Annotated in this window: 46 protein-coding genes and 2 pseudogenes (2 of these 48 running past the window's edge); 21 read left to right on the forward strand and 27 right to left on the reverse strand. The window is 66.2% G+C overall.

Annotated elements, in window-relative coordinates:
• The 4 genes from FHY19_RS02095 to FHY19_RS02110 all read right to left on the reverse strand — a co-directional run.
• Positions 1–319: the 5' portion of a sensor domain-containing diguanylate cyclase gene (locus FHY19_RS02095; RefSeq protein ID WP_259161141.1), read on the reverse strand. The gene continues 752 nt to the left of window position 1, outside the view; 319 of the gene's 1,071 nt are visible here — the first part of the coding sequence; it begins with the start codon at positions 317–319; its stop codon lies off the left edge, out of view.
• Between the two features lie 115 nt (positions 320–434).
• Positions 435–1,157, reverse strand: coding sequence for a pseudouridine synthase (locus tag FHY19_RS02100; RefSeq protein WP_259151406.1), 723 nt, complete (start codon positions 1,155–1,157; stop codon positions 435–437).
• A gap of 79 nt (positions 1,158–1,236) precedes the next feature.
• Positions 1,237–3,642, reverse strand: coding sequence for an EAL domain-containing protein (locus FHY19_RS02105; protein WP_259161142.1), 2,406 nt, complete (start codon positions 3,640–3,642; stop codon positions 1,237–1,239).
• Between the two features lie 260 nt (positions 3,643–3,902).
• Entirely contained in the window at positions 3,903–5,834 is a 1,932-nt protein-coding gene (locus FHY19_RS02110) for a DEAD/DEAH box helicase (protein WP_259151411.1), read from the reverse strand.
• Between the two features lie 172 nt (positions 5,835–6,006).
• Here FHY19_RS02110 and FHY19_RS02115 point away from each other — a divergent pair, with 172 nt between their 5' ends.
• The 4 genes and pseudogenes from FHY19_RS02115 (at position 6,007) to FHY19_RS02130 (ending at position 7,886) form a co-directional block, all read left to right on the forward strand.
• The gene (locus FHY19_RS02115; RefSeq protein ID WP_259161143.1) at positions 6,007–6,507 is read left to right on the forward strand and encodes a sigma-70 family RNA polymerase sigma factor; all 501 of its coding nucleotides are present in this window, start codon (positions 6,007–6,009) and stop codon (positions 6,505–6,507) included.
• 23 nt (positions 6,508–6,530) lie between these two features.
• Positions 6,531–7,178, forward strand: a complete 648-nt coding sequence (locus FHY19_RS02120) for a hypothetical protein (RefSeq protein WP_259161144.1) — start codon at positions 6,531–6,533, stop codon at positions 7,176–7,178.
• Between the two features lie 149 nt (positions 7,179–7,327).
• Complete coding sequence (locus tag FHY19_RS02125; RefSeq protein WP_259151416.1) at positions 7,328–7,570, forward strand: RNA-binding S4 domain-containing protein; 243 nt, start codon at positions 7,328–7,330, stop codon at positions 7,568–7,570.
• A pseudogene (locus FHY19_RS02130) lies at positions 7,567–7,886 on the forward strand (hypothetical protein). Before FHY19_RS02125 ends, FHY19_RS02130 begins: the two are co-directional and overlap by 4 nt.
• Before the next feature lie 207 nt (positions 7,887–8,093).
• On the opposite strand, the gene FHY19_RS02135 reads toward FHY19_RS02130, so the two are convergent.
• The 4 genes from FHY19_RS02135 to FHY19_RS02150 all read right to left on the reverse strand — a co-directional run bounded on the left by FHY19_RS02135 (position 8,094) and on the right by FHY19_RS02150 (position 10,850).
• Entirely contained in the window at positions 8,094–8,495 is a 402-nt protein-coding gene (locus FHY19_RS02135) for an MAPEG family protein (RefSeq protein WP_259161145.1), read from the reverse strand.
• Positions 8,496–8,520: 25 nt separating this feature from the next.
• Complete coding sequence (locus tag FHY19_RS02140) at positions 8,521–9,060, reverse strand: DUF4019 domain-containing protein (protein WP_259161148.1); 540 nt, start codon at positions 9,058–9,060, stop codon at positions 8,521–8,523.
• A 267-nt stretch (positions 9,061–9,327) separates the two neighbouring features.
• Positions 9,328–9,582 (reverse strand): hypothetical protein, encoded by a 255-nt coding sequence (locus tag FHY19_RS02145; RefSeq protein WP_259151420.1) that lies wholly within the window; start codon positions 9,580–9,582, stop codon positions 9,328–9,330.
• A 77-nt stretch (positions 9,583–9,659) separates the two neighbouring features.
• The gene (locus FHY19_RS02150) at positions 9,660–10,850 is read right to left on the reverse strand and encodes a hypothetical protein (protein ID WP_259161150.1); all 1,191 of its coding nucleotides are present in this window, start codon (positions 10,848–10,850) and stop codon (positions 9,660–9,662) included.
• Between the two features lie 145 nt (positions 10,851–10,995).
• On the opposite strand from FHY19_RS02150, the gene FHY19_RS02155 reads away from it, so the two are divergent.
• The 4 genes from FHY19_RS02155 to FHY19_RS02170 are packed head-to-tail and all read left to right on the forward strand — an operon-like array spanning position 10,996 to position 15,719.
• Complete coding sequence (locus FHY19_RS02155; protein ID WP_259161152.1) at positions 10,996–12,459, forward strand: DNA-3-methyladenine glycosylase 2; 1,464 nt, start codon at positions 10,996–10,998, stop codon at positions 12,457–12,459.
• Positions 12,456–13,001, forward strand: a complete 546-nt coding sequence (locus FHY19_RS02160) for a methylated-DNA--[protein]-cysteine S-methyltransferase (RefSeq protein ID WP_259161154.1) — start codon at positions 12,456–12,458, stop codon at positions 12,999–13,001. The genes FHY19_RS02155 and FHY19_RS02160 overlap by 4 nt, the downstream gene beginning before the upstream one ends.
• Positions 13,002–13,037: 36 nt before the next feature.
• Positions 13,038–14,342 carry an ectonucleotide pyrophosphatase/phosphodiesterase gene (locus FHY19_RS02165; protein WP_259161156.1) on the forward strand — a complete coding sequence of 435 codons (1,305 nt, stop codon included), beginning with the start codon at positions 13,038–13,040 and terminating at the stop codon, positions 14,340–14,342.
• A gap of 45 nt (positions 14,343–14,387) precedes the next feature.
• A complete protein-coding gene (locus FHY19_RS02170) occupies positions 14,388–15,719 on the forward strand; it encodes a chloride channel protein (RefSeq protein ID WP_259151436.1) in 1,332 nt (443 codons plus the stop codon).
• A gap of 264 nt (positions 15,720–15,983) precedes the next feature.
• Here the strand turns inward: FHY19_RS02170 and FHY19_RS02175 are convergent, their stop codons facing one another.
• Together FHY19_RS02175 and FHY19_RS02180 are read right to left on the reverse strand one after the other, a co-directional pair.
• The gene (locus FHY19_RS02175) at positions 15,984–16,166 is read right to left on the reverse strand and encodes a 30S ribosomal protein THX (protein WP_003487537.1); all 183 of its coding nucleotides are present in this window, start codon (positions 16,164–16,166) and stop codon (positions 15,984–15,986) included.
• Between the two features lie 283 nt (positions 16,167–16,449).
• The gene (locus FHY19_RS02180; protein ID WP_046964950.1) at positions 16,450–16,866 is read right to left on the reverse strand and encodes a MerC domain-containing protein; all 417 of its coding nucleotides are present in this window, start codon (positions 16,864–16,866) and stop codon (positions 16,450–16,452) included.
• Positions 16,867–17,023: 157 nt separating this feature from the next.
• Between FHY19_RS02180 and FHY19_RS02185 the strand changes: the two genes are divergently transcribed.
• From FHY19_RS02185 to FHY19_RS02220, 8 genes and pseudogenes are all read left to right on the forward strand, one after another.
• Positions 17,024–19,090, forward strand: coding sequence for a TonB-dependent receptor (locus tag FHY19_RS02185; RefSeq protein WP_259161157.1), 2,067 nt, complete (start codon positions 17,024–17,026; stop codon positions 19,088–19,090).
• 435 nt (positions 19,091–19,525) lie between these two features.
• Positions 19,526–19,948, forward strand: coding sequence for a MarR family winged helix-turn-helix transcriptional regulator (locus FHY19_RS02190; protein WP_259151503.1), 423 nt, complete (start codon positions 19,526–19,528; stop codon positions 19,946–19,948).
• On the forward strand, positions 19,945–21,174 hold the full coding sequence (locus tag FHY19_RS02195; RefSeq protein ID WP_259161158.1) for an MFS transporter: 1,230 nt from the start codon (positions 19,945–19,947) through the stop codon (positions 21,172–21,174). Before FHY19_RS02190 ends, FHY19_RS02195 begins: the two co-directional genes overlap by 4 nt.
• Positions 21,175–21,609: 435 nt before the next feature.
• Positions 21,610–23,988, forward strand: coding sequence for a TonB-dependent receptor (locus tag FHY19_RS02200; protein WP_259161159.1), 2,379 nt, complete (start codon positions 21,610–21,612; stop codon positions 23,986–23,988).
• Positions 23,989–24,906: 918 nt separating this feature from the next.
• Positions 24,907–26,652: a S8 family serine peptidase gene (locus FHY19_RS02205; RefSeq protein WP_259163859.1), complete on the forward strand. Its 1,746-nt coding sequence runs from the start codon at positions 24,907–24,909 to the stop codon at positions 26,650–26,652.
• A gap of 1 nt (position 26,653) precedes the next feature.
• Positions 26,654–27,265: a hypothetical protein gene (locus FHY19_RS02210; RefSeq protein WP_259161160.1), complete on the forward strand. Its 612-nt coding sequence runs from the start codon at positions 26,654–26,656 to the stop codon at positions 27,263–27,265.
• A gap of 233 nt (positions 27,266–27,498) precedes the next feature.
• Positions 27,499–29,196 (forward strand): annotated as a pseudogene (locus FHY19_RS02215) (S8 family serine peptidase); the annotation flags it as partial.
• Position 29,197: 1 nt separating this feature from the next.
• On the forward strand, positions 29,198–29,791 hold the full coding sequence (locus FHY19_RS02220) for a hypothetical protein (protein ID WP_259161161.1): 594 nt from the start codon (positions 29,198–29,200) through the stop codon (positions 29,789–29,791).
• A 69-nt stretch (positions 29,792–29,860) separates the two neighbouring features.
• Here the strand turns inward: FHY19_RS02220 and FHY19_RS02225 are convergent, their stop codons facing one another.
• The gene (locus FHY19_RS02225; protein WP_259161162.1) at positions 29,861–30,892 is read right to left on the reverse strand and encodes an aldo/keto reductase; all 1,032 of its coding nucleotides are present in this window, start codon (positions 30,890–30,892) and stop codon (positions 29,861–29,863) included.
• A 148-nt stretch (positions 30,893–31,040) separates the two neighbouring features.
• The gene (locus FHY19_RS02230; protein WP_259161163.1) at positions 31,041–32,246 is read right to left on the reverse strand and encodes an MFS transporter; all 1,206 of its coding nucleotides are present in this window, start codon (positions 32,244–32,246) and stop codon (positions 31,041–31,043) included.
• Positions 32,247–32,345: 99 nt separating this feature from the next.
• On the opposite strand from FHY19_RS02230, the gene FHY19_RS02235 reads away from it, so the two are divergent.
• Entirely contained in the window at positions 32,346–33,266 is a 921-nt protein-coding gene (locus FHY19_RS02235; RefSeq protein ID WP_259161164.1) for a LysR family transcriptional regulator, read from the forward strand.
• Positions 33,267–33,396: 130 nt separating this feature from the next.
• Here FHY19_RS02235 and FHY19_RS02240 read toward each other — a convergent pair whose 3' ends face one another.
• The gene (locus FHY19_RS02240) at positions 33,397–33,600 is read right to left on the reverse strand and encodes a hypothetical protein (protein ID WP_259161168.1); all 204 of its coding nucleotides are present in this window, start codon (positions 33,598–33,600) and stop codon (positions 33,397–33,399) included.
• A 210-nt stretch (positions 33,601–33,810) separates the two neighbouring features.
• Between FHY19_RS02240 and FHY19_RS02245 the strand changes: the two genes are divergently transcribed.
• On the forward strand, positions 33,811–34,722 hold the full coding sequence (locus FHY19_RS02245) for an AraC family transcriptional regulator (protein ID WP_259151522.1): 912 nt from the start codon (positions 33,811–33,813) through the stop codon (positions 34,720–34,722).
• A 135-nt stretch (positions 34,723–34,857) separates the two neighbouring features.
• Here the strand turns inward: FHY19_RS02245 and FHY19_RS02250 are convergent, their stop codons facing one another.
• Positions 34,858–35,346 (reverse strand): cupin domain-containing protein, encoded by a 489-nt coding sequence (locus FHY19_RS02250; RefSeq protein ID WP_259161170.1) that lies wholly within the window; start codon positions 35,344–35,346, stop codon positions 34,858–34,860.
• Positions 35,347–35,681: 335 nt separating this feature from the next.
• Here FHY19_RS02250 and FHY19_RS02255 point away from each other — a divergent pair, with 335 nt between their 5' ends.
• Positions 35,682–36,581: a LysR family transcriptional regulator gene (locus FHY19_RS02255; protein WP_259163862.1), complete on the forward strand. Its 900-nt coding sequence runs from the start codon at positions 35,682–35,684 to the stop codon at positions 36,579–36,581.
• 1,127 nt (positions 36,582–37,708) lie between these two features.
• Here FHY19_RS02255 and FHY19_RS02260 read toward each other — a convergent pair.
• The 5 genes from FHY19_RS02260 to FHY19_RS02280 all read right to left on the reverse strand — a co-directional run bounded on the left by FHY19_RS02260 (position 37,709) and on the right by FHY19_RS02280 (position 45,486).
• A complete protein-coding gene (locus FHY19_RS02260; protein WP_259161172.1) occupies positions 37,709–38,692 on the reverse strand; it encodes an aldo/keto reductase in 984 nt (327 codons plus the stop codon).
• A gap of 239 nt (positions 38,693–38,931) precedes the next feature.
• Positions 38,932–39,618 carry a TetR/AcrR family transcriptional regulator gene (locus FHY19_RS02265; RefSeq protein ID WP_259161174.1) on the reverse strand — a complete coding sequence of 229 codons (687 nt, stop codon included), beginning with the start codon at positions 39,616–39,618 and terminating at the stop codon, positions 38,932–38,934.
• Positions 39,611–41,098 carry an AdeC/AdeK/OprM family multidrug efflux complex outer membrane factor gene (gene adeC, locus FHY19_RS02270; protein WP_259161176.1) on the reverse strand — a complete coding sequence of 496 codons (1,488 nt, stop codon included), beginning with the start codon at positions 41,096–41,098 and terminating at the stop codon, positions 39,611–39,613. The genes FHY19_RS02265 and adeC overlap by 8 nt, the downstream gene beginning before the upstream one ends.
• A 1-nt stretch (position 41,099) precedes the next feature.
• Entirely contained in the window at positions 41,100–44,246 is a 3,147-nt protein-coding gene (locus FHY19_RS02275; RefSeq protein WP_259151534.1) for an efflux RND transporter permease subunit, read from the reverse strand.
• A 16-nt stretch (positions 44,247–44,262) separates the two neighbouring features.
• Entirely contained in the window at positions 44,263–45,486 is a 1,224-nt protein-coding gene (locus tag FHY19_RS02280) for an efflux RND transporter periplasmic adaptor subunit (RefSeq protein ID WP_259161179.1), read from the reverse strand.
• Positions 45,487–45,617: 131 nt separating this feature from the next.
• On the opposite strand from FHY19_RS02280, the gene FHY19_RS02285 reads away from it, so the two are divergent.
• On the forward strand, positions 45,618–46,235 hold the full coding sequence (locus FHY19_RS02285) for a TetR/AcrR family transcriptional regulator (RefSeq protein WP_259151537.1): 618 nt from the start codon (positions 45,618–45,620) through the stop codon (positions 46,233–46,235).
• 156 nt (positions 46,236–46,391) lie between these two features.
• On the opposite strand, the gene rtcA is transcribed toward FHY19_RS02285, so the two are convergent.
• The 3 genes from rtcA to FHY19_RS02300 form a co-directional block, all read right to left on the reverse strand.
• Positions 46,392–47,411 (reverse strand): RNA 3'-terminal phosphate cyclase, encoded by a 1,020-nt coding sequence (gene rtcA / locus FHY19_RS02290; RefSeq protein ID WP_259161186.1) that lies wholly within the window; start codon positions 47,409–47,411, stop codon positions 46,392–46,394.
• 184 nt (positions 47,412–47,595) lie between these two features.
• Positions 47,596–48,816, reverse strand: a complete 1,221-nt coding sequence (locus FHY19_RS02295) for an RtcB family protein (RefSeq protein WP_259161193.1) — start codon at positions 48,814–48,816, stop codon at positions 47,596–47,598.
• An 827-nt stretch (positions 48,817–49,643) separates the two neighbouring features.
• Positions 49,644–51,194 carry a VWA domain-containing protein gene (locus FHY19_RS02300; RefSeq protein ID WP_259161199.1) on the reverse strand — a complete coding sequence of 517 codons (1,551 nt, stop codon included), beginning with the start codon at positions 51,192–51,194 and terminating at the stop codon, positions 49,644–49,646.
• A gap of 186 nt (positions 51,195–51,380) precedes the next feature.
• Here FHY19_RS02300 and rtcR point away from each other — a divergent pair, with 186 nt between their 5' ends.
• Complete coding sequence (gene rtcR / locus FHY19_RS02305) at positions 51,381–52,991, forward strand: RNA repair transcriptional activator RtcR (protein ID WP_259161204.1); 1,611 nt, start codon at positions 51,381–51,383, stop codon at positions 52,989–52,991.
• Positions 52,992–53,202: 211 nt separating this feature from the next.
• Here rtcR and FHY19_RS02310 read toward each other — a convergent pair whose 3' ends face one another.
• The 5 genes from FHY19_RS02310 to FHY19_RS02330 form a co-directional block, all read right to left on the reverse strand.
• The gene (locus FHY19_RS02310) at positions 53,203–53,721 is read right to left on the reverse strand and encodes a transcriptional repressor (protein ID WP_259151553.1); all 519 of its coding nucleotides are present in this window, start codon (positions 53,719–53,721) and stop codon (positions 53,203–53,205) included.
• 13 nt (positions 53,722–53,734) lie between these two features.
• On the reverse strand, positions 53,735–55,138 hold the full coding sequence (gene gltX / locus FHY19_RS02315) for a glutamate--tRNA ligase (protein WP_259161213.1): 1,404 nt from the start codon (positions 55,136–55,138) through the stop codon (positions 53,735–53,737).
• 244 nt (positions 55,139–55,382) lie between these two features.
• Positions 55,383–56,474 carry a DUF3616 domain-containing protein gene (locus FHY19_RS02320; RefSeq protein WP_259161215.1) on the reverse strand — a complete coding sequence of 364 codons (1,092 nt, stop codon included), beginning with the start codon at positions 56,472–56,474 and terminating at the stop codon, positions 55,383–55,385.
• Positions 56,475–56,627: 153 nt separating this feature from the next.
• Positions 56,628–57,524: a carbon-nitrogen hydrolase family protein gene (locus FHY19_RS02325; RefSeq protein WP_259161216.1), complete on the reverse strand. Its 897-nt coding sequence runs from the start codon at positions 57,522–57,524 to the stop codon at positions 56,628–56,630.
• A gap of 69 nt (positions 57,525–57,593) precedes the next feature.
• Positions 57,594–57,671, reverse strand: partial view of a GNAT family N-acetyltransferase gene (locus FHY19_RS02330; protein WP_259151559.1) — the 3' end only. The gene runs 525 nt beyond the window's last position; 78 of the gene's 603 nt are visible here — the last part of the coding sequence; the start codon falls outside the window, past its right edge — the gene reads right to left on this strand; it ends in the stop codon at positions 57,594–57,596.

A 57,671-nucleotide genomic window follows, 5' to 3' on the forward strand; every position in this document is an offset into this window, starting at 1 on the left:
CGGTGACCATCGGGTTGTCGAAAAAGCGCGGGTCCAGCAAGGTGTCTTCGACGGTCATCACCTCGTCCGGGCGCAGGATCGCATGCGCGCAGAACGAGATATCGCGTGGCGCTTCGCTACGCGGCACGCCGTGGGCCGCCTTGAACCACTGCCGCTGTTCGTCCACCAGCACCACCGCCGCCATCTGCGTCTGGCAGACGGTGGACGCCACCAGGGTCAGGTCGTCGAAGGCGCGCTCGGGTGGCGAGTCCAGCAACTCGTACTGGCGCAGGGCGATCAGCCGCTCGGCTTCGTTTCCCGGCAATTGCGGTTTGATCACGCGCTCAGCCCCCTGCTGACTCGTTAGTGGCGGCGATATGCCTAAACCCCGTGGAGCGATCCATCCGCGCGAGCACCATTGGCCGCTCGCACATCCGGCAGTTCATCCAACCGGCTTACCAATCGGTGCGCTGCGGCAACAAGCCGCGCAGTTCCGCATCGCTGAGGTTGCGCCATTGCCCCGGCTTGAGTGCGGCAAGCTTGATGTTGTCGATACGCACCCGCCGCAGCTGCGTGACCCGATAACCGAATTCGGCAGCCATCAGGCGGATCTGCCGGTTCAAGCCCTGCTCGAGCACGATGCGAAATCCGAACTTGGCGATACGCGCGGTGCGGCACGGCAAGGTGGTCTCGTTGTGGATGCGCACACCACGCGCCATGCCACGCAGGAATTCGTCGGTGACCGCCTTGTTGACCGCCACCAGATATTCTTTCTGGTGGCGATTTTCCGCGCGCAGGATCTCGTTGACGATGTTGCCGTTGCTGGTCATCAGGATCAGCCCTTCGGACTCCTTGTCCAGGCGGCCGATCGGAAAGATGCGCTGCTCGTGGCCGACGAATTCGACGATGTTGCCCTTGACCGAACTCTCGGTGGTACAGGTGATGCCCACCGGCTTGTTGAGCGCGATATAGACATGCTTGCGTCCACCGGGCTTCTTGGCCTCGCGCGCGCGCAGCGGCTGGCCATCCACCAGCACGGTGTCTTCCTCGCCCACCACCGCGCCGGTGCCGGCCACCATGCCGTTGACGGTGACGCGGCGCTCGCCGATCAGGCGGTCGGCCTCGCGACGCGAGCAGAAGCCGGTATCGGCGATATGTTTGTTGAGTCGGATTGTCATCGTTGGATTATCGGCCATTTGCAGCCTGCGACGCACACTGGCGCAGTAACGGCCCGGCGCGCAGCGCTGCCGGCGCGCCCTACCCGGTCACCGCCAGCATGGGCTGCGGCATGACCAGGTCTTCCAGCGGGCACGGGCGATGCAGGCTGAAGCCCTGCACCTGGCCCACGCCGGCGTCGCGCAGGCCGGGAATATCCGCCTCCGACTCCACCCCTTCGGCCACCACTTCGATACCCAGTGCCAAGCCAACCTGGGCGATGGAATGCACCGCAGCGCGGTCCACCGCGTCATGCGCGTAATTGCGCACGAAGCCGCAATCGATCTTCAACACATCGACGGTGAATTGCTTGAGGTAGCCGAACGAGGCCAGGCCGCTGCCGAAGTCGTCCAGCGCCACATGGCAGCCACGCGCACGCACGCTCTGCACGAAGCGCTGCGCATGTTCCAGGTCGCCGATGACGGCGGTTTCGGTGATTTCCATGCACAGCTTGGACACCAGCGTGGGATAGCGCTCGAACAGGGCGCAGACGAAATCGAGAAAATCCGGCTGCGCGATCGATTGCGCGGACAGATTGACGTGGCACAGGTCCAGGGTCGCCACATGCAGCGGGTTGTCAGCCAGCTGCGCGCACAAGGTTTCCAGCACATGGGCATCGACCATGCGCCCGAGCCCGTAGCGCTCCACCGCAGGCAGAAATTCGCCCGGGCTCAGCACCCGCCCATCGCGCGCGCGCATGCGCACCAGCACCTCGTACTGCAGACGGCCGGGGTCGCTCAGCACCTGGATCTTCTGCGCGTACAGCAGCAGCCGGTGTTCGGCGATCGCCTGCTGCACGGCGCTGATCCAGCCACCGTCATGCCGACGCCGCGCCAAGGCCAGATCGTTCTCGCCAAGACACCGGATCCGGTTGCGCCCTTCTTCCTTGGCGGCGAAACAGGCCAGGTCGGCCGCGGTCATCAATGCGTTGACGTCGTTGGCGCCCCGGCGGATTTCCACCACGCCAAAGCTGCAACTCGGCGTCAGCGGCCGACCGCCCTGATGGCTCCACGGCTGCCCCAGCACGCCATGCATGCGCTCCAGCAAGGCCTGCGCCTGCACCAGGTCGGTATTGGCCAGCAGGATCGCGAACTCGTCGCCACCCAGCCGCCCCAGCCAGTCGCCCGGACGCAACTGCATGGTGATGACGTCGGCGAAGTGGCACAGGAACTTGTCGCCGACCGCATGTCCGAAGGTGTCGTTGACCAGCTTGAAGTGATCCAGGTCGACGAAGCACAGCGCATGGCACAGCTGCGGCGATTGCGGCGGCTCGATCAGATGCAGCAGGCGGCGCTCGATCTCGCGCCGGTTGATCAAACCGGTCAAGGCGTCGTGGCGCGCATGGAAGGCGACCTCGTCGGCCAGTTCGTGCGCGTGCGAGACGTCTTCGATCACCGCCAGCACCAGCGTGGGTTCCTCCGGGCCAGGCTCCACCAGCGAGGCGCTCCAGCGGCCCCACATCACTTCGCCATCGGCGCGCAGGAAGCGCAGCTCGCCGGACTGCATCAGCCGCGGCCAGTCGATCGTGCCACGGCTGTCCAGCACGATGTCGTCCGGGTGCACCAGCTGGGCGAGCGTGGACGCCTGCAACTCTTCCGGGCGGTAGTGCAGGATATTGGCCATCGAGGCGTTGGCATCCAGCACGTGGCCGCGCAGGTCGAACTTGACCATCCCCAGCGCAGCCTGCTGAAACGCCGTGCGAAACCGGCCCTCGTGCGACAGCAGATAGTCGCGGATGCGGCGTATCGCCAGCACGCAGGTGATCAGCACCAACAACAAGGTGGCCAGGCTGCAGACCACCATCACGTCGTGCAGCAGCCGTGCGCAGCGGATCAGCTGCGCCTGGAACTGCGCTGCATCGCTGCGCATGCGGGCATCGAGCAGATGCAGTTCGTCGCGCAGGTCCTGCAGCGCGCGCGCATCCGGTCTGTTGGCGGCTTGCACGGAGGCAGCACGGTCGGCCAGTGCACTGAGCTTCAACAGATCGGCATCGGTGTGCTTCCACAGCGTGATGGCATCGCCCAGATACGGAATCATCTGGCCGTAGCGATACAGCCTGACCATTTGCGGCATGTCCTCACGGGCATTGCGACCGGCCGCAAGCCCGGCATACACCGCCGTCCAGGCAATCACCGGCTGTTCGACCGCATCGCGCGCCGCGCGATCGCCGAGCGGCACCTCCAGCGCACGGCAGGCGGCCTGCAGATCGCTCGGATCGCCGCTCACCAGGTAGCGCTCCAGCCAGTAGACCGACTCTTGCTGGGCATTGGACCAGTGGCCCTGACCGACAATCCAGGCGGTTGCTCCGGATTGGATCTCGATCGCCAGTGCAGAGAGCACGGCCATGCCGACAGCCATCGCCATCAGCAGCGCCAGAGGGAGCGTTAGCCAGCCGCGCACCATGTGCATGGTTTGGCCACTGCGTGTGCCGCGTGCTGACTGCGCCATTGCCATCCGTCCTTCACCGCCCCAGTGCGATTCAGGCGCCCAGTGGGCGCCTGAAGGCTGTAGCGGCCGCAATGGCCGAGTCTGTATGGCGGCGTCCGTTTGCCGGACGGCCGGCGGGAAACGTCAGCCTGGCTGACGATCCGCCGTCTGCGGTCCCGATCGGGACAGGCCTGGCTGCATCACTGCTATGTCCTGAAAGGAATAACAGCACGTGGATGGCTGCGCATGCGCCTGGCTGCGCAGCCGATTGTCAGCCTGGCTTACTCGCCGCGCGGCTTGGGCGGACCCTTGCGATGCGGCGCGCCGGCGCGATCCATCGGACGCCCCGGGCCGTTCGGACGCCCGGACGGCTTGCCACCGCGCGGGAAGCGCGGCTTGGACGGCGACGCCGCAGCCTCGCCTTCTTCCAGCTTGCGCATGTTGAGCTGCTGGCCGGACACCCAGACCTTCTTCAGGTGCGTCAGCAGCTCGCGCGGCATGTCGGCCGGCAGATCCAGGATCGAGTAATCGTCCTGGATGTCGATCCGGCCGATATAGCGGCTTTCCAGACCGGCTTCGTTGGCGATCGCACCGACGATGTTGGCCGGCTTCACGCCGTGGGTATGGCCCACCTCGATGCGATAGCTCTCCATGCCGAACTCCGGCTCGCCGCGCGGGGCAACCGGATCGCGACGCGGACGCTCTGCGCCGGCGCCATCACCTGCGAATGCCGGACGTTCTGCACGCGGCGGGCGTGCTGCGCGCTCGCCATCGGCACGCGGACCACGCTCGAACTTCGGCTCGAAGCGCGGACGCTCGCCACGATCGCCGCGGTCGGCACGCTCGTTGCGCTGCGGTGTGAACTCCTCACGCGCGCCACGCACCGGCGGGGTCAGCAGGAACGGCGCATCGCCCTGCAGCAACTTGGCCAGCGCGGCGGCGATCTCGATCGCCGGCACGTTGTTTTCTGCCTCGTAGCGCTGCAGCAGATCGCGGTACATCTCGATCTGGCCACCGGCCAGGGTCTCGGTGATGCGGGTCATGAAGCGCGCCACGCGGGTGTCGTTGACCGCATCCACGCTCGGCAGCTGCATTTCTTCGATCGGCTGACGGGTGGCGCGCTCGATCGAGCGCAACATGCCCTTCTCGCGCGGGGTGACGAACAGGATCGCATCGCCATTGCGACCGGCACGACCGGTACGGCCGATGCGGTGCACATAGCTTTCGGTGTCGTACGGGATGTCGTAATTCAGCACATGGCTGACGCGCTCCACGTCCAGGCCGCGCGCGGCCACGTCGGTGGCGACCAGGATGTCGAGCTTGCCGTCCTTGAGCTGGGCGATGGTCTTCTCGCGGGCGGCCTGCTGCATGTCGCCATTGATGGCCGCCGCGGCCATGCCGCGTGCCTGCAGCTTCTGCGCCAGCTCTTCGGTGGCCGCCTTGGTGCGCGCAAAGATGATCATGCCGTCGAACGGCTCGACCTCGAGAATGCGGGTCAGTGCGTCCAGCTTGTGCAGGCCGCTCACCCACCAGTAGCGCTGGCGGATATTGGCCGAGGTGGTGGTCTTGGCCGCGATGGTGACTTCGGCCGGGTCCTTCAGGTAGGTCTGCGCGATGCGGCGGATGGCCGGCGGCATGGTCGCCGAGAACAACGCCACCTGGCGCTTTTCCGGCAGTTTCTTCAGCACCGCCTCGACATCGTCGATGAAGCCCATGCGCAGCATCTCGTCGGCTTCGTCCAGCACCAGCGTCTTGAGCTGGGACAGGTCCAGGGTGCCACGATCCAGGTGATCGATCACCCGGCCCGGGGTTCCCACCACCACATGCACGCCGCGCTTGAGCGCGCTCAGCTGCTGGGCATAGGGCTGGCCGCCGTAAACGGGCAGCACGCGGAAGCCGGGAATGGCTTCGGCATATTTCTGGAACGCCTCGGCGACCTGGATGGCCAGCTCGCGGGTCGGCGCCAGCACCAGCGCCTGCGGCTTGAGCTGGTTGAGGTCGGCGTTGGACAGCACCGGCAGCGCGAACGCGGCGGTCTTGCCGGTACCGGTCTGCGCCTGGCCGAGGACGTCGCGGCCGGACAGCAGCGCGGGAATGGTGGCAGCCTGGATCGGCGACGGCGACTCGTAGCCGACAGCGGCAACGGCTTTCATCACAGCGTCCGAGAGGCCGAGGTCTGCAAACAGCAGCGGCGCGGAAGATTCTTGGGTCATGGGTAACTCCGGAGGCGCCGCACGGAGCCGGCAGGCGCAAAGCAGCATAGTGTGCGCCCTTACCCCCCTTCGTGTCGAAGGGTCGTGACGTTTTGTTCAGGTTGTGAGGATCCGCCCGCTGTGGCGAATCATCCTGGCACGCCCTTCCCGACCCTGCCTCCCCGCCATCGCCATGCCCCCGGACACAGACCAGCAAACCCGCTTCAGCGCCCTGCTTCAGCAGCACCGGGGCATCGTGCTGAAGGTGGCCGCCAGCTATTGCCGTCACCGCGACGACCGCGACGAGCTGGCACAGGAAATCGCGGCACAGCTGTGGCGCGCATTTCCCGCGTACGACCCGGCCCGGCGTTTTTCCACCTGGATGTATCGCATTGCGCTGAACGTGGCGATCAGCGATTTGCGCGGCCGTCGCCGTACGCCGGATGCACCGATCGCACTGGATGCGGTGGTGGACCAACTCGCCGACCCTGCCGCTCGCGACCCAGCCCGCGAGCAGCAGGTCGCCGCCCTATACGCCTTCATCGCACAGCTGCCCACGCTGGAGCGCGCGCTGCTGCTGCTCTATCTGGACGACCACAGCTACCGCGAGATCGCCGAGGTGCTCGGCATCAGCGAAACCAACGTCGCCACCAAACTCAGCCGCCTGAAGGCGCGCATCCGCAACGAACTGTGACCCACGACCTTACTGGAGCCGCAATGGAACTGGACGACATGAAACACGCCTGGCACACCCTGGAACACCGATTGGATCGCCAGGCCGCAGACATGCACCGACTGCTCGGCGACATTCGCAGCGACGCAGCGCATGCCAGCCTGCACCCGCTGTGGTGGCGCCAGTGGGCACAGCTTGTGTGCGCGCTGGTACTGAGCGTCGTGGTCGCGCGTCGCTGGCTGGGCGCACCCGATCAGCTCACGGCCATCGTTGGCGGCGTGCTGCTGCAGCTCTGGTGCGTGGCGCTGGCACTCTCGGCGGGGCGCCAATTGCAGTTGCTGTGGCAGCTGGATTTCAGCGGGCCGTTGGTGCAGACGCAACAAGCGCTCGCCCAGCTGCGGCGTTGGCGCACGCGCGTCGCGCCGTGGCTGGGCGTGGCGTTCTGGGTGCTCTGGGTGGCCGTCGCCGACAGCGCCTGGCGCAGCCTCACCGGCGCCTCGCTGCCGCAGGCCTGGCTGCTGCTCAACCTGTTGGTCGGCGCGATGGGCGCCCTGGGCACCTGGTACGGCTATCGGCGCTTGCAGCGCGCGCAGCACCCCTTGCTGGACCGCATCGACGATGCGCATGCCGGCCGCAGCATGACCCGCGCGCAACGACTGCTGGAGGAACTTGCGCAGTTTCGCCGCGAATAGGCGGCCGGCCTGCCGAGGCGGGCAGCGCCCGCAGCCCGGCAACGCGCTACAGCCTGGCTGCGCGCCCATGCCTGTGTTGCTGACATGCGGCTGGTGGTGCTGGCAGCGACTCCGGGCGGATAATCGATTTCTTTTTGACCGAGCGCAGCATGCAATTCCTGGAATTCGACCTGGACGGCGAGTACATCGAACTCAACCAGCTGCTCAAGCTGGCCGGCATCGCCGATAGCGGCGGACAGGGCAAGGCCATCGTCGCCAGCGGCGCGGTCAGCGTCGATGGCGTGCAGGAACTGCGCAAGACGGCGAAGATTCGTCCCGGCCAGCTCGTGCAACTGGATGACGTGGAAATTCGCGTCATGGCCATGGACCCCGACGCCGAGTCCGGCGAATGAGCGTGATCGAGATCGGCCAGCGCAATATCGCGCCGTCCTCCGAAGATCCGAAGCACGACGTCTATATCTTTTCGATCGAACCTGGCGCAGCGCGTCCGTTCTGGCTGGAGCAATCCATCCATGGCGGCCATGCCGACCGTGGCGGCTGCATCATGCTGGCGTTGCACGAGTTGGACGGCTGGCGGGCGACTGGCGCCTACATCTGACCCATGCGGGGTGCGCCTGGGCGATCCCGCTACTGGACGAGGCAATGCGCAACGGCGATGTGCAGGCGGCGATCGATGCGATCGCAGCGCGGGTGGGCGTGCCGGGCTGAGGCGGCCCCGTGCGGCGGAATGCTCGTCTTGCCCACCTGTTGCACTTTCATGCCCGCCTGCAACAATCGGATCACGATATCCGTCGATCGCATGCCGCGCACCCGCTGCCATCGATGCGCCCGGCCTGGAACCAACGCATGGCGCGGCGCTTGATCAGGATCGAGCGCGATGCACGGCACACGTGCACGCGCCCGGACCCTCATGCATTACCACCCCAGCAACGCACGCACCAGCTTGACGATGCCCCAGAACGACACCACCCAGATGGCGCTGCGAAGGTAAGGGATGCCGGCCGCGTAAGCCGGCACGTAGGCCACGCGCGCCCACAGATACAGCTGCACGCCCAGGGCGGTTTCGGCATTGGTGCGTCCGGCCACGCTCACCGCCAGCACTGCTGCGGCAAAGATCGGAAAGGTTTCCAGGTAGTTGCGAAACGCGCGATCCAGGCGTGCGGCGACGCCGGTCAGCGGCTTGGTATCGCCATCGCGCGCACTGGCATTCCACTTGGTGCCGCGCTGCGCGGTCATGCTGGCCGATGCAGCCAGCAGCTGTACCAGGCCGAGCACCATGGCCCAGCCCAGCATCTGCAGTTCGATCGTCAGTTGCACGCAATTCTCCTGGCAGGCTGCCGCATCACTTGGCTGCCGAGCGCAGGCTGTAGCCCGCAACGCGCCAGGTCTTGTCTTCATCCAGACGGAACGACACCAGCTCGCGCACCGGTTGCGGTGCGTTGGCGAACCGGGTCGGGAAGCTGACGTTGACGTACAACCCTTCGGGCACCTGCGCGCCGGGGCCGTACTTCACCCGCGTCACCGAGCCCTGGCCACGCCCGACCATCGCACCCAGACGTGCACGCTCGCCGGCGAGCTGGGCGACGAAGGCATCGCGCTTGACCGCAGTCTTGGCCACGCTGGAGGCACCGTCCCACAGCGAGGCGGCCTTGTTGGCATCGACCATCTGCGCCACGCGCAGGGCAGCCTGGGTCATCTCGACATTCTGCTTGGCGACCTGCGCCTGCTGGGCCGCGCTCAGCGCCGGTGCCGGTTGGCCTGCAGCCGGCCGCGACGCCGAGGGCGCCGGCTGGGCAGTGGCCGTGCGGGAAGGCTGCGGTTGTTGCGCGAACGCCAGCGCTGGAGCCAACACCAACGCGACAAGCAAACGGGGACGGAGCATGGGACAGCACCTTGAACGGGTTGGAAAGCGATGGACCGCACAGATTGCGGCGGGTAGCGCAGTCTATGACGGGACGTGCGCAACACAAGCGGCGCGCGATTCGGGTTGCAGCGGCTGGCTGCATGTTGGGGAAGGCAGTGTCGCGCTGGCGTGTAACCGGCTGTCAGCGCAGTGCGTGCGCATGCCCGAAGCTTGCAAAGCCAGCGGGGACCGCGCCTTCAAGCCGGTGCCCGCCGCACGCAGGCTTGCTTGGTCTGGATCGCCTAGCTAGAGCTCGCCGCCGGGAGCAGGCGGTACCGCCGCCACGCCGCGCGGGCGCCACAGCCGCCAGCTGACCCAGAACGCGCGGGCGATGGCAGCCACCAGCGCCACCAGGCTCAGCCACGTCGCCAATGTTGCCGGCCATTGCGCATGCAGGTGGGCAGCGGACAGGCGCAGCAGCTCGGCCACACCGAAGCCCACCAGCACCAGCAGTGCCGATGGCAGATACGCCAGTAACACACCCTTGGTCTTGCCTCGCATACTGCCCCCCGGCCCGGTTGTCATGGGGCGACCATAGGCAGCGCGCAGTGCGATACGCGTGAAACCTGTCGCCGCGCTCAACCCTTCGCGTGTGCAGGCGTCGACGACTCGGGCTCCGCCTCTGTCGCGTCCGGCACCGGCGCTGCATCCGGTTCTGCCGGTGGCCGCTCGTCCGCTGCGGCATCGGCCTGCGCCTGGGCCGCCGGGGTAGCCGGCAGGGCGGCGGCGTCGGTCTCGGCGAGCGGGCTCTCTTCCGGGCAGGCGGCATCCGGAAAGCCGAAACGCTGCTTCAGTGCCAGGCCACAGGCGTTGACCGCATCCAGGTCGGCGCCCTCGCCCTTGCACTTTTGATCGAACGCCACCAGAAACGCATCCTTGCGCCGCACGAACGCATCGCCGCACTTGCGCATCTGCCGGATGCGCTCCAGGTCGTCCTGTACCGCATTGGTGCCATCCAGGCCGTACTCGCGCAGCTCTTCCATCGTCAGCAGCCGCAGGCTGCGGTTGGGCACGGTCATCATCAGATCGGCCACCGCCACCGCCACGCCGTTACGCTCCAGATAATCCTTGACGTTGCCGTAGACCTCGCGCAATTCGCGATTGAGCTCCGCACGCGAGGTCGCCTTGGAGCTGATCCGCATCATCCGATGGATGCCGACCTTGCCGGCCACCAGCCGGTTGTCGCCGGCCGCCAGCACGAACACGCAGGCGCTGTGGCAGATCGAGCCCTCGCGCACCCAGATGGTCCAGTTGGATTCGCCGATGGCGTCGCCGGCGCGGATCGCCGCCTCGACCTGCCCGCCACTGGAATCCAGATCCAGGATGCGATGCGGCAGCCGCAATTGTTCGGCCACCGCCGCCAGGCGCCAAACCAGCGCGGCAAACCCGGTGTTGATCTTGCCCGCATACCGCACCCGCACCAGCCCGGTCTCGCGACACGGCGCCAGCGCCGCCTCCACGCTGGCCCGATCCAGCGCCTGCAGCAGCGTGCCGTCGCCGGCCTCCTTGCTGTAATCGGTCGCGCAACTGATCCACGCCTGGCCCGCTTCCAGCTGTGCCTGCGGCCAGCCCGCCTCGCCCGCCTGCGTGCGCGGACGGGGCGGCGGCGCTACCGGCTCGGGCGTATCCACCGACACCATGTGGTCGCCATCGCCGGCCTGCCCGGCATTAGTTTGCTGCGCCGTATCGGCGTCAGCAGAGGTCGCGCCGCGCTCGCACGCCACCAACAGGAGCACACATGCAACGGACAGGCAAAACGGCTTGAACATGGTGGGGATTCGGAGCGCGACGGATTCACCTTCAGTCTATGGCTGAATGGGCCACGGGTTTGACCCCTCCGTGAACACGCCGCCCTGCAGCAGCCCTGTCCGAAAACGGCCAGCCGCGGCGCAAGCCAGCGCTTAGACTGGCGTCATGCAACCGATGACGCCCGATCGAATTCAATGCGACCGCGCACGCCTGGCGCGCGATGCGCGCTTCGACGGGCTGTTCTTTACTGCGGTCCGCAGCACCGGCATCTATTGTCGGCCGGTGTGTCCGGCGCCACCGCCCAAGCCGGGCAACGTCAGTTACTACCCGAGCGCGGCGGCGGCCAGTGCGGCCGGTTACCGGCCGTGCCTGCGCTGTCGGCCGGAACTGTCGCCGCAGGCGCAGCAGCATCTGGGCGAAGAGAGCGTGCAGCGTGCGCTGGCGATGATTGCCGAAGGCCTGTTGCAGGAGCAGCCGGTGCAGACGCTGGCCGATGCGGTGGGCATGAGTGCGCGACAGTTGCAACGGCAGTTCGTGCAGCAGCTCGGCGCCACCCCGATCCAGGTGCATGGCACGCGCCGGCTGCTGTTGGCCAAGCAGTTGCTCACCGAAACCGCCTTGCCGGTTACCGAGGTCGCGCTCGCCGCCGGCTTCAACAGCCTGCGGCGTTTCAATGCGGCCTTTCTGCAAGGCTGCGGCATGCCGCCGTCGGCGTTGCGCAAGCAGCGCGCCGACGTTCCGGGCGGCCAACTGTGCCTGCGCCTGGGCTATCGCCCGCCGCTGGACTGGTCGGCGATGCTGGTGTTTCTGCAGCGCCGCGCGATTCCGGGGATCGAGCAGGTCGATGCCAGCGGCTACCGGCGGGTGATCGGCACGCCAGGGCACGCAAGCTTGATCGAGGTGGTCGCCGCGCCGCAGCGGCCCGAGCTGCTGCTGCGCATCGGCGCCACCGACCCGCGCCAGATTCCGCAGATCGTGCGCCGGGTGCGTCGGCTGTTCGATCTGGATGCGGACCTGCAGGCCGTGCACGCCACGCTGGCATCCGAACCGCTCCTGGCCGAGGCGATCGCGCGCCGGCCCGGCCTGCGCGTGCCGGGGGGATGGGACGGCTTTGAAGTGGCGGTGCGTGCGGTGTTGGGCCAGCAGATCAGCGTGGCCGGCGCGGCAACGCTGGCGGCGCGGTTAGTGGACCGCCACGGCGGCCATCATGCCGACATGCCGCCCGGCCTGGATCGCAGTTTTCCCACGCCCGCACAGCTGGCCGACGCGCCGCTGGAACAGCTCGGGCTGCCACGCGCACGCGCGGCCACGTTGCGCGCGCTGGCATCGGCATGCGCACAGGGCCGGCTGCATTTCGGCGCCGGCCAGCGGTTGGCGGACTTTGTCGCCACCTGCACCGCGTTGCCCGGCATCGGGCCCTGGACCGCGCACTACATCGCCATGCGCGCGCTTTCGCATCCGGATGCGTTTCCGGCCGGCGATCTGATCCTGCAGCAGGTCCTCGGCGCGCCGGAGCGTCTGAGCGAACGCGCCACCGAAGCGCGTTCGCAGGCATGGCGCCCATGGCGTGCCTATGCCGTGTTGCACCTGTGGCATCTCGCCGTCGACCGCAAGGACACCCGCCCATGAACACGCTGTACCACGACACCTTCCACTCGCCGATCGGCGCCCTCACGGTGGCCGCCGATTCCACTGCGGTGCGCCACATCCTGTTCGCACAGAACCGCTACGACGCGCCCGGACGTGCGGGTTGGGCGCATGACCCCGATGCCGCCCTGGTGCGCGCAGCGCGCGAGCAACTGCTGGATTATCTGCATGGCGGGCGACGCAGTTTCGACCTGCCGCTGGCACCGGCCGGCACGCCGTTTCAGCTGCAGGTCTGGCACACGTTGGCGCGGATTCCGTTCGGCCAGACCTGGAGTTACGCGCAGCTTGCGCAGGCGGTAGGACGCCCCGCCGCCAGCCGCGCGGTAGGCGCTGCCAATGGTCGCAATCCGTTGCCGATCGTGCTGCCCTGCCATCGCGTGATCGGCGCCAATGGCACCTTGACCGGCTTCGGCGGCGGCCTGCCGACCAAGCAGGCGTTGTTGCAGCTGGAAGGCTGGTCGCCGCGCCAGATCGCACGCGCCGACGACCTGTTCGCCGATCAACGTGCAGCGCCGCTGCGCTGACTCCGCGACGTCATCGCTGCACCGTAAACTGGCGGCATGATCGATCGACGTCTTGTGTCTGCCGCGATGGCCACCGCGCTGCTCGCGGCCTGCTCCACCCAGCCTGGCGTGCGTGAGGCCTCACCGCCGCCCAGTGCATCGTCGCCACTGTCGGCCGCCGCGACGTCCGACGACGCGCCGCATCCCTTGCTGCTGATTTCCATCGATGGCCTGCGCGCGGACATGCTTGATCGCGGCATCACGCCGACGCTGTCGCAGCTTGCACGCGATGGCGTGCGCGCGCGCTGGATGACACCCTCGTACCCGTCGCTGACCTTTCCCAATCACTACACGCTGGTCACCGGCCTGCGCCCGGATCACCACGGCATCGTGCACAACAGCATGCGCGATGCCGGGCTGGGCAATTTCTGGCTGAGCAAGCAGGACGCGGTGACCGATGCGCGCTGGTGGGGCGGCCAGCCGGTCTGGGTGGGCGTGGAAAACGCCGGGATGCACGCGGCAACCTGGTCGTGGCCCGGCAGCGAGGCCGCCATCCAGGGCGTGCGCCCGACGCATTGGCGCCATTACGAGGAAGGCGTTGCCATGGACGCGCGCGTGGACACTGTCCAGGCCTGGCTCAAGAGCTCCGGCGCCGACGCCAACCGCCTGGTCACGCTGTACTTCGAACACGTGGACGAAGCAGGCCACGACCACGGCCCGGAATCGCGCGAATACGCCGACAGCGTGCGCGCAGTGGATGCCGCCATCGGCCGGCTGCTGGCCGGCATGCAGCGCGACGGGACCCGCGCGCGCACCAACATCATCGTGGTCTCCGATCACGGCATGGCCGAGGTGGCGCCGGGGCATGCGATCAGCGTGGAAGCCATCGCGCCGCCGGCGATTGCCACTGCGATCACCGACGGCCAGGTGATCGGCTTCGAGCCCAAGCCCGGGCAACAGGCCAATGCCGAGGCGATGCTGCTCGGCCCCCATGCGCAGTACGACTGCTGGCGCAAGGCCGAGCTGCCGGCGCGCTGGCATTACGGCACGCACCCGCGCATTCCGCCGATCGTGTGCCAGATGCACGAAGGCTGGGACGCATTGTTCCCCGACAAACTGGCCAAGCGCTCGCAGCACGGCATGCGCGGCTCGCACGGGTTCGATCCCGCCCTGCCCTCGATGCGTGCGGTGTTCGTGGCGCAAGGCCCGGATCTGGCGCAGGGCAAGCGCTTGCCCGGGTTCGACAACGTCGATGTGTATGCCTTGCTGACGCGTTTGCTGGGCATCACCGCAGCGCCCAACGACGGCAACCCGGCCACGCTGCTGCCGGCATTGCGCGTGCCGCCGGACGTTGCGCACTGAGCACTGCGCACACCGGCTGCAGCGCGCAGATGCGACAATGGGGCCATGTCTGCTTCTGATCCCTCGCCGCGTCGCTTGCGGCCGCTGTTGTCCAGCGAAGGCTGGCGTCGTCGCGCCGCACTCTGGGGTGGCGCCATTGCGGTGGCCCTGGTCGCCATCGTGTTCGCCAAGGCCAGCGATGCGGCCTTCCAGTTGTTTCAACGCATCACCGCACACTCGATCTGGTGGGCGCTGCTGCTGACGCCGGGCATCTTCGCCCTGCTCGCCTGGCTGACCTCGGGGGCGATGCGGCCCACCCGCGGTAGCGGCATTCCGCAGGTCATCGCCGCGCTGGAGCATCCGGACCCGGCGTTTCGCGACACCAACCTGTCGCTGCGCGTGTCGCTGGGCAAGCTTGCGTTGACCACGCTGTCGCTGCTCGGTGGCGCATCGGTCGGGCGCGAAGGACCGACCGTGCATGTGGGCGCCAGCCTGATGCATGTGTTCGGGCGCTGGTTCGGCTTTCACGATCCGCGCGAGCTTTCGCATTTTCTGCTTGCCGGCGGCGCGGCCGGTATCGCAGCGGCATTCAACACGCCGCTCGCCGGCGTGGTCTTTGCGATCGAGGAACTAAGCGGTCGCTTCGAGCACCGCTTCTCCGGCACCTTGCTCACGGCGGTGATCGTCGGCGGCGTGGTATCGCTGGGGTTATTGGGCAACTACACCTATTTCGGCAAGGTGGCGGTGGCCTTGCCGTTGGGCCAGGCCTGGCTGGCGATCGCGCTGTGCGGGAGCGTGGCCGGGCTGCTCGGCGGGATCTTCGCGCGGCTGGTGCTGGCCAGCGTCAGCGGCAAACCGCGCTGGCTGGGCGCACTGCGCCAGCGCCACCCGGTGCTGCTGGCGGCGTTGTGCGGCGTGGCGCTGGTCGGGCTGGCGCTGGTGTTCGGGCAAGGCGCCTTCGGCACCGGCTACGAGCAGGCGCGCAGCCTGGTGCAGGGGCATGCCGTGGTCGGCCATGAGTTCGGCCTGATGAAGCTCATCGCCAACCTGGTCTCGTACCTGGCCGGCATCCCGGGCGGCCTGTTCTCGCCCGCCCTGGCAGTGGGTGCCGGTATCGGCCACAACCTGTCGGTGCTGATGCCGAGCGTGGACCCGCGCACCTTCGTGCTGCTGGGCATGTGCGCCTACCTGACCGGTGTCACCCAGGCACCGCTGACCTCGGCGGTGATTTCGCTGGAGCTCACCGACACCAGCCAGATGCTGCTGCCGATCCTGGCCACCGTGTTGATCGCACGTGCGGTGTCCGGGCTGGTGTGCAAGACGCCGATCTATCGCGGACTGGCCGAGCAGTTGCTGACCCCAGCTGCAAAGGCGCCGGCGCCGGACGCCACCCACTAGAAACGCTGCATGATCCAGGCGCGCACGCCTTATCCGATGCACCACGGACGGCGCCGGGCGATGACAGGGCGCCAGCCGCCTTGGGGAGGTCTTGCACCGACCCGCGACGGCTGCCGATAGCGATGAGGTGCTACCGCGGCCATTGCCCAGAGCTGCGGCAATACCGGCACCTTGGCAAGCAGCTATGCCAGCGTTTGCACTGACGTCGCACATAAAAAAACGCGGCGCAAGCGCCGCGTTTTCAGATCGCAAAGCGGGCTGGGATCAGCTGGCCTTGGCGACGGTCTTCTTGGCAACAGCCTTCTTGGCCGGCGCCTTGACCACGCCCTTCTTGGCAACCGGGGCAGCTGCACCCACGACAACCTTGCTCACCGCGTGCGAACGCGAATTGCCGTAGCTGGCGTTGTAGCGCTTGCCCTTGGCGGTCTTACGGTCACCCTTACCCATTTCGTCGACTCCTGAATGTGAATACAAATTCCCGTGCTGGCACGGGTCTGGCGAGGTTTGCACCGGCGGCGCCCTCGCGCAAGGCCGGCAAGCCTACCACGTCGGCCCGGGGCCGCGCAGCCGCGGGGCCTGCCACGCTCTGAACAAGCCTTCCGTGCATCAGGCCTGCCATCCACGGGCACCCGGCGGTCAGCTCGGCGACCGGGGCCAGCCTGGCACCGGTGTAAAACGATCTTCCGAATGACCGCCTGCACCCGGCGCGCGCTGGTGTATCAGCGCTTGGTCAATGCGCGCAGCTCGCGTCGTGCACGTGCGCATGCCCGTGATTCAGCCGCAGATTGACCAGATGGGCGATGCCGACCAGGGCGCCGCCCAGCGTCATCACCACCGCGTGCGGCACCACCGAATGATGCAGGGGATCGTACAACAGGCCCAGCCACAACAGCGCCAGGCCCGGCAGCAGCAACGCCAGCGCATGCAGCGCCTTGTGCCGGCGATATCCCAGGACCAGGCTGAAAAGCCCGAGCAGGGTCACGAACACGACGATCGCCAGCTCCACCCCGTCGCCCAGCCAGAACGACAACCCGAGCGACGGCGCCAGCGCCAGGACCAACGGCAGCACCGCACAGTGCACCGCGCACAGCAGCGAGCCGGTGGCACCGAAGCGGTCCAGCAGATGGCGAAGTGTGGGTAGAGGCATGACTTCCAGCAGGTGCTCGCGGCGACGTGGAATAATATAACATCTTCCTTGTTCCAGGCCCGCACCACTGCATCGCAGCACGGGCCTTGCCGTCGGCACAGCAGGCAAGCTGCGCCATCCCATTGATATATAGTAACAATCAGAGAGTCCGATCCACATGGCCCCCACGCTCATCCCCTCGCTGCGCCGCTCCGCCCTCTCGCTGGCACTGGCCAGCCTGCTGACTCCTGCCCTGGCCCTGGCCGAAGACACACCAGAGGTTGCCGACCCACAGACGCCGCCGACATCGGACACCCGGCATGACGCCACCCATTCCAGCGGCCGGCATATCAAGGACCTGGACAAGGTGGTGGTCACCGCCAGCCCGCTGCGCGACGCGGCAGGCGAGCTGAGCCGTCCGGTCGAGGTGCTGGCCGGCGAGCGTCTGGATGAGGTGCGCAGTTCGAGCCTGGGCGAAACCGTGGCCAGCCTGCCGGGCGTGCAGAGCTCCAACTTCGGCCCCGGCGTGGGCCGGCCGATCATCCGCGGCCTGGATGGCCCGCGCGTGGCGGTGCTGCGCGACGGCCTGTCCACCCAGGACGTGTCCACCGTCAGCCAGGACCACTCGCCGGCGATCGAGCCGTTCCTGGCCAACCAGATCGAAGTGCTGAAGGGTCCGTCCACGCTGCTGTACGGCTCCGGCGCGATCGGCGGCGTGGTCAACGTGGTCGACGGGCGCATTGCCGAAACCCCGGTGGACGGCTTCAGCGGGCGCGCCGAAGTGCGTTTTGACGGCGGCGACAAGGACGGCAATACCGACATGTTCCGCGTCGACGCCGGCAACGGCAGCGGCCTGTCGATCCATGCCGACGGCGTGTACCGCAACCAGAACGACTACGACACCCCGCAGGGGCGCCAGCTCAACAGCTGGATCGATTCCAAGGTGGGCTCGATCGGCGCCTCGCTGTCCGGCGACTGGGGCTTTGTCGGCCTGTCGGCATCGCGCTTTCGCGACAACTACGGCAACCCCGGCGAGCCGGGCGACCCGTCCATCGGCGAGCGCGGCGTGTCGCTGAAACTGCAGCAGGACCGCTACGACCTCAAGGGCGGGCTGACCGATCCGTGGGGCGAAGGCAGCGCGCTGCGCTACAGCTTCGGTCATACCGATTACGCGCATACCGAATTCGAAGGCGAGGAAGTCGGCACCGTGTTCACCAAGCGCGCCAACGAAGGCCGCGTGGAGGCCTCGTTTACCTTTGGCGGCGGCTGGCAGACCGCGTTCGGCCTGCAGGGCAGCGATACCACGTTCCAGGCGGTGGGCGAAGAATCCTTCGTGCCCAAGACCGATACGCGTTCGCTCGGCGCATTCGCCGTGGCGCGCAACAGCTGGGAACGCGTCACCGCCGAGATCGGCGCACGCGTGGACAAGGTCAAGTACCAGACCGACATCGGCGTGGACCGCGACTTCACCCCGACCAGCTTCTCGGCCAGCGGCGGTTTCCGCTTCAACGAGCAGTGGCGCCTGACCGCCAACCTGGACCACGCCGAGCGCGCACCGGCCGAAGAAGAACTGTTCGCCGACGGCCCGCATATCGCCACGCTCGCCTATGAGATCGGCGATGCGGATCTGAAGACCGAAAAGGCCAACCAGGCCGAGCTGGGGCTCAACTTCCAGAACGAATGGGTGGATGCCAAGGTGGCGGCGTACTACAACCGCTACAACGACTTCGTCTACATCGTCGACACCGGCAATCAATGGTTCAACGAAGAAGACAACGACTTCCTGCCGATCCGCCAGTGGACGCAGGCCGATGCGATCTTCCACGGCTTCGAAGGCGAAGCGACCTTCCACCTCGCCAACAACGACACCGGCGCGTGGGACCTGCGCGTGTTCGGCGATACCGTGCGTGCGCGCTTGAGCGATGGCGGCAATCTGCCACGCATCGCGCCGGGCCGCTTCGGTGCGCAGATGCGCTGGAATGCCGATGCGTGGTGCGCCTCGCTCGGCGCCACCCGCACCCTGAAGCAGGACAAGGTGGCGGTGAACGAAACCGCGACCGATGGCTATACCTTCGTGGATGCGCATCTGGCCTACCACGTGGACCGCGGCAGCAATGCGTGGGAAGTGTTTCTGGACGGCAACAACCTGACCAATCAGGACGCACGCGTGCATACCTCCTTCCTCAAGGACGATGTGATGTTGCCTGGCCGCAGTGCCTCGTTCGGCGTGCGGATGTTCTTCTGACAGCGGTCTCTCTCCCCCGCTGGGTAGAAGCGAGGCCGCCTTCGGGCGGCCTCTCTATTTGGGATCGCCAAGCTGCGCGCTGTAGCGAAGGTGTGTTGCCTGTCCCGGACCCGGGGCGCGCGTACGCTCCGCTCGGCAGCCGGCGCGGGCTCGGCATCACCACTTGATCGCGCAGGTGGCAGCGTCGTTGCGGCGGCATGCGTTCTGTCGCAGTGCCAATGGATTTCGCAGGCGAAAACCGCACACGGCACACGATCGACTGCGCGACAACCGGTCACGGTCATGGGTGTCGCGCCCGGGTGCGCTCCTACGTGGTTGGTTGGGGATGACGGCTTCTGAGGCAAGTGGCCTTCGCCCGGGTAGCGGGCACACATCCGGCCGCTTGTAGATAGGTGCATATGCACGCAATATGCAGCCATCCTGCGGAGCGCGTCCATGTCCAGCACGTCCAACTGCACCTGCTTTCATCTGCGCCGGGCGGCGCGTCGGATGTCGCAGCTTTATGACCACGCACTGGCGCCGGTCGGCCTGAGTCTCAACGCGTACTCGATCCTGCGCCGACTCGACGCAGCGCAGTCTCTGGGCATGCTGGCACAGGCCTTGGGCATGGACCGCACCACCCTCACCCGCAACCTCAAACCCTTGCTTGCTGCCGGATGGATCACCACCCGGCGCGGCGACGATGCCCGGCAGACCTGGCTGATCCTGAGCCGCAGCGGCCGCGGGCTGCTGCGGCGCGCACAACCGCACTGGCTGGCAGCCCAGCAACGGATCGAAACGCTGTTTGGTGCAGCGCCGACCGCGCAGCTGCATGCCACGCTGGGCCGCCTGGATGCCGTGCTGGAACACGCCGCATGAGCGCGCCGGCAACCGCACGCGCAAGTGCGCAATGGGGCCTGCTGCTCACCGCCTCGGCGATGCTGATGCTGACCATGGGGGCGCGCCAGACCACCGGCTTGTTCGTCGAGCCGATCCATCGGCAGACCGGGATCGGGATCGCCTCAATCAGCTTCGCGCTGGCGATCGGGCAACTGGTCTGGGGTGCGGTACAACCGGTGTTCGGTGCGATTGCCGACCAGCGCGGGCCGCTGCCGGTGCTGCTGTTCGGCGGCATGCTGCTGTCGTTGGGATTGGCCTCGACGCCATGGCTGGCCAGCGAATGGGGCTTGATCGTATCGCTGGGCGTGCTGGCGGCGGCCGGTGCGGGCGCTGGCAGTTTTTCGGTCCTGATCGGTGCCACCGCCAGCCGCATCGCACCGGAACGGCGTTCGTTCGCGGCCGGATTGATCAATTCCGGCGGCTCGCTGGGCCAGTTCGTTTTCGCCCCGTTGGTGCAGCTGATGATCGGTGCGGCCGGCTGGGCCAGGGCGATGATCGGCCTGGCGTTGGTGTCGCTGTTGACCTTGCCGCTGGCCTGGCCGCTGCGCCGCGTGCCATCCGCATCGGGTAGCCAGCCGACGCGCGCGGCCGACGACATCGGTCTGCGCGCGCAATTGCGGTTGGCGGTGCGCGATCGCAGCTATTGGTGCCTGCACCTGGGATTTTTTACCTGCGGGGTGCATATCGCCTTCCTGGTCACGCATCTGCCCGGCGAGGTCGCGCTATGCGGGCTGCCGGCCAGCGTGTCGGCGGTGTCGATCGCGCTGATCGGCCTGTTCAACGTGGCAGGCAGCCTGGTCGCCGGCAAACTGGGCGAGCGCGTACGCATGAAGTGGTTGCTGTGCGCGATGTATGCCAGCCGCGCGGTGCTGATCGGCCTGTACCTGCTCGCACCGCCCACACCGCTGACGTTCTATCTGTTTGCGGCCGCACTGGGTTTCACCTGGCTGGCCACGGTGCCGCCAACCGCAGGATTGATCGGCAAGCTGTTTGGCCCGCGCTATCTGGGCACCTTGTTCGGCCTGACCCTGCTGTCGCACCAGCTCGGCGGTTTCTTCGGTGCCTGGCTGGGCGGGTTGGTGCTGGAACACAGCGGCGACTACAGCTGGATGTGGTACGGCGACATGGTGCTTGCGGTTGCCGCGGCGCTGGTCAACCTGCCGATTCGCGAGGCGGCGCCGGTGCGCACTGTTGCCGCGACCTGAGGCAGGCGGGGACAGCGTAGCGATCAACTCCGCGCTGCGCGCAGCGACGCTCGCACCTCTGCCACCGTATGGGTGCGAGTGTTCATGCGCACCAGGAGTGGCTGCCAACAGCTGGCGAGCGGTCGCCGCAGTGTGCGAATGGCATACAGGGATTCGCGCACCGGCCGCGCCCGCCTTGCGGCTGCACCGTCGTCTTGCGGGCTGCACAACAGCCGCTCGATCCATGCACACTGCGACCAGCACGCCCGCAGCAATCACTGCATGTGTTGACGCGGCGCACAACAGCTTTTCTGCGCGACTCCGTTAGAACTGCAATACGCGCCGTGCAGGTCCGTTGCGCCATCGATGCAGTCCTGTGCGGCATATCACTTTTCGGGCAGTACGCCGTTCGCTGCGGCGGGATCTGCCGGTTGCTGCGACAGCAAGGACATCGCCATGACCTCACCCATGCCCCGCTATGCGTTATCGCTGACCATCGCCACCTTGCTTGCGCCGATGGCGCACGCACAGACCGCACCGCAAGAGACAGCCAGTCAGGATGCCACCACGCTGGATGCGGTGATCGTCAGCGGCACCGCGCGCTTCAAGGGTCTGGCCAAGCGCGATGCCAGTTTTTCGATCACCACCGCCAGCCCGGAACAGATCCAGCAAGCGGTGCCGCAGAGCACTGCCGACCTGTTGAAGATCGTGCCGGGCGTATGGGCCGAGCCCAGCGGCGGCGGCACCGGTGCCAATATCTTCGTGCGCGGCATGCCCTCCGAAGGCGACGCGCCGTTCGTGACCATGCAACTGGATGGCTCACCGCTGTTTCCACCGCCGACCCTGTCGTTTCTGGAAAATTCCACACTGTTCCGCGTCGACGACACCGTCGAACGCATGGAGGTGTTGCGTGGCGGCTCCAGCCCGATCTTCTCCAATGGGCAACCCGGTCTGACAGTCAATTTCATCCAGAAAAAGGGCCAGGACGAACCGGAGGGCAGCGTGCGCCTGACCGGCGGCAACAGCGACTTGCGCCGCATCGACGTGTTCAACAGCGGGCCGATGGGCAACGGCTGGTACTACAGCGTGGGCGGCTTCTTCCGCGAGACCGATGGGGTGCGCGACCCGCAGTTTTCGGCCGACAAGGGCGGCCAGTTCAGCGCTACCTTGAGCAAGCGCTGGGACAGTGGCGAGCTATCGTTCTACGCGCGGCATACAGACGACAACAACGCGTTCTACACCGCCATTCCGCTGCTCTCGCGCAATAACGGCAACGACCTGTCCAGTTTCCCCGGCTTGAATGCGCAGACCGGCACCCTGCTCGGCCGCGACTTCCGCAATGTCGATCTGCTGGTCGGGCCGAACGGACAGACCATCCGACGCGATCTGGCCGACGGGCGCGGCGTCAACATCGATGTGTTCGGTGGGGAACTGAACTGGGAAACCGGCGCCTGGACCATCGCCGACCGCTTCAACGTGATGAGCGGCAGCGCGCCGACCTATGCGTTGTTCACCGGCGATGCGCCGCTGCGATTGAGCGACTTCATCGCCGGCTACGGCAGTGGCGGCACCGCGACGTATACCAACGGCGGCGGCGCAGTCGACCCGAATCAACAGGTGCTCGAAGCCGGCTGGTGGTCGGTGGACAAGCGCCTGAATTCCTTTACCAACGATCTGCGACTGAGCCGCGAGCTGTTTGCCGGCAATACCTTGACCGTGGGTGCGTACTACGCCAGGTATTCCTCTGCCGACACCTGGTACCTGGGCAACACCATGTTGCTCACCGCGCAAAACAACGCACGTCGCATCGACGTGGCATTGGACGATGGACGCCAGGCAACGCGCCAGGGCTTCACCAGCACCGCGTTCTTCAATCTGCGCGCCAACTACGACGGCGAAAACATCGCGGCCTTCGTCGCCGACGAGTGGGAACTCAACGACACGTTGCGGCTGGACCTGGGTGCGCGCTACGAGCGCCAGAGCGTGACCGGCAATGTGCACGACACCGCCACGATCGACCTCGATGGCAACCCCGCCACCCTGTACGACAACGCCACCTCGCTGTCCCTGGCGACCACACGCCGTATCGACCAGGACGACGAGGCATTCTCGTGGACGGCCGGGCTGAACTTCAAACTCAACGACAGCAACAGCCTGTTCGCACGGATCAACTCGGGTGTGAAGTTCCCCGGCTTCGATAACCTGCGCGATGGGCAGAATCGCGTACAGGAAGTGGACCAGTACGAGCTCGGCCTCAAGTCTGGCGCCAGCGCCTACGACCTGTATCTCACCGCGTTCTACAACACGTTCAAGAATTCGCCGTTCCAGGCGTTCCTGGCCAATGGCGAAAATTTCACCGCCGTTGGCGATTCGCGCGCGCGCGGCCTGGAGGTGGAAGGCGCCATCCGCCCGTTCGGCGGTTTCGAGCTGGCCGGCACCGGGGTATGGCTGGATGCGAAGTACCGCAACTATCGCGAGTTCACCGGCAACCAGGTGATGCGCCAGCCCAAGCGGCAGTTCCGGCTGACGCCGAGCTATTACTGGATGCTGCCGTTCGGCGACCTCAAGGTGTTCGCCACGTATTCGTACATCGGCGATCGCTTCGCGGACCTGGCCAACAGCCAGCGCCTGCCCTCCTACGACATGCTGGATATCGGCGCCAACCTGCATGTGGGCGAGCATTGGGAAATGACCGCCAGCGGCAGCAATGTCACCGATACGCTGGGGCTCACCGAAGGCAACGTCCGCGTGCCGGGTGCGGCCACCGGCGGGGTATTCATGGGCCGGCCGATCGCTGGACGGCAGTACCAGCTGTCGGTGGCGTATCGCTGGTAGGCGGCAGGATCAATACAGCGAAACATCGAGGCGTCGATTCCTGGACACATGCGGGATCGGCGCCGTTTCCGTTGCGACAGCAACTGCAGTCACCGGGGCCACACGCGCCCCCGGTGCATCGAACGATGCGGGTTGCATGGCGCAGCACAGGCGACGCCGGTCGCACGCCCTCGTACAGCATCTGGGTGCCGAGTCGTATGGCATCGCCTGGCTATGCCCCTTGCGCACACCTGTCGCAGTCGCATGGTGCGCCACGCCGGATGCGAAGCAAATCCGCGCATCGCGATGCTTTCTGTCAATGCATAATCGCTAGATCGCAATGGATCGCGACCAATCCTGTGCGAAAAACGTCGCATCGCGTGCGTGAATCGGCATGTCTTGCATAAATTGCGCAACGGGTCACGCGTCTGTCATCTGACGCTCAGCTTGCGAGCGCGGAGTGCGCCATCTCTAATCGGATCGCTGCCGATGCATTCGCATTGCCAGCGTCGGCTGCGCGGACGCGCACAGGGGAGCCGGCTGGTGCCCCGGTCGCATCCGTCCGGCGTTTCGGACCGATGCGTGTCACTGGCTCTTTCGGGATACACGGACATGGACCCTGTTGCTGCCTCTTCGCGTTGTTCTCCTGCACGCCCCCCCAATCCCACCTGACGTTGATGGCGTGCTCGCACGGGCCGGCGCATCCGTTCGGCGCTGCCTGATCGGTTTTGCTCGCCGCGGCCGCTGCCGCGTGGAGTTACCTGGATTTCTCCCGACGCTTCTGATTCGGGCTCGATAGGCACGGCCTGAATCTGTTGAAGCAGTTACGCCGGCCGATCGCATGATCGGCAGGACGGGAGACTGTGTCGTATCGACCGTGCCTACCCTTGACTGGACTCAAACGGAATGAACCCTTACCGCAGGCGCCCTCTCGCGCTGTTGATCGGTGCCCTACTGATCACGAGCGCACCACTCTCGGCACTGGCCGACACGCCAGTGACCGCTACCACCACTGCCAACTCCAAGGCCAGTCCCAAGGCCAGCGATCCGCTGCTGCGCTACCAATGGCACCTCTCCAACCAGGGACAGGCCGTGATCGGCGACAGTCGCCCGGTGCCCGGCGTCGATATGGATGTGGACATCCTGCATGCCATCGATATCCGCGGCCGCGGCGTGCGGGTCGGTGTGGTGGACGACGGACTGGAATTGGGTCACGAAGATCTGTCCGACAACATCCTGCCCAATGGCTCCCACAACTTCGGCGATGGATCGCACGACACCACGCCGATCGACCCGGATCGTGCGCATGGGACTTCGGTAGCCGGCATCATCGGTGCGGTCGGCTGGAACGGTCGTGGCGGGCGCGGGGTGGCGCCGGATGTCCTGCTGGCAGGGTTCGATTTCCTGGCGCGCGGTTCCTCCAACAACGATGCGAGCGTGCGTTATGCGTGGGGTGACGGGCCGGAGGCGCGCAACATCGATGTCTTCAACAACAGCTGGGGCTCGGTTGCGCCGTTCTACGTCGACTTCTCCGCAGAAGAGCAGCGCTCCTGGGAAGCATTGATGCGCTCGACCCGCAGCGGTCTTGGCGGCATCTACGTCAAGTCGGCGGGCAACAGCTTCGGGGACCTGCTCGGCAGCGATGAGCAAGGCAATACCATCGATCTGTGCAATGCGACGACACGCGCATTGAATGTCGGCTGCGCGCTGGCCAACGTCGACCCACTCAGCAACCTGATCGGCACCATCGTGGTCGGTAGCGTCAACGCGAAAGGGGTGCGTTCGTCGTATTCCTCGTCCGGCTCGGCGCTCTGGATCTCCGGAATCGGCGGCGAATACGGGTACCAGCGCAAGTTCGCTCCAGGCATCGACGATCCGAACGTTTACGCGCCGGCGATTGTCACCACCGACCTGACCGGTTGCTCTGCAGGCTTCAACTACGACGGCTCCGATCCCGTCAATGCATTGGACACCAGTGCCTCCAGGATCGATGGATCGTGCAACTACAACGGGATCATGAATGGCACTTCCGCCGCAGCTCCAACGGTTTCCGGGGTCGCGTCGCTGATATTGAATGCCAACCCCAGTCTCAGCGCACGCGATGTCAAGTACATCCTGGCCACCACGGCACGCCAGATCGACCCCTGGCAGCCGCGCGCGGTCTACCAGGGCAGCGTGATCGACCCGGGCTGGATCACCAATGCGGCCGGACATCGCTTCAGCAATTGGTACGGGTTCGGCCTGGCCGATGGCGCAGCAGCGTTCTACAAGGCGAGTTACTTCACTCCGCTGCCACCCATGCGCGACACGCAATGGGTCGCCTCCACTAACCCGCCCAGCCAGATCGGCGGTCCGGCACGACCTGGCACGCTGCGCATCCGCATCAAGCAGGCGATGAAGATCGAAGCGGTGCAGTTGTCGTTGCGGTCTGCGCATCTGACGCCGAGCAATCTACGCGTGGTGCTCATCTCGCCCAGCGGCACCCGCAGCGTGGTGGCCACGCCGTTCTCGGTCCTGGACCCCGCGGCCTACGCCAAGACCGGCTTCTACATCGACCTCACCTCCAGCAACGCCTTTCTGGACGAGTCCTCGCGCGGCATCTGGACACTGGAAGTCACCGACATGAGCGAGCCTGGCAAGACCGCAGCGCTCAAGGCGTTCAACCTTCGCATCGTGGGGCACTGACATGAAGATCGCGCTTGTTGTTTCCTTGTTGATGGGCTGCAGCGTTGCAAGCGGCGTAGCGCATGCAGCGCAATCGGCCGCTCCGCAGGCCGTGCTGGCAGCCGCCACCGGCGCACGCTTCCGCTCCGGAACGGACACCTTCCGCATGTTGCCTGCTACGGTCATCGAGCAGAAGACCTCCGCGGTCGATGCCAAGCGGAGATCGGGACCTGGCGGCGTTGCGCGTAAGGGCTCTGCCACGCCGCCGCCGGGCGGCAAGGTGATCGCACGCATCGGCAGCTTTCTGGTGGTGCTCGACCCGCCTGCCGGCGCGGCGCGCAACCAACCCCTCGCGCCTGAGCGCACGCTGGCCGCGGCGGTCAACGAGCGGACGGACCGGGTGGTGTTGGTCAGGCCGCAGGTGAAGCTGACCGGCACAACCCCCGCCACGGCGACCGCGCTGGCCGGAGGCACCGGTGGGAGCATTGCCTATGCCTCAACGGTGGATGGCAGCGCAGTCATCAGCTACGCCTCGATCGAGCAGGCACAACGCGCAGCGGCCCAACTGCAAGGCAGCAGTGGCATCGCGCAGGCATCGCTGGTGGTGACGCAGGCGGTCATGCAACCGATGTGAGGTCAACGGCCGCAGGCAGACGCTTGCGGCCTTCGCATCTGGTGCGCCGTCACTGGCGCCATCTCCGTAGTTCCTCTTTCTGACCAGAGGTCATGATGATTGCTTCTTCGCAGAGCTCCGCGCTGTCTTCTGCCGTGCTGCTGGCACTGTGCGTATGCGCTGGTGCTGCCAGTGCTGCCAGTGCTGCCGACGTTGTCGCGCAGCGCGGTACCGGCGCAGTGCACCGGCACAAGACACAGCAAGGCGACGACCCGCTGTTCCGCTACCAGTGGCATCTACTCAATCAAGCCCAACCGGTGTTCGGCGATGGACGCCCGCTGCCCGGCGTGGACCTGGATGTGGACATCCTGCACACGCTGGGAATCCGCGGCGCCGGCGTCAATGTTGCGGTGATCGATAACGGCTTGGAAATCGCGCACCCGGATCTTGCCGACAACATCCTGCCCAATGGTTCGCACAATTTTTTGAACGGATCGAACGACCCCACTCCGCGAGCAGATGACATCGACGGCGAGCATGGCACCGCAGTAGCAGGCATCATCGCTGCGCGGGGGTGGAACGGCATCGGTGGGCGCGGCATTGCGCCGGAAGCGAAGTTGGCCGGTTTCAACGCCGGTGACACCACCGATGGCAGCATCCAGTACGTCAACAACCGCTATTCCTGGGGCGATGGGCCGCAAGCCCGCGCAATGGATGTGTTCAACAACAGCTTCGGCGTCTCGGCAGCGGTGTATCAATTCAGCGACCTCGACGAGCAACGCGCTCTGGAACGGTTGATGCGGGCCCAGCGCGGCGGCAAGGGCGGTATCTATGTCAAATCGGCAGGCAACGATTTCAATACGCTGATCGACGTGGATGCGCAGGGCAAGCTGATCGATCGCTGCAGCGATCAGACCCGGCAACTGGGCGTTGCCTGCAGCAGTGCGAATATCGACAACATCAATAGCCTGACCACCATGATCGTGGTCGGTGCGGTCAACGCCAATGGGGTGCGCGCGAGTTACTCATCGCCCGGGTCTGCATTGTGGGTGTCTGGTCTCTCCGGCGAGTTTGGATTCCAACGCAGATTCGATCCGCATCCGGAGACGTTCAAGGAGTCGTACGGGCTGCTCGCTGCAACCGGGCCGCAGCCGTTCTACTCGCCGGCGATCGTCACCACCGATTTGAGCGGCTGCAAGGCCGGCAACAATCGCGACCGCACACGCGCGATGCAGAATGCGCTGGATACCAGCAGGTCCAAGATCGATGCCTCATGCAATTACACCGCACGCATGAACGGCACCTCGGCCTCCGCACCCACCGTCGCTGGGGTTGCGGCCTTGATGCTGAGCGCCAACCCGCAACTGACGCTGCGCGACGTCAAGTACATCCTGGCGACCACCGCGGTGCAGGTCGATCCCAAGCAGCCGAAGGTGCTCTACAACGGCAGCGTGATCGAGCCTGGCTGGATCACCAACGCGGCCGGCCACCGTTTCAGCAACTGGTACGGATTCGGCCTGGTGGACGCCGCCGCGGCGGTGGAACGCGCCGTGCATTTCACCTCGCTACCGGCGATGAAAGACACCGAGTGGAAGAGCTATGAGGGGAAAAGCAGCACCATCGGCGGTGCCGGCGTACCCGCAAGACTGGCGATCGACATCGGTCAATCCTTCAAGGTGGAAGGCGTGCAGCTGTACTTCGCCGGCACGCACAAGGATCCCCGCAACCTGCGCGCGGTGCTGGTCTCGCCCAGTGGCACGCGCAGCACCCTGATGACGCCGTTTTCCACGCTCGACAGGAGCGACGCAGGCATGGTGGTGTTCCTGACATCGAGCAACGCCTTCCTGGACGAACCCTCGGCCGGGCGCTGGACCCTGGAGGTCGACGACATGCTCGCCGACCAGGGCAAGGAACAACTGGAGGAATTCGAAATGCGCGTGGTGGGTCACTGACATGAAGACATCCTTGCTCACTCTGCTCGTTGTCGTTGCAACCGGCGTCTGCGCTCCCGCGTCGGCGCAGCTGGTCGACAGCAAACGCCTGCATGCTGCGGCGACCGGGCCGACCATCGCTGCAGGACGTAGCAGCTTCCGGCTGATTCCCGGCGCAGTGGTCAGGCTGGCCGAGGACGCGCCTGCAACGACCGCCGCACGCGCGGTACGGGCGTCGCAAACCACCACAGACGCCCCGGTTGCACGCTTCGACCGCTACGCGATCTATCTCGATGCCGGCACCGCCGCACGCACGGCCGCCGCGGTTCCGGCCGGGCAAGCCCCGCGCGTGGCCGCAGCGCTCGAAACCCGCAGCGGCCAGCTGATCTTGCTGGGCGCCTCGATCAAACTCTTCGACACCACGCCCGCCATTGCGCATGCATTGGCAACGCGCACTGGCGGCAAGCTGATCTATGCCTCGGCCATCGATGGCAGCGCGATGATCGGCTACGACTCGGTGACCACTGCACTGGACAACTGCAAACAGCTGCAAGGCAGCAAGGGCGTGGGAGCGATCATGCCCGAGGTGATTCCGCGCGCGGCACGGCCGTTGTGAGGCGGCAACGGTGAGGTATGCCACGCTGTCGCCATCCGGCAGCAGCGTGGCGCAATGGCGCAGCCCGCCTCACACCGGTAGCGGGCTGCGTTCGGCAAAGTGCCCGCGCCAGTACGGGTAATACGGATACGGTGGCTCCACCGCGCTCACTGCATCCAGGCGCGCGCGTTGCGCGTCCGTCAGCGACCAGCCCACCGCACCCAGGTTCTGGCGCAACTGCGCTTCGTCGCGTGCGCCGATCAGCACCGTGCTCACGGTGGGTCGTTGCAGCAGCCAGTTGATGGCGATCTGCGGCACGCTGCGGCCGGTCTCTGCGGCAATCGCGTCGAGCACATCGACGATGTCGAACAGGCGCTCGTCGCTGATCGCCGGCCCGGCGGCAGCGGTGGCATGCAGGCGACTGTGTTCGGGCAATGCCTGGCCGCGGCGCAGCTTGCCGGTCAGCCGGCCCCAGCCCAGCGGGCTCCACACCACCGCACCCACGCCCTGGTCGATGCCCAGCGGCATCAGCTCCCATTCGTAGTCGCGCCCGGCCAGCGAGTAATAGCTCTGGTTGGCGACAAAGCGGCTCCAGCCCTGTGCGTCGGCCACGGCCAGCGATTTCATCAGCTGCCAACCGGCGTAATTGGACGCGCCCAGATAACGCACCTTGCCGGCGCGCACCAGCCCATCGAGCGTGGACAGCGTTTCCTCCACCGGCGTCATCGCATCGAAGGCATGCAGCTGCAGCAGATCGATATAGTCGGTGCGCAAGCGTCGCAGCGAGGCATCCACCGCACGCAACAAGCGAAAGCGCGAGGCGCCGGCATCGTTGGGCCCATCGCCCAACCGCAGGCCGGTCTTGGTCGAGAGGATCACCTGATCGCGGCGGCCGTGCAGCGCCTGGCCGAGGATCTCTTCAGAGGCGCCGTCCGAATACACATCGGCGGTGTCGAACAGGTTCAGCCCCGCTTCCAGGCACAGGTCGATCATGCGCCGCGCCTGTGCCGCATCGGTATCGCCCCAGGCGGAAAACAGCGGCCCCTTGCCGCCAAACGTGCCGGCGCCCAGCCCCAGCACCGGCACCTTGAAACCGGAACGGCCGAGAAAACGTGTGTCCATTGCAATGCTCCTTGAAGCCGAAAGAACGTCTGCGCTCAGTGCCAGCGGGTCCTGCAACCAGCGGCGCCAGGCGCTGCTCGCCCAGCACAGGCGCCGATCGCGCATGCCCGCGCTTGCGCGGCCTACTCACCACGCCTGAAGAACCGCATCAACCCACCTGCGCGCATGCCGCCGGCGCAGCGGCACGCCGGCGCTGCAGGTGCACGCTCCACAACGCGATCCCCAGGCCGACGGCGCTCAACAGCGCGGCGACCCACGGGGTGGCGACCAGGCCGGCGTGGGTGGCGATCGCCACGCCGCCCAGCCAGGCACCCAGGGCATTGCCCAGATTGAACGCGGCGATATTGAGGCTGGAGGCCAGGTTCTGGCCGGCACCGCGTGCATGTTCGAGCACACGCAATTGCAGCGGCGCCACGGTGGCGAAGGCGGCCACGCCCAGCAGCCCGACAACCACCACCATCGCGGTCTTGTTGTGCAGGGCCAGGCCCATCGCAGCGAGCACCGCCACCAGCGCCGCCAGCGTGCCCAGCAAGGCGGCGGTGGCGCGCCGGTCGGCCAGCCGCCCGCCCAGCAGATTGCCCACGACCATGCCGACGCCGAAGACCAGCAAGACCGGCGACACCGCCGCCTGCGCGAACCCGGTCACCTGCACCAGCAGCGGCTGGATATAGGTAAATACCGCGAACACGCCGGCATATCCCAGCACCGTCATCGCCAGCGCCAGCAGCACCTGCCCGCGCCGCAGTACCGCCACTTCCTGTCGCCACGACACCGGCGCCGCCGCACCTGCGGCGGCCGGCACCCATAGCGCAACCGCAGCGGTGGCCAGCACCCCGATCACCGTTACCGCCCAGAAGGTGGACCGCCAGCCAAGTTGCAGGCCGAGCCATGCACCGGCCGGCACGCCCAGCAGGGTCGCCACGGTGAGGCCTGCAAACATCAACGAGATGGCCGAGGCACGCCGCTCGGGCGGCACCAGCGAGGTGGCCACCACCGCGCCGACGCCGAAGAACGTGCCATGCGCCAGCGAGGTCAGCACCCGCGCGACCATCAGGCTGGCGTAGTCGGGCGCCAGGGCACAGGCGAGATTGCCCAGGGTGAAGACGATCATCAGGCTCACCAGCACGGCCTTGCGCGGCCAGCGGGCACTGAGCAACGTGAGCACCGGCGCGCCGATACTCACGCCCAGCGCGTAGCCGCTGATCAGCAGGCCGGCTGCGGCGAGCGAGACGCCCAGGTCGGCGGCGACCTGCTGCAACAGGCCCATGATGACGAATTCGGTTGTTCCGATGCCAAAGGCACCGATGGTCAGCGCCAGCAGGGCTGGTGGCAGACGGGACGCAGGGGAGGACATGACAGAAACCGGGGAAGGACTGCGCATAGCCTGCGCCGGACAATCCTCTTCAAGAAGCCTTGTTATGCTGATTCACTTTCAATGCCAGATTGATAATGCATGGACCGTCTCGGAGATATCGCGCTGTTCCTGCGCGTGCTGGACCTGGGCTCGATCACCGCCGCCGCCCACACCCTGGACCTGTCGGTCGCGGTTGCCAGTCAGCGCCTGAAACGGCTTGAACGCGACCTCGGCGTGCGCCTGCTGCACCGGACTACCCGCCGCCTGCATCCCACGCCGGAAGGGCAGCAGCTGGCGGCGCGCGGCCGGGTGCTGGTGGACGACCTGGAAGCGCTGGCCGACGACCTGCGCGAGAGCGCCCACGATGTCGGCGGGACCTTGCGGGTCACGCTGTCGGCCTCGTTCGGGCGTCAATACATCTCCCCGCTGCTGCCCGCCTTCCAGGCACGGCACCCGCGCCTGCGCATCAGCGCGCATCTGAGCGACGATCTGGTGGACCTGGTCCAGCAGGGCTTCGACCTGGCGATCCGCATCGGCGCGCTGGACGACTCCGGCCTGGTGGCCAGGCGCATTGCCGATAACCGCCGCACGCTGGCTGCCTCGCCTGCGTATCTGCAGCGGCACGGCATACCGCGCACTCCCGCGGATTTGATGCAGCATCCAGGCGTGCTGCTGATGGGCCGCGATGGCCGCCAGGACCTGTGGACGCTGCAGACGCCGGAAGGCGGCCAGGTGCGGGTACGCATGCAAAGCCGCTTCGAGAGCAACTTCGGCGAACTGGTGCGCGATGCGGTGCTCGCCGGGCAAGGCATCGCGATGCATTCGTACTGGCATATCGCCGACGACCTGCGCGCCGGTCGCCTGGTCGAAGTGATGACCGACTACCCGCCTCCCACCTCGCAGATCAGCGCCGTGATGCCCGCGCGCCAGCTGCAGCCGCCGCGGGTGCGTGCGTTTGTGGACTTTCTGCTCGAACACTTCGGCCAGACGCCGCCGTGGGAATCGGCGACGGGCGCATGAGCGCCTGCATGGCGGCTAGCTAGAAGATCGTGTGGGCTGCGCACAGGCCGCACGCGCCGTGCCGCCGTCCGCAGGCCCGGGCCAACTGTGCGCGCAGCGCGGCTGCGGGTGGCGCCACGGCGCGGACGCCTTACTTGCCGCTGCGTTGCAGGCGTTTGCCGAGCGCGCGTCGCTGGGCGTCGCTGAGCAGATGTCCGTGCGTGCTCAGCAGGCCGACGATCTGCTGGTGCGCCAGCTGCGTGCGCCTGGCAAGCTCGGCAGTCGCCGCCTGCTCGATCGCCTTCCAGTCGGCAGGGGTGGAGGCGGCAGCTAGGGGACGGGGTTTGGCAGGCATGACGATCGAGGCACCGGAGACAGGTCGCAAGAATACGGAATGTGCGTGAGCGATCGATCAGCGGCATTGCCTCGATGGCCAGGGCTTCGCTGGCACGCGCACGCATCGGCGGCATTGTCGAGTCTGCCATTGCTGGGCGCACCACGGTGTCCCTTGTAGGATCGCGCTACCGCGGCCGTGCCGCATAGCGCCAACGCACGAGCGTCCCGCATGCCCTCTGCCACCGCCGACCTGACCGACATCCTGCTGCGCCACGCACCGGCCGATGGCATGCACGCCACGCCGATCGCCGGGTTGCACGTGATGCGCAGCGCCGTCGCCACCGACTCCATCCCTACCGTCTACACGCCGATGCTGTGCCTGGTGGCGCAGGGCCGCAAGCGCGCGATGCTGGGAAACCAGGCCTATCACTACCACCCGCAGATGTACCTGGTGGCCTCGGTGGACCTTCCCATCGTCGGCTCGGTAATCGAGGCCAGCGCCACCCACCCTTACCTGTGCTTCTGCCTGGACCTGGACACGGCGGTGCTCAGCGAACTGGCGATCCACCACGCGGAACTTGCCGAGCCGCAGCGCGACACCGCGAGCGCCGGCCTGTTGCTCAACCGCAGCACGCCGCAGCTGTACGACACCGCGGTGCGGCTGGCAGGCCTGCTCGACCGACCGCAGGAGATCGCCGCGCTGGCCCCGCTGGTCACGCGCGAATTGCTTTATCGCCTGATGGCCGACCCCGCCAATGCGGTGGTGCGCCAGATGGCGATTGCCGACAGCCGCCTCAACCAGATCTCCAAGGCCATCGTGTGGCTGCGCGAGCACTACGCGCAGCGTTTCAGCATCGAGCAGATCGCCGATCTGTCGGCGATGAGCCGCTCCACCTTCCATGCGCACTTCAAGGCGGTGACCTCGATGACACCGCTGGAGTACCGCTCGCATCTGCGCGTGCACGAGGCGCGCCGGTTGATGGTGGCCGAGGCGCTCACCGCCGCCGATGCCGGGTTTCGGGTGGGGTATGAGAGCGCATCGCAATTCAGCCGCGACTACGCGCGCCTTCTCGGCGAGCCGCCCGCGCGCGATGCACAACGCTTACGCGCAAGCGCGCCCGACGCGACCGAAGCGGCATGAGACTGCCGGCCTGACCACCGCGGTCTTCTGCACGCGCAGATCGCGCCGCGCGCAACAGCTGCGGCGCTCCTGCAGCGATGGCGATGCAGTCGTTGCAGTCGAAGACGGCATTCCCGCTGCGCCATTCCCGGTCACTCAATCGGCCTTGTACTGCGCGTCTGTCACCTGTTCGAGCCAGGTCACCGGCGAGCCATCCACCGACTCGGCAATGGCGATATGCGACATCGCCACCGTCGCGTTCGCGCCGTGCCAATGCTTGACGCCCGGCGGAATCCACACGATGTCGCCGGGGCGGATCTCCTGCGCCGGCTTGCCCCACTCCTGCACCCTCCCCGCACCGGCGGTGACGATGAGCGTCTGCCCCAATGGATGGGTGTGCCAGGCGGTACGCGCGCCCGGCTCGAAGGTCACCGTGGCACCGCCCACGCGTGCTGGTGCATCGGCCTGAAACGGCGCATCGATCCGCACCTTGCCGGTGAAGTAATCGGCCGGGCCCACCGCCGACGCCGCACCGCCGGCACGGCTCACCCTGATCGGCGCCTGCGCGCCCCCGTTCCCCTCGCCACCCGGCGCGGTGGTCGCGGCCATCATCGACAACGACATTGCAGTTGCGAACAGATTCATTGCGGTACTCCTTGAGTGTGGTGAAACAACGTAGCAATGGCTTGCCAGGCCGCGCGGGGTGCCTCGCAGGTCGAAGCGGACCAGCGGCCGATGCGCTATCGGGCCGCCGCCGCATCGGTCTGGCAATCGACAGCAGAGCGCCACCTGCCCTGCATCCGGTTGCCTGCACTGTAGCGCGCATGCGCAGACACATTCCCCCCTGCAAATCCGCATGCAGCTAGAAACCCAGCGCATCAATGCGGCTGCGCTGCGGGCCACCGGCATTGAGGCCATCACACTCCATCGCGCATGATGCTGGCCGCATGAATCGCATGCCTGAAGCGGCACTGGCAGCAATGGCTCGGGAAAACCTCAACGACCTGCAGGTCTTCGTCACCGTCGCGCGCGAGGGCAGCTTTACCCGCGCCGCCGCGCAACTGGGCGTCTCGCAATCGGCGTTGAGCCATACCGTGCGTGCCCTGGAAACGCGGTTGGGCATCCGCTTGCTGACCCGCACCACGCGCAGCGTTTCGATGACCGAAGCCGGTGCGCGCCTGTTCGAGACGGTGGCACCGCGGCTGCAGGAGATCGACGACGAGTTGTCCGCGCTCACCGACTTCCGCGACAAGCCGGCCGGCACCATCCGCATCACCACCGCCGGGCACGCCGCCGATGCCTACGTGTGGCCGGCGCTTTCGAAAATATTGCCCGACTATCCGGACCTCAAGATCGAAGTCACCGTGGATTACGGCCTGGCCGACATCGTGGCCGAGCGCTACGACATCGGCATCCGCTTGGGCGACCAGGTCGCCAAGGACATGATCGCGGTGCCGATCAGCCCGCGCCAGCGCATGGCGGTGGTCGCGGTCCCTGGCTACTTCGTGCATCACACCATCCCGAGCGTTCCGGCCGATCTGGCGCAGCACAACTGCATCGGCCTGCGCTTGCCAACGCACGGCGGATTGCTGGCCTGGGATTTCGAAAAAGACGGGCGTGAGGTCAAGGTGCGCGTGGATGGGCAATGGACCTTCAACGACAGCAGCGCGATCCTGCGCGCCGCGTTGGCCGGCGCAGGACTGGCGTTCCTGCCGGACACCATGGTGCTGGACCATATCGCCGCCGGCCGCTTGCGCCGCGTACTGGAAGACTGGTGCGACCCGTTCGACGGCTATTACGCCTATTACCCCAGCCGCCGCCAATCCTCGAGCGCACTCAAAGTGGTGATCGATGCATTGCGGCACGATCTGGTGCGTTGACGCACTTCCGTAGGAGCGCGCTTGCGCGCGATGAGGCCTTATCGGTAACGCTCAATCGCGCGCGAGCGCGCTCCTACGACAGCTTCGGTTTGCGGCGAGGGTAACGGTGGTGGTCGATGCGCTGCGGCACGATCTGGTGCGTTGACGCACTTCTGTAGGAGCGCGCTTGCGTGCGATGAGGCCTTATCGGTAACGCCCCATCGCGCGCGAGCGCGCTCTTACGACAGCTTCGGTTTGCGGCGAGGGTAAAGGTGGCGGTCGATGCGCTGCGGCACGATCTGGTGCGTTGACGCACTTCTGTAGGAGCGCGCTTGCGCGCGATGTGGACTTATCGGTAACGCCCGATCGCGCGCAAGCGCGCTCCTACGACAGCTTCGGTTTGCGGCGAGGGTAACGGTGGTGGTCGATGCGCTGCGGCACGATCTGGTGCGTTGACGCACTTCTGTAGGAGCGCGCTTGCGCGCGATGAGGCCTTATCGGTAACGTCCCATCGCGCGCAAGCGCGCTCTTACGACAGCTTCGGTTTGCGGCGAGGGTAAAGGTGGCGGTCGATGCGCTGCGGCACGATCTGGTGCGTTGACGCACTTCTGTAGGAGCGCGCTTGCGCGCGATGTGGCCTTATCGGTAACGTCCCATCGCGCGCAAGCGCGCTCCTACGACAGCTTCGGTTTGCGGCGAGGGTAACGGTGGTGGTCGATGCGCTGCGGCACGATCTGGTGCGTTGACGCACTTCCGTAGGAGCGCGCTTGCGCGCGATGTGGACTTATCGGTAACGCCCGATCGCGCGCAAGCGCGCTCCTACAACAACTTCGGTTTGCGGAACGTTTAAGCGCGGCGATAGATGCGCTGCGGCACGCCTTGCCGCGGTGACACGCTCGTGTAGGAGCGCGCTTGCGCGCGATGAGGCCTTATCGGTAACGCCCCATCGCGCGCGAGCGCGCTCCTACAACAGCTTCGGTTTGCGGCGAGGGTAACGGTGGTGGTCGATGCGCTGCGGCACGATCTGGTGCGTTGACGTACTTCTGTAGGAGCGCGCTTGCGCGCGATGTGGACTTATCGACAACGCCGCATCGCGCGCAAGCGCGCTCCTACTATTGCGGCGGTGTGCGGTCGCTTGCACCGCTGGGTCATTGACCGACCAGCTTCTGTCGCTCAGGGCTGTAACGCTCGCCGACAATCGCCACCGCATCCAGCGCCTGCTGGATGCGCGCAAGATCCTCGCTGCTCAGGGTCAACGCAGCGCCGCCCAGATTTTCGTCCAGGCGATGCAGCTTGGTGGTGCCGGGAATCGGCACGATCCACGGCTTGCGCGACAGCAGCCACGCCAGCGCGACCTGCGCCGGGGTGCCGCCCTTGTCGGCAGCGATGGCCTGGATGCGCCCGACCAGCGCCTGGTTGGCCTGACGGGCTTCGGCTGCGAACCGCGGCACCTGATTGCGGAAATCGTCGGCGGAAAATTGCGTGTCGGCCTGGATGGCGCCGGTCAAGAAGCCCTTGCCGAGCGGGCTGAATGGCACGAAGCCGATCCCGAGTTCTTCCAGCGTCGGCAACACGTCGGTTTCCGGCTCGCGCCACCATAGCGAGTATTCGCTCTGCACTGCGGTCACCGGCTGCACTGCATGCGCGCGCCGGATGGTGTCGGCACCGGCCTCGGACAGGCCGAAATGCGTCACCTTGCCCTCGGCGATCAAGTCCTTGACCGTGCCGGCCACCTCCTCGATCGGCACCGCCGGGTCCACGCGATGTTGATAGAACAGGTCGATGCGGTCGGTCTTCAGGCGCGTCAGGCTGGCCTCGGCCACCGCACGGATCCGCTCGGGACGACTGTCAAGCCCGGCATCGGCATGTCCGTCCTTGAAGCCGAACTTGGTTGCAATCACCAACTGGTCGCGGTGCGCTGCCAGCGCCTCGCCCAGCAATGTCTCGTTGGCGAAGGGCCCGTAAGCCTCGGCCGTATCGAAGAAAGTGACGCCACGCTCCACGGCCGCCTGCAGCAAGGCGACGGCGTCCTTGCGCTCGGTCGCCGGCCCGTAGCCATAACTCAGGCCCATGCAGCCCAAGCCCAGTGCCGATACCTGTAACCCGCTGTTTCCCAACTGTCGTATCTGCATCGCTCGCTCCCGCGGCAATGGCCGCATCGAATGGATCGACCGCAGGCGGCAATACCGCTGCAGCACCGATGCGCCACGATAGTCCGGTGCCGCAGGCACATTGCACAGCAGGCGGCGCTAACGCTTATGAGCGACCCTCATCAACGCGCAGCGCGCCTGACGCAGTGGTGGCCCTGCATGCGAACGCAGACAACGCACCAGCGACTACTGCCATCCATCGCGCAGTCCTGCTGCTGCAACTAGAACCCGCCAGGCACTTCGCGCTTGCCTGCCGTGCTTACTGCCGATGGTTGCGGCCGATACGCACGCAGGAACAGCGCTACCGCACTGGCGACATACACCTGCTGCGCTGCAGCCGGTGCCTGCAACAGGTCGCCACGTATCGTCGCGTTGGCGGGCAGCCCGGTCATCAACCCGAAAAAATGGACCGATGCCTCAGGCAGGTCGTCGATCGCCAGCGCTCCGGCGGCCACCTCGCGCGCCAGCAGGGCACGCATCATGCGGTCGTAACGCTCGAAGCACAGCATCCACATCTCCTCGCGCATCTGGCTGGGCAATACCGGCGGGCGCACCAACGCGTACGCGGCATCGTCCAATGCGCTGCGGCTCGCCACGCGCAGCAGCGCATTGGCAACGGCAATCAGGCGCCGATCCAATGGACCTTGCGCCTCCAGCAACCCGTCCCAGTGACTGCGCGGCGCATGCGCCAATGCCTCCAGCGTGGTGCGGAACAGCACTTCCTTGGATGCAAAGTACGCGTACAGCGTGGCCTTGGACACCCGCGCCTGTTGGGCGATGGTGTCCATGCTGGTGCCCTCGAATCCGTAGCGCTCGAACAGCGCACGCGCCGCCGCCAGGATGGCACCGCGCTTGCCGGGTGGCGCAGGCGCACGCAGTGCAGCGTCGGCCGGGGTCTGGTCATCCATGCGGCTGCCCCGTCGCGACGCTGGCCACCTCCGGCTCTGCCGTCTGCAACCAGCCGCCACCCATCGCCTTGTAGAACGTCACCAGATTGGTCAACCGCGACAGCTGCGTGCCGATCAAGGTCTGCTGGGCGCTGTACAGCGAGCGCTGCGCATCCAGTGCCTGCAGATAACTGTCGACGCCACGTTCGAAACGCGCCTGCGACAAGCGATAGCTATCGGCGGTCGCATCGACCAACGCCTGCTGCGCCTGCAACTGCCGGCCCAGCGTATCGCGTTGCGCAAGCGCATCGGACACTTCGCGGAACGCACTCTGGATCGATTTCTCGTAGCGGGCCACCTCGATATCGCGGTTGGCCTTGGCCATGTCCAGATTGGCGCGATTTCGCCCGGCATTGAAGATCGGCAAGGTCAGCGTCGGTACGAAGCTCCAGGCGCGCGTGCCAGAATCGAACAGGTTCGACAGGCTGCTGCTGGACGAACCCAACGAGCCGGTCAGGCTGATGCTGGGGAAGAACGCCGCACGCGCTGCACCGATGTTGGCATTGGCCGCACGCAGGTTGCGCTCTGCTTCCAGGATGTCCGGGCGACGCTGCAGCAGCTGCGACGGCAACCCGGTCGGCACGCTGGCCAGCACACTGCCTTCCACGCTGGCGCTATCGGGCAACGCACGCGGCAACAAGGCGTCCGGCACAGCCGTGCCGACCAGCAGCACCAGGGCGTTGCGATCCTGCGCTACCTGCGCGGTGTAGCGCTCCACGTCCACGCGTGCGGTTTCCACCGTGGTCTGCGCCTGGCGCAGGGTCAGCTGCGAGGCGACGCCCAATTCGAAACTGCGTTGCTGCAGGCGATAACTGTCGTCTTGGCTACGCAAGGTGGACTGCGCCAATTGCAGCGACGCCTGGTCGGCGGCCAGGGTCAGATACGCGGTGGCGACTTCTGCGACCAGGCTGATATGGGTACTGCGGCGGGCTTCGGCGGTGGACAGAAACTGTTGCAACGCCTGTTCCTTGAGGCTGCGCACGCGCCCGAACAGATCCAGTTCGTACGCGCTGATGCCGATGTTGGCACTGTAGGTGCGAAACACCGCCGGCTGCCCGGGGATGGCAAGCTCGCTCGGCGTGCGCGAATTGTTCGCCGTGCCGGTGCCATTGATGGCCGGCACCAACGCAGCGCGCTCCACCCGGTACTGCGCACGCGCCACTTCGATGTTGAGTGCGGCCACGCGCAGGTCGCGGTTGTTCTCCAGCGCCAGCGCGATCACCTGCTGCAACGCCGGGTCGGTGAAGACCTCGCGCCAGCCGATATCGGCCACGCTGCGCGCCGGTTCGCTTGCAGCCGCGTCGGCCGTAGTGGTGGACCCGGTACCGGCGAAGTGTTCCGGCACCGGAGCGTCGGGACGGGTGTAGCGCGGCATCATGGTGCAGCCAGACAGCGCGCTGGCCACCGCGATGGCGGCAAGTGTCATGCGAATCGGTGTCATGTCAGTGTCCTGTCGGTTGCGCAGTGGCGGGCGTGGCAGGCTGCGCGCGACGCTTGAACATGCCGCTGACCAGCACGAAAAACAGCGGTACGAAAAAGATCGCCAGCACCGTGCCGGACAACATGCCGCCGATCACCGCCGTGCCCAGCGCATGCTGCGCGCCGGCACCGGCACCACTGGTGAGCACCAGTGGCACCACGCCCAGGATGAAGGCCAGCGATGTCATCAGGATCGGCCGCAAGCGCATGCGCGCCGCTTCCAGTGCCGACTCGATCAGGCTCTTGCCGCTCTCATGCAGCTCCTTGGCAAACTCCACGATCAGGATCGCGTTTTTCGATGCCAGACCAATCGTGGTCAATAACCCCACCTGGAAGTACACGTCATTCATTTTCCAGGTCAGGATCGCGCCCAGCAGCGTGCCGAACACACCTAGCGGCACCACCAGGATCACCGAGAACGGAATCGCCCAGCTTTCGTACAACGCAGCCAGACACAGGAACACGATCAGGATCGACAGGCCGTACAACAGGCCGGTCTGGCCGGTGGAGGATTTTTCCTGTCGCGACAACCCGGTCCATTCAAAGCCGATACCCGGCGGCAATTTTGCCGCCGCCGCTTCCACGATCTGCATCGCTTCGCCACTGGACGCCGCGCCGGGCAGCGCCATGCCCAGGATCTCCACCGACGGCACGCTGTTGTAACGCTCCAGCCGCGGCGAACCCGATTGCCAGCTGGCGGTGGCGAAGGCGTTGAACGGCACCATGGTGCCCGCGCTGTTACGCACGAACCAGCGGTCGATATCCTGCGGATTCATGCGGTACGGCGCGTCGGCCTGCAGCAGCACCTTCTTGACACGTCCCTTGTCGATGAAGTCGTTGACGTACACGCTGCCCCATGCGCTGGAGAAGGTGTTGTTGATGTCGGAGATCGACACCCCCATCGCCTGCGCCCGGTGCGGGTCGATCTCCAGCTTGAATTCGGGCGTGTCTTCCTGCCCGTTCGGGCGCACCGCCACCAGCCGCTTGTCCTGCGACAGCTCCGCGAGCAGTTGATTGCGCGCCTGCATCAAGGCGTCGTGGCCCAGGTTGGCGCGGTCCTGCAGCATCAGATCGAAGCCGGTGGCATTGCCCAGTTCCGACACCGCCGGTGGCGCGAAGGCGAACACCTTGGCATCGCGAATACTGGCGAAATACGCCCCGGCCTTGGCCGCCACGTCGGTGACGCTCTGGCCCTTGCCGGTACGCTCGTCCCACGGCCGCAGCTTGACGAAGGCAAGCCCCACGTTCTGCCCGGTGCCGGCGAAGCTGAAACCGGAGACCGCAAACACGCCGGACACCGAGTCCTTCTGATCCACCAGGAAGTGATGCTCCACCTGCCGGATCACCTCGCCGGTGCGCGCATCGCTGGCACCCGGCGGCAGTTGCACCAGCACGAACAAGGTGCCCTGGTCTTCATCCGGCAGGAAGCCCACCGGCAATTTCATGAACCCCACCACCACCAGCGCCAGCAGCACCGCATAGGCAAGCATGTAGCGCCAGCCCTTGCCCAGCATGTGCCGCACCACGCCCTGGTAGCGGGTGTTGCCGCGATCGAACAGGCGGTTGAACCAGCCGAAGAAGCCGGTGGTGGCCATGCCATGGCCCTTGTGCACCGGCTTGAGCAAGCTGGCGCACAGGGCCGGGGTCAAAATCATCGCCACCAGCACCGACAAGGTCATCGCCGACACAATGGTGATCGAGAACTGCCGGTAGATCACGCCGGTGGACCCGCCGAAGAACGCCATCGGCACAAACACCGCGGCAAGCACCAGCGCCACACCCACCAGCGCACCGGAAATCTGGTCCATCGATTTGCGGGTGGCGTCCTTGGGCGACAACTGCTCCTCGCCCATCACGCGTTCGACGTTTTCCACCACCACGATGGCATCGTCCACCAGCAGGCCGATCGCCAGCACCATCGCGAACATGGTCAGCGTATTGATGGTGAAGCCGAACGCGGCCAGCACGCCGAACGTACCCAGCAATACCACCGGCACCGCAATCGTCGGAATCAAGGTGGCGCGGAAGTTCTGCAGAAACAGGTACATCACCAGGAACACCAGCACCACTGCCTCGACCAGCGTATGCACCACCTGCTCGATGGAGATGCGCACGAACGGCGTGGTGTCGTAGGGCTTTTGCACCTTCATGCCCGGCGGGAAGAACTTCTCCTGCTCTTCCAGGCTCTTGTCGATGGCGCGCACCGTGTCCAGCGCATTCGCACCGGTGGCCAGCTTGATCGCCAGGCCCGCTGCGGGCTTGCCGTTGTAGCGACCCACCGTGTTGTAGCTTTCGCTACCCAGTTCGACCCGCGCCACATCGCGCAGCCGCACCTGAGAGCCATCGGACTGCGTGCGCAGCAGGATGTTTTCGAACTGCTCGGCGGTCTTGAGCCGGGTCTGCGCGGTGATGGTGGCATTGAGTTGCTGGTTGGCCACCGCCGGCAACGCGCCGAGCTGGCCGGCCGACACCTGCGCGTTCTGCGCCTGGATTGCGCTACGCACATCCACCGGGGTCAGGCTGAAATTGCTCAGCTTGTTCGGGTCCAGCCAGATGCGCATGGCGTATTGCGAACCGAACAGCGTGGTGTCGCCCACGCCTTCGACGCGGCTGATGGTTTCCTGCACATTGGCCGCCACGTAATCGGACAGGTCCGAATCGCTCATGCTGCCGTCTTCGGAGGTGAAGGCCAGCACGTTGACGAAGTTGGTGGCCGACTTGGTGACCGTCACGCCCTGCTGCTGCACTTCCTGCGGCAACAACGGCGTGGCCAGCGACAACTTGTTCTGCACCTGCACCTGCGCGGTGTCCGGGTCGGTGCCGTTGTCGAAGGTCAGTGTGATGGTCACCGTGCCGCTGGATTCGCTGGTGGAGGCCATGTAGCTGAGATGGTCCAGGCCCTTCATCTTCTGCTCGATGACCTGGGTGACGGTGTCTTCCAGGGTCTGCGCCGAGGCGCCCGGATAGTTGGCGGTGATGGCGACAGCGGGCGGCGCGATGCTGGGGTATTGCGCGATCGGCAAGGTGGCGATGGACAGGATGCCGGCCAGCATCACGATGATGGCCAACACCCAGGCGAAGATCGGACGATCGATAAAGAAGCGTGCCATGACGTGTGATCCCGCCTCAGTTGGCCGCACGCGGTGCGGTCGGGGCGGAAGAAGTGCCAGCAGCACCGGCAGCATGACCAGCGGCAGCGGGCGTGCCCTTGGGCTGCCATGGCACGGTCTTGACCTCGATACCGTCGCGCGCACGCGAGGCGCCTTCGACCACCACCTGTTCGCCGGGCTTCAGGCCACTGCGCACCAGCCACTGGTCGCCGACTTCACGGTCGGTCTCCAGCACACGCAACTGCAGCTTGTGGTCGGCGCCCACCACGAATGCGGTCGGCTTGCCGGCACCATTGCGCGAGACCGCCTGCTGCGGCACCAGCAGGCCATGTTGCTTGACGCCCTCCTGCAGCACCGCGCGCACATACATGCCCGGCAGCAGATCGGCGTTCGGGTTCGGAAACACCGCGCGCAAGGTGATCGAGCCGGTGTTCTGATCGACGGTGACATCGGAGAACGCCAGCTGGCCCTGCAACGGATAGGCGCTGCCGTCTTCCAGCAGCAGCGAGACCTTGGCCGCGCCCTCGCCGGCCTTTTCAAGGTCGCCGCGCGCCATCGCCTGCTTCAGCCGCAATACCGCCGCGCTGGGCTGGGTGACGTCGATGTAGATCGGGTCCAGCTGCTGGATGGTGGTCAGTGCAGTGGACTGGTTGGCGGTCACCAACGCGCCCGGCGTCACGCTGGAGCGACCGATGCGGCCGGAGATCGGCGCGTCCAGGCGGGCGAAGGCCAGATTGATCCGGGCGGTCTCCACGCTGGCCTTGCCGGCAGCCACATCGGCTTCGGCCTGGCCCAGCGCCGCGGCGGTGTCGTCGCCTTCCTGCTGGCTGATCGCCTTGATCTGCGCCAGCTCGGTGTAGCGCTCGGCCTTGAGCCTGGCGGTGCGCAGATTGGCCTGCGCCTTGGCCAGAGTGGCCTGGGCGCTGGCATAGCTGGCGCGGTAGGTCGCCGGATCGATCTGGTACAGCGTCTGCCCGGCCTTGACGTTGCCACCCTCGGTGAACTGGCGCGACTGCACGATGCCGCCGACCTGCGGGCGGATTTCGGCAATCAGGTACGGCACGGTACGCCCCGGCAGCGCGGTGGTCAGCGACACCGGCTGCTGCTGGACGGTCAGCACGGCCATCTCCGGCGTGCCCTCTTCCGGTGGCGGTCCGCCCGGCGGGCTGCCGCAGGCACTCAGCAGGGCGGTGACGACAACGGCGAGCAACGGCAGGCGGAACGAAGCATGAGAACGCACGAGGATGTCTCCGGAGGGACAGTAAGGGTTAAATCTAAACGGTACGGTTCGGTATCCTAATAAACGTGTCCGTGGCCGTCAAGCATTTCTGCCCAGTCGGTATACTTAAACTTCAAAAGTGGAGTGAGTTGATGCGGGTCAGAACCGAAGAAAAACGCGACGCCATCGTCCAGGCGGCCAGCGAGGTGTTCCTCGAACTGGGCTTCGAAGGCGCCTCGATGTCGCAGATCGCCACCCGGGTCGGCGGCTCCAAGCGCACGCTCTACGGCTATTTCCCGTCCAAGGAAGAACTGTTCATCGCTTTCGCCAGCGACATGTCCGACAGCTACATCGACCCGATGCTTGACGCGCTGGCACAGAGCCGCGGCTCCGTCGCACAGACCTTGCAGCGCTTTGGCGAAGACATCCTGGCCTTTCTGTGCGCGCCGACATCGATCACGATCTGGCAGACCATCATTGGGGTGTCGGGGCGATCGGACGTGGGGGCATTGTTCTTCAACGCAGGCCCCGAAGAAGGCATGCAACGCATGGCCGACTACCTGCAGCAACAGATGGAAGCGGGATTGATGCGGCGCGGCGACCCGCTGCTTGCATCCAGGCAGCTGGGTGCGCTGCTGGAGTCGGAAACGCTGATGCCCTGCCTGTTCGGCGCACTGAAAGACCCCTCGCCTGATTACCTGCGCGGCGCCGCGCAGCGCGCGGTCAAGATGTTCCTGGCGGCGTATACGCTCGAGTCGGCACCGGGCTGACGCATCGGGCAGGCATGGCACCAAAGCGCACTCCCGCAATGCGTACGCTGGTCATAGGTCGTCGCCCGATGCGGCAATGCCTCTGTGCATGGCATTGGCTCTCAGCTGACCCTCGCCGGGCGCAGGCGCTGCCGCCAACGCAACGCCTGCCTCACCTCAGCGATCAACAGACACGCGCCACTGGCCGTCTGCCATCGGCAGCCAGGTGATCTCCACCGGCAGGAACTTCTCGATCAGCCGGGCGTTGCTCGCCAGATGCTCACTGATGGCATCGGTGGTGAACCCGCCACCGCCGGCCAGCGCCATCGGCAGCAACAACTGGTCCGACAGATACTCGCCAACGCAGGCGCCAGCATCGAGATACCGCTGCACCTGATCGGCAAGGCGCTCGCCCACCTGCTCGGCGGCCACACCGCGCTCGCCGTAGCCGGCAAAGGTCTCGACATGCGCTGCATGGCGCACATGCACAAGCGCGACGTTGCCCGGCCCCAACGCAGGACGCACGCTCTCCACATGGCGCGGGCTGGGGTCCACGCCCAGACGTGCAGCCAACACGCGTAACTCGCGATGCCCGATCTTGGTCGACAACCCGGAGATCAGGATCGTCGCCTCGATCGACTCCAACGTCCCGCGTGCATCGAACACGACATGCTGGAGCTGCGCACAAGGCTCCACCGCCACCTGCAGCACTCCGCCGCCGGCCGGATAAAAGCCATGCCGCTCCAGTACCGCCGACACGCGCACGCCCATCCGCTGCAAGGCAGGCAGATAGCAGTCGGCGATGAAATCGGCACTCGGCGCCAACGGATTGTGCGTCCCGCCTTCGAACGTCAGGCTCGAAGGTGCCGCCGCCTGCCAAAGCGCAGGCAGCACAGTCTGCAACACCAAGGTGGCAGAGCCCGCACTTCCGGTCGCGAAGCGATATGTCCCCGGCAACACCTGGCCCGGCTCGAACCGCAACGCCGTCGCACCGATCTGCGCACCATGCGTACGCGCCTGCCCAATCGCCGCCGCCGCATTGACGGCCGTCAGGTGCTGACGCATCAAACCCGGGCGTGAACGCGCTCCGCGGATGTTGTGCATGACAAAGCCGGTCCCGGTGCACAGGCTCAACGTCAATGCGGTGCGCAACAACTGTCCACCGCCTGCCGCTCCATCGATTTCAATCATGTCCATGACGCACATCCATTCAAATAAACGCCCCGATGCCCAGATCGGGGCTGTCAATGCCTTGCCGGCGCAGTGTAGTTGGATCCAATGCCCAGGCGGCGCCCGCTGGTTGCACCTGCGCTGCAGCGGTGTCCGATGCCGCAGCGTCGACGCAACGCATCGCTAGCGCTGCGGCAACCAATGCGCAGGCCTATCCCTTGACGCATACCACCTGCCGAAGCGTATGCACGATTTCCACCAGGTCGCGCTGTGCATGCATCACCGCTTCGATCGGCTTGTACGCCGCGGGCGACTCGTCCACCACGTCCTGATCCTTGCGGCATTCCACATGCGCCGTGGCCTTGATGTGGTCGTCGAGGCTGATGCGCCGCTTGGCCTCGGTGCGGCTCATGACCCGTCCAGCACCATGGCTGCAGCTATGGAAGCTGTCGACATTGCCGAGTCCGCGCACGATGAAACTCTTGGCGCCCATGCTGCCGGGAATGATGCCCAGCTCGCCCTTGCGGGCACTCACCGCACCCTTGCGCGTCACGAACACGTCCTTGCCGAAGTGGTGCTCGCGGCTGACGTAGTTGTGGTGACAGTTCACCGCCTCCGCCTGCGCCTCGAACGGCTTGGCGATGACCGTGCGCACCGCCGCCACCACGTGACGCATCATGATTTCCCGATTGATCCGCGCATAGCGTTGCGCCCAGTCCACTGCAAACACGTAGTCGGCATAGTGCTCGCTGCCTTCCGGCAGGTAGGCCAGGTCCTGGTCCGGCAGGTTGATCATCCAGCGACGCATCTCGTTCTTGGCCAGCTGGATGAAATGGTTGCCGATCGCATTGCCGACGCCGCGCGATCCGGAGTGCAGCATGAACCATACGCGCTGCGCCTCATCCAGGCAGACCTCGACAAAATGGTTGCCGGTTCCCAGCGTTCCCAGGTGCTGCAGGTTATTGGTCTTGTGCAACCGCGGATGGCGCTCGCAGATCAACGCAAAATCGCTCGCCAGCTGCGACCAGCCATCGATCGCATGCCCCGGCGGGGTCTGCCATGCCCCCTTGTCGCGCACACCCGGCGTGCGCCCGTGCGGCACCGCGCGCTCGATCGCGCTGCGGATCGCGGCCAGGTTGTCCGGCAGGTCGCTGGCCACCAACGTGGTGCGCGCGGCGATCATGCCGCACCCGATATCCACGCCGACTGCGGCAGGCACGATCGCGCCGATGGTCGGCACCACCGACCCCACCGTGGCTCCCTTGCCCAAATGCACGTCGGGCATGACCGCGATCCAGCGGTGGATGAAAGGCAGCTTGGCGATGTTCTGCAACTGCTGGCGCGCTTCGTCCTCGAGCGGAACGCCGCGCGTCCACAGCTTGATGGGGGCCGCACCCGGCTGGGCAATCACATCGTAGTGTAGGTCGCTCATTGAAAGACTCCTTGCAACAAAACAATGAAAAGGCGCGGTGACAAAGTGGCGGAACAGACTGCAGTGCGACAGCCGCCGCATTGCACTGGGATTTGAACCCACCCATTGAAGGGACACCGATGTAGTTCCTACCGCATTCACCGCAAAGAACGGCATCCCGCGGGCGAGCCGCAGAATGCTTTGACGCAAGACCATCGCCCACCCGAGGCAGGCGCTGGAGCCCGCCAGCAAACCCAGCAGCGAGGCAACGGACCGAAGGCCGATGCGCACGCGTCATAAGCGGCGATGACGGAAAAAAGCGCGGTGACAAAAGTGATGGAATGCTCTGCGTGGCGGCGGCCGGAGCCGCAGCAACGCAGTCGGGATTTGAACCCAACCCAATGAAGGGGATCGATGTAGTTCCACCGGCATTCACCGCAAAACCAAGCCACGCTGCCTGCGACAAGATCAATGAAACGCACGCTCTACCACTGAGCTACCGTCATGACGGGCGGGATTCGAACCCGCGACCATGGAGTTTCACTTGCATTCGCACGACAACGCAGACAACAAGACCGACGGCGACCACGACAACGGAGATGAAACATCCTGCTCTAACCAGCTGAGCTACCACCCCACACAGGGTGGGCGGGACTCGAACCCGCGACCTGGAGCGTAAGAGGCTGTAGTTTCATCGGCATTCGTGACCGCCGACGGTGAAACCTGTAGGTGGCAACCAGACCATGACACTGCTGCCAGGTCAGTCGCTACCGCTTAATCGCCACATGGCATTTCTGCCACCACCCGGCGGGCCCCATTGCCCGCCGGGTCTGCACACGTCCGTGTGCTCACAGCTCGATCGAGCCGATCCGCTCGACCCAGCGCGTCGCACCTGCACCCTGCGCTGCGAACGTCGCGATCAGGTCGAACACCGCATCGCTGAAACCGCCGACATGCAGGATGTCGTCGCGCTCCAGCGTCTGGCTGGTCGCGACCGGCTGCAGGTCGATGCACACCATGCGGGCCTGCGGACAACGCGCCTTCAACCGCGTCCATTCCTGCATGGTTGCCGTTGCTGCACCACTGCGGGTATCGCGCCAGCTCTCGTTATCCGACACCATCACCAGCACATCCACCTGGGCCCGCATCGCATTCAAGTGCGCCAGCGGCGCACTGATGCTGGTGCCGCCCCCGCATTGCGCCGCCAACTGCTGCGCCTGGGCGAGCACGCTGTCGCGTGGATTCAGCCGCAGCGAACGCACCTGCGTATCGAATGGCAGCACCGCGGCTTGCGGGTTCGTACGCTGCATGCACGCGGCAATCAACGCCGCCACATCCACGCAACGCACGCTGGTGGTCGCCCCCTTGCGGTAGCCGGTGACCGGCGATGCCATCGATCCTGAGACATCGACCGCCACCACCACCTTGCCCTCCAGCACCGGCACCTGCCGGGTCGCGATCTCCATCGCGTCCTGCAATGCCCCACCGATCTGCGGGGGCAAGCCGCTAGCCGCGGTATAGGCCATCTGCAATTGATAAGGAAACACGCGGGCACGCTGGATCTGCTCCGGATCACGCAGACGCGCAGCCAGCTTGGCCACCATTGCCGCATCGGCAAACACACCATGACGCGCAAACGTGTTGAGGTTCATCCGCAACGTCTGCCACGACACCCGCTCCGCCAGCAGCGCCCAGTGCGCCCGGGTTAACGGCAATGCCGTGTAGTACTGGAACGGCAGATCCGGCAACGTCTCGCCCGGTGCACGCTTGAACGCCTCGTACGCCTGCAGCACGGCCGGCAATGCGGTTTCCTGGTAGGGCTTGCCGATGACCCACGCATACAGGGCCTCGCGCTCGGCATCGGCCGGCTTCGGGTGCACCATGCGGATCACGTCTGCCAGCGACGGCTGCTGCCCGATCGCCGCCTGCACGATGGTGGCCACCGACGCCTGCTGCAACCACTGCCGCACCATGCGCTTGGGCAGCGAACCCAGCGACTTGCGCCCGACCTGGCCACTGCGCACGATCTGCACGAAGTTGCGCAATAGCCGGCCGTTGTCGACAACGCGGGGAAACGCACGGGCAAAGACCTCAGCGTCGCGGGTGGTCAACGTCGCCAGCAACAATGCCGGCATGTCCTTCATGTGCGCTACCTGACGGGCATAGATCGCGGTCTGCGCAACGAATGCCGGCGGAACCTGTTCGCACAAGGTCAGCACCTGCTGCAACTGCGCGTCGGCGCTCGCATAGTAGGTGCCGTTGAAGCAGCCGGTAGCCGCATACAACGCCAGCGCACCACGCGGCGTGCGCTCGTAAGCGCAACCGCCGGCCTCGTTTCGCGCAGTCGCCTTGGTCAGCAACGCGCCCCGCAGCGAGGAGAAGAGTTGAAGATTGGCCATGTCAGGCTCCTGGCGGGAACTGCCCGCAGTGGGTGATGAACCCTGTAGAGCAATGCGCGTGCCAACTTTGGTTACTAGTTCATAAGCCACTGTTTCATAAAAGATTATTTTTATTTTGATGGCACGGCCCTACAGCGTATTTTCGGTTTTTCGTATACTTCAGGCGCGCTTTTTATCTGGATAGATATGGATAGGACCAAGGTCATTTTCGGCATGCTCGGCGTGCAGCTGGATGCCGGCACCGGGCCGGGCCGCTGGGAAAAATGGCGCCCCACGGTGTCGCTGGGCATGCATGACGACTTTCTGGTCGGCCGCATCGAACTGCTCGCCGATGCACGCCGCCATGCAAGATTGGCGAGTGTCGTCCGCAACGATCTTGCCCAGGTGTCGCCAGACACCCAGGTGCAGCAGCACGACACCTACCTGGCCGACCCTTGGGACTTCGAGGGCGTTTACGCCACCCTGCACGACTTCTTCGCCAGCTATACGTTTGCGCCGGAAGAAGAGGACTACTACCTGCACATCACCACCGGCAGCCACGTCAGCCAGATTTGCTGCTTCCTGCTGACCGAGAGCCGGCACTTCCCCGGCCGGCTGCTGCAGACCTCACCGCCTCGCAAGCAAGGCAGCGGCGAGGCGGGCAGCTATGCGGTGATCGATCTAGACCTCTCCCGCTACGACCGCATTGCGCAGCGTTTCGCGCAACAGCAGATGCAGGACCGCGCCCTGCTCAAAAACGGCATCGCCACGCGCAACCCCGCGTTCAACCGGATGATCGAGCAAATCGAGACGGTGGCCACGCGCTCCAGGGCGCCGATGCTGCTGATGGGACCCACTGGCGCCGGCAAGAGCCAGCTGGCCAAGCGCGTGTTCGAGCTGAAAAAACTCAAGCACCAGCTGGGCGGACGCTTCGTGGAGGTGAACTGCGCCACGCTGCGCGGCGACGGCGCCATGAGCACCCTGTTCGGCCACACCAAGGGCGCCTATACCGGGGCGATCAGCGATCGCCCCGGACTGTTGCGATCCGCCCACCAGGGGCTGCTGTTCCTGGACGAAATCGGCGAACTCGGGCTCGACGAACAGGCCATGCTGTTGCGCGCCCTGGAGGAGAAGCGCTTTTTGCCGGTCGGCAGCGACAAGGAGGTGGACAGCGAGTTTCAACTGATCGCCGGGACCAACCGCGACCTGCAGCAGCAGGTACTGCAAGGGCGCTTCCGCGACGACCTGCTGGCACGCCTTAATCTGTGGACCTACCGCTTGCCTGGACTGGCCGAGCGCATGGAGGACATCGAGCCGAACATCGATTTCGAACTGGAGCGGTGGTCGCGCGAACAACATCAGCGGGTCGCCTTCAACCGCGAGGCGCGTGCGCGCTACCTGGCCTTTGCGACCAGCACAGAGGCGCGCTGGAACGGCAACTTTCGCGACCTCAGCGCCTCGGTCATGCGCCTGGCGACACTGGCCAATGCCGGCCGTATCCAAAGCGAACTGGTGGAAGAAGAAATCATCCGCCTGCGCCAGCAGTGGAAGGGCGCCCACGCGACGTCGCCGCTGGAGGCCTTGCTGGGCGATGGCGTGGAACAGCTGGATCGCTTCGATCGCGTGCAACTGGAAGACGTGGTGCGCCTGTGTGCGCGCAGCAAGTCGCTATCGCAGGCTGGCCGCGAGCTGTTCGCGGTCTCGCGCGGACAGCGCGCCAGCACCAATGACGCCGATCGCCTGCGCAAGTATCTGGCGCGCTTCGGCCTGGACTGGGAACAGGTGCGAACGAGTCCAGACACCACAGCGCAACCCTGAGGCCGCAAGGCCTCAGGGTTGCAAGGAAAGCTACTGCCCGAGCATCCCTCGCCGTGCCAGGCGCATGTTCTTTCCGGGACGCGAACGCGCGCTGCCTGCATGCCGTGCCCGGAGTCGCCCGCCATCTGCCCGCATTGCCGGGGCAGAACCAGGCAACGTCTGCCCGCGACAACGATCACCGTGCCGGGCAGTGACTGCCGCCCGCGCGCGATTAGTCGGCCACCGCGCACTTGGCGCACAGGCCGTGCACTTCCAGCGTCTGCGCCTGCGGCTGGAAGCCCAGCGCCTTGGCGCGCGCTTCCAGTTGCGCCACCACGTCGCGGTCTTCCAGCTCCACCGCGCTATGGCAGCGGTCGCAGATCAGGAACGGCACCGAGTGCTGGGCGCTGTTGGGGTGGTGGCAGGCGACGAAGGCATTGACCGACTCGAGCTTGTGCACAAAGCCATTCGCCATCAGGAAGTCCAGCGCGCGGTACACCGTGGGCGGGGCATCTGCGCCCACGCCCTTGCCTTCGCGCACCCAGTCCAGCAATTCGTAGGCCTTCACCGGTTTGCCGGCATCGGCGATCAGCCGCAGCACGTTGGCGCGGATCGGCGTCAACCGCAGGCCGCGTTCGCTGCAGGCGCGCTCCACCGCGCGCACGAAGCTGTTGGCATCGTCGACGTGGTGATGCGGGGCCGTGCAGGCGTGTTCCTGGTCGTGCGTTCGGGTGTGCGTGTGCTTGGTCATACAGGCTCCGGCGTCAGGCCGCTCCTATCTTGATGAGTGCCGCATCGATGCGTTTCAAGGCACCCTCGCGACCGGCCAGGTACACCGTCTGCGAAATGTCCGGGCTGACCTGGGTGCCGGTGATGGCCACACGCAGCGGCTGGGCGACCTTGCCCATGCCCAGTTCCAGCGCCTCGGCGGCGGCGTGCAGAGCGGCCGACACGCTCTCCACACTCCACTCGCTCAGCGCAGCCAGCATCTCGCGCGCCTTGCCCAACGGCACTTCCGCACCCAGTTTCAGGTGCTTGATCACCGCCGCTTCGTCGTACGTTTCCAGCGGCTGGTACCAGACCACGGCCTTTTCGGCCATTTCCTTCAGGGTCTGCACGCGCTCGCGCAGCGCCACCACCACATCGGCCGCGGCAGGGCCGGCGGCGATGTCCAGGCCGAGCTTGGCGAGCTGATATTCCAGCTGCGGCGCGATGCTGGCCGGGTCGTCGGTCTTCAGATAATGCTGGTTGACCCAGCCGAGCTTGGCCATATCCAGGCGCGCCGCCTTGGAATTGACGTCGGTGACGTCGAACAGGTCCAGCAGCTCCTGCCGGGTGAACAACTCCTGGTCGCCATGCGACCAGCCCAGACGGGCCAGGTAGTTGATCAGCGCATGCGGCAGATAACCGGCGTCCTTGTACTGCATCACGTCCGCCGCGCCGGTGCGCTTGGACAGCTTGGCGCCCTGCTCGTCCAGGATCATCGGCATGTGCGCGAACTTGGGCACCGGCGCGCCCAGCGCTTCATAGATGTTGATCTGGCGCGGGGTGTTGTTGATGTGGTCGTCGCCGCGGATCACCTCGGTGATGCCCATGTCCCAATCGTCCACCACCACCGCGAAGTTGTAGGTGGGAAAGCCATCCGGGCGGAAGATCACCATGTCGTCGAGCTCGCTGTTGGCGATCTCGATGCGGCCCTTGATCAGGTCGTCGAACACCACCGTGCCGCCGAGCGGATTCTTGAAGCGGATCACCCGGTTCGGGTCGTCCCGATACGGCAGCTGCTGCTCGCGCGCGGCGCCGTTGTAGCGCGGCTTTTCCTGCCTGGCCATCGCGGCCTCACGCATGGCGTCGAGCTCTTCGCGGGTTTCGTAGGCGTAATAGGCCTTGCCCTGTGCCAGCAATTGCTCGGCCACCTCCTGGTAACGGGCGATGCGCTGGGTCTGGTAGATCGGGCCTTCGTCATAGCCCAGACCCAGCCAGTCCATCGCCTCCAGGATGGCGTCGATGGCCGCCTGGGTGCTGCGTTCGCGGTCGGTGTCTTCGATGCGCAGCACGAACTGCCCGCCGCGGTGGCGCGCCTCCAGCCAGCAATACAGGGCGGTGCGGGCGCCGCCGATGTGCAGGTAACCGGTGGGGCTGGGAGCAAAGCGGGTGCGGCAGGTCATGGAACGCTCGGCGAAACGGGAGTGCGCCGATTTTACCTTGCGCAGCGTGGCCCTGCCCGGCCGGACGCTACGGCAGTGATGTCGGGGGCGCATCGGCCCTGCGGGACCCTGGCCGGCGCTGCCGGCACGCCCGCACCCTGCCGCGCAGCGCCTTCAGCCGCGCGCATCTGCGCTGCGACCAGGGCGGTTGCAGATCCACCCGCCGGCTGCACCACGGAGGCTGCAGCCGGCGCGTCGGCATGGCTTAGCGATTGCGCAACAGGTCGCCGTACACCACGCATTCGCCATCGCTGCGCACCGGGCCGGGCGCGTCGTACAACACCAGCCAGCTGGGGACCTTGCCGGCCAGCTGCGGCGGCAGATTGCAGATGGCCTCGGCGCGGTCGCTGTCGGTGCCATGCGGCAGCACCGCCGATTCCAGCAGTGCATGCTGAAAGCGCACCGCCTCGCGGTTGGCAGCCAGCACGGTGCGTGCATCCGGCCACTTGAACAGGCGGATCTCGCCGTTCAACACCATCGTGGGGCCGGCCAGCAGGTACAGATCGTCGCCGGAATAATGCAGATCGCGGATACCCAGCCCGCCCAGTTGCAAAAAGTGTTTGCGCAGCAGTGTGCCGTCCTCGTCCAGCGGCGCCAGGCGCAGATGGTCGCCATGCGCCTCCACCTGGATTTCCAGCAGCGCCGACCAGCCACGCAGCACCGGTCCGCGCAGGCCCAGCAGCAGGCGCTTGCCGTCGGCCACGATGCCTTCGATATCGAAGCCGTTGTCCTTGCCGGGAATCTTCAGGAACGGGCCGAAATGCGCGTCGTCGGCCAGCAGCTCGGTGAGCTGGTTGTGCTTGGCGTCGCCCTTGAGCCGCAGCGCGCGGCGGCCGTCGGCCGCTTCGCGCACCAGACGCGGAGTGCCGTCGGCATCGCGCTCGATCGGCAGGCAGGCCAGCAGACGGCGGTTGGCGTCGAGCTTGAGTTTGGTCAGGCGCTTGGCGTTGTCGGCGTCATCGCGGCCGGGCTTGGCGTTCTTGCGCTTCAAACCATGCGAGCCGATCACCCACAGATAGCCGTCCGACAGGCCCATGCCTTCCAGGTCGGCCTCCTCGGCGGCCTCGCCCGGAAGATCCAGCAGCTCGGCCAGCGGGAAGCTCTGGCCCTGCCCGAAGCGCAGCGTCTCGCGCTGGCCGGGCTGCAGCTTGCGCAGGCGATCCACCGCGCAGGCTTCGTCGCCAGCCACCCACAGCCAGTCGTCGGTGAACGCCGCGCCGGACAGATTGCTGTGCACCAGCGCGCCGGGTGCGAACTCCAGCCGGACGCTGTGCGGAATCAGGGTTTTCTTGGGCATGGGAACCTGGTGGGTGGTATTGCAAGGCTGGGCGATTGAATACCCGTGCAGATGGCTGCGCGGTCGCGGCCGACGGCGGCAGGGGCCAGGCCCCCGTCGCGTCTGCAGCCGCCGCGCCTGCGCACACTGCAGGTCGCAATCAATCGTGCTTGGTCAATCGAACACGGCCAGCTTGGCACGCGCCACTTGCGGCGCCAACTGGCCGGGCCAGTCGCGGTCGTTGGCCACCTGCGCGTGCGCGCGGCTGGCCTCGAACGCATCGAAGTCCAGCGCGGCATATCCCCAGACGGCGTCGGCGTCGGTTTGCGCCAGTACGCCGTCGGCGGAGAATCCCACATCCATCGGCGCAAACACCGCCGCCTCGCCGGTGTTGACGTCCAGCGCCGGGCTCCAGGGCGCTTCGCCGGCGGTGACCGATTGCGCGACGAACATGCGGTTTTCCAATGCCCGCGCCAGACACCCGACCCGCACCCGAGTGGCGCCGGCGGCAGTGTCGGTGCAGCTGGGCACGATCAACAGGCGCGCGCCGGCTTCGTACTGGGCACGTACCGGCAACGGAAATTCGCTGTCGTAGCAGATCGCAATCGCCGCACGTACCCCATCCAGGTCGAATACCTTCAACGCATCGCCCGGCTCGATCAGCCCGGTCGCCTTTTCGAAGCCGGTCAGTTGCAGCTTGTCCTGCCAACCGTGGCCGCCATCGGGCGTGAACCAGTCACTGCGATTGCGGTAGCGCCCCTGACCCAGATCCAGCAGAAAACTGCCGGCAATCACATGCAAGCGGTGCTGCCGCGCCAGGCCGGCAAACAGCTCCAACCAGGCAGCGCGCAGCGTCTGGATGGCCGCCAGCGACTCCGGCAGGCCGGCCGACACCTGCGTGCCGAAGCTGGCCGCCAGCTCCAGCGACAGATATTCCGGCAGCACCGCCACCCGCGCGCCGGCAACCGCGGCCTCGCCGATCAGGGCCGACATGCGCGCCGCGAAGGCGGCAAAATCCGCGGGTTTGCCGATCGGATATCTGGCAACGGCAACGGTGAGGGGAGCATTCATCGGCAAGATTCCTCTAACGGCGCTGGAGTGAGGCAATGGTGCACACCACCATGATCGGCTACGCCACGCTCAAGGGTTCAGCGCACGCGTCCACACACTCAAGCTGTGGTCGATCTGCCCGTGTTGCAACTCCGCCCACTCCAGCCG

It is taken from the genome of Xanthomonas sp. 4461 (genome assembly GCF_024806475.1).
GTDB classification, from domain to species: domain Bacteria; phylum Pseudomonadota; class Gammaproteobacteria; order Xanthomonadales; family Xanthomonadaceae; genus Xanthomonas; species Xanthomonas arboricola_F.

Bases quoted from the DNA above. Each gene is read 5' to 3' on its own strand.
- FHY19_RS02100 (WP_259151406.1), bottom strand. From the start codon at position 1,157: ATGACAATCCGACTCAACAAACATATCGCCGATACCGGCTTCTGCTCG.
- FHY19_RS02105 (WP_259161142.1), bottom strand. From the start codon at position 3,642: ATGGCGCAGTCAGCACGCGGCACACGCAGTGGCCAAACCATGCACATG.
- FHY19_RS02110 (WP_259151411.1), bottom strand. From the start codon at position 5,834: ATGACCCAAGAATCTTCCGCGCCGCTGCTGTTTGCAGACCTCGGCCTC.
- FHY19_RS02115 (WP_259161143.1), top strand. From the start codon at position 6,007: ATGCCCCCGGACACAGACCAGCAAACCCGCTTCAGCGCCCTGCTTCAG.
- FHY19_RS02120 (WP_259161144.1), top strand. From the start codon at position 6,531: ATGGAACTGGACGACATGAAACACGCCTGGCACACCCTGGAACACCGA.
- FHY19_RS02125 (WP_259151416.1), top strand. From the start codon at position 7,328: ATGCAATTCCTGGAATTCGACCTGGACGGCGAGTACATCGAACTCAAC.
- FHY19_RS02140 (WP_259161148.1), bottom strand. From the start codon at position 9,060: ATGCTCCGTCCCCGTTTGCTTGTCGCGTTGGTGTTGGCTCCAGCGCTG.
- FHY19_RS02145 (WP_259151420.1), bottom strand. From the start codon at position 9,582: ATGCGAGGCAAGACCAAGGGTGTGTTACTGGCGTATCTGCCATCGGCA.
- FHY19_RS02150 (WP_259161150.1), bottom strand. From the start codon at position 10,850: ATGTTCAAGCCGTTTTGCCTGTCCGTTGCATGTGTGCTCCTGTTGGTG.
- FHY19_RS02155 (WP_259161152.1), top strand. From the start codon at position 10,996: ATGCAACCGATGACGCCCGATCGAATTCAATGCGACCGCGCACGCCTG.
- FHY19_RS02160 (WP_259161154.1), top strand. From the start codon at position 12,456: ATGAACACGCTGTACCACGACACCTTCCACTCGCCGATCGGCGCCCTC.
- FHY19_RS02165 (WP_259161156.1), top strand. From the start codon at position 13,038: ATGATCGATCGACGTCTTGTGTCTGCCGCGATGGCCACCGCGCTGCTC.
- FHY19_RS02170 (WP_259151436.1), top strand. From the start codon at position 14,388: ATGTCTGCTTCTGATCCCTCGCCGCGTCGCTTGCGGCCGCTGTTGTCC.
- FHY19_RS02175 (WP_003487537.1), bottom strand. From the start codon at position 16,166: ATGGGTAAGGGTGACCGTAAGACCGCCAAGGGCAAGCGCTACAACGCC.
- FHY19_RS02180 (WP_046964950.1), bottom strand. From the start codon at position 16,866: ATGCCTCTACCCACACTTCGCCATCTGCTGGACCGCTTCGGTGCCACC.
- FHY19_RS02185 (WP_259161157.1), top strand. From the start codon at position 17,024: ATGGCCCCCACGCTCATCCCCTCGCTGCGCCGCTCCGCCCTCTCGCTG.
- FHY19_RS02190 (WP_259151503.1), top strand. From the start codon at position 19,526: ATGTCCAGCACGTCCAACTGCACCTGCTTTCATCTGCGCCGGGCGGCG.
- FHY19_RS02195 (WP_259161158.1), top strand. From the start codon at position 19,945: ATGAGCGCGCCGGCAACCGCACGCGCAAGTGCGCAATGGGGCCTGCTG.
- FHY19_RS02200 (WP_259161159.1), top strand. From the start codon at position 21,610: ATGACCTCACCCATGCCCCGCTATGCGTTATCGCTGACCATCGCCACC.
- FHY19_RS02210 (WP_259161160.1), top strand. From the start codon at position 26,654: ATGAAGATCGCGCTTGTTGTTTCCTTGTTGATGGGCTGCAGCGTTGCA.
- FHY19_RS02220 (WP_259161161.1), top strand. From the start codon at position 29,198: ATGAAGACATCCTTGCTCACTCTGCTCGTTGTCGTTGCAACCGGCGTC.
- FHY19_RS02225 (WP_259161162.1), bottom strand. From the start codon at position 30,892: ATGGACACACGTTTTCTCGGCCGTTCCGGTTTCAAGGTGCCGGTGCTG.
- FHY19_RS02230 (WP_259161163.1), bottom strand. From the start codon at position 32,246: ATGTCCTCCCCTGCGTCCCGTCTGCCACCAGCCCTGCTGGCGCTGACC.
- FHY19_RS02235 (WP_259161164.1), top strand. From the start codon at position 32,346: ATGGACCGTCTCGGAGATATCGCGCTGTTCCTGCGCGTGCTGGACCTG.
- FHY19_RS02240 (WP_259161168.1), bottom strand. From the start codon at position 33,600: ATGCCTGCCAAACCCCGTCCCCTAGCTGCCGCCTCCACCCCTGCCGAC.
- FHY19_RS02245 (WP_259151522.1), top strand. From the start codon at position 33,811: ATGCCCTCTGCCACCGCCGACCTGACCGACATCCTGCTGCGCCACGCA.
- FHY19_RS02250 (WP_259161170.1), bottom strand. From the start codon at position 35,346: ATGAATCTGTTCGCAACTGCAATGTCGTTGTCGATGATGGCCGCGACC.
- FHY19_RS02255 (WP_259163862.1), top strand. From the start codon at position 35,682: ATGGCTCGGGAAAACCTCAACGACCTGCAGGTCTTCGTCACCGTCGCG.
- FHY19_RS02260 (WP_259161172.1), bottom strand. From the start codon at position 38,692: ATGCAGATACGACAGTTGGGAAACAGCGGGTTACAGGTATCGGCACTG.
- FHY19_RS02265 (WP_259161174.1), bottom strand. From the start codon at position 39,618: ATGGATGACCAGACCCCGGCCGACGCTGCACTGCGTGCGCCTGCGCCA.
- adeC (WP_259161176.1), bottom strand. From the start codon at position 41,098: ATGACACCGATTCGCATGACACTTGCCGCCATCGCGGTGGCCAGCGCG.
- FHY19_RS02275 (WP_259151534.1), bottom strand. From the start codon at position 44,246: ATGGCACGCTTCTTTATCGATCGTCCGATCTTCGCCTGGGTGTTGGCC.
- FHY19_RS02285 (WP_259151537.1), top strand. From the start codon at position 45,618: ATGCGGGTCAGAACCGAAGAAAAACGCGACGCCATCGTCCAGGCGGCC.
- rtcA (WP_259161186.1), bottom strand. From the start codon at position 47,411: ATGGACATGATTGAAATCGATGGAGCGGCAGGCGGTGGACAGTTGTTG.
- FHY19_RS02295 (WP_259161193.1), bottom strand. From the start codon at position 48,816: ATGAGCGACCTACACTACGATGTGATTGCCCAGCCGGGTGCGGCCCCC.
- FHY19_RS02300 (WP_259161199.1), bottom strand. From the start codon at position 51,194: ATGGCCAATCTTCAACTCTTCTCCTCGCTGCGGGGCGCGTTGCTGACC.
- rtcR (WP_259161204.1), top strand. From the start codon at position 51,381: ATGGATAGGACCAAGGTCATTTTCGGCATGCTCGGCGTGCAGCTGGAT.
- FHY19_RS02310 (WP_259151553.1), bottom strand. From the start codon at position 53,721: ATGACCAAGCACACGCACACCCGAACGCACGACCAGGAACACGCCTGC.
- gltX (WP_259161213.1), bottom strand. From the start codon at position 55,138: ATGACCTGCCGCACCCGCTTTGCTCCCAGCCCCACCGGTTACCTGCAC.
- FHY19_RS02320 (WP_259161215.1), bottom strand. From the start codon at position 56,474: ATGCCCAAGAAAACCCTGATTCCGCACAGCGTCCGGCTGGAGTTCGCA.
- FHY19_RS02325 (WP_259161216.1), bottom strand. From the start codon at position 57,524: ATGAATGCTCCCCTCACCGTTGCCGTTGCCAGATATCCGATCGGCAAA.